The following is a 57,671-nucleotide window of genomic DNA, read 5'->3' as shown; positions in this document are numbered from 1 at the left end:
CAGACTGCGCCTGTTTGTAGTGTTTACGGCATACCGACACATAGCGTTCATTCCCGCCAATAACCACCTGCTCGCCCTCGTTATAGGGCCTTCCAGACTGATCAAGACGTAAAACCATGCTGGCCTTACGCCCACAGAAACAAATGGTTTTTAATTCAACGAGCTTATCTGACCACGCAAGCAGGTATTCGCTACCGCCAAATAATTCACCACGGAAATCTGTGCGTAAGCCATAGCACAACACAGGAATATCCAGCCGATCGACAACTTCAGATAATTCATAAACCTGTTGTCGAGTCAGAAACTGCGACTCATCAACCAGTACACAGTGAATTCTTTGCTGCTCATTTTCAGCACGAATCTCTTCGTACAAAGATGAATTTTGGTTAAACAATTTTGCAGGCGACGACAGACCTATACGTGAACTTACTTTTCCTGCACCAAAACGGTCATCAATTTCCGCTGTATATACAACAGCACGCATCCCACGTTCCTGATAATTGTACGAAGATTGCAGCAATGCAGTCGACTTACCGGCATTCATTGCAGAATAGTAAAAATATAGCTGTGCCATTGACCGAAGGCCCTCACATGGGGAAATAAATATGCGCGGGATTGTATCATATTTCACGAAAGTGTCGGTGTAGCGTTGCGCCCAAAGGCGTATAAATGCGCGGGCAAGCCCGCTCAGTGCCGCCTGAATTTAAGTAGCAGGTTGTGAGAGAGCATACAACCATCGACCATACAGCCCGAGCTCGGACGCGTATATACACTCTCTTTCACAAATAGTGCTCATGAAATTTATCAATGTCACTTATCATCATACGGCAATAAAGAAACCCTTCCCATATTGTTATTGAATCTACCCACTCTCACCATGTATTAGCGAATTCACGTAAGCAAAACTAATACAAAAGGTTGAAATCACTGCAAAGAGATACTATTTGTACACCATAAAATGTGACCTGAATCTTGAATTTTTACTCTCAGCTGCTGAGAAGCCCCCTCGCCAATAAGCCTTTTTTATGCCCAACATCATGGGGAATTTAAGACAGGAGAATTAATTCTGTTACTAAATAAAGCGCAATTTTGAATTCCTTACATTCCTGGCTATTGCACAACTGAATTTATCGCTCTATTATTAGCTCAACAAACCACCCCAATATAAGTTTGAGATTACTACAATGAGCGAAGCACTTAAAATTCTGAACAACATCCGTACTCTTCGTGCGCAGGCAAGAGAATGCACTCTGGAAACGCTTGAAGAAATGCTGGAAAAATTAGAAGTTGTAGTTAGCGAGCGTCGCGAAGAAGAAAGCGCTGCTGCCGCTGAAGTTGAAGAACGCACTCGTAAACTGCAACAATATCGTGAAATGCTGATCGCTGACGGCATTGATCCGAACGAACTGCTGAATAGCATGGCTGCTGTTAAATCTGGCACCAAAGCTAAACGCGCTGCACGTCCGGCTAAATATAGCTATGTTGACGAAAACGGTGAAACTAAAACCTGGACTGGCCAGGGTCGTACACCGGCAGTGATCAAAAAAGCGATGGAAGAGCAAGGTAAACAACTGGACGATTTCCTGATCAAGGAATAATTCAGAAATACTTTGCTTAAAATCCCGCCATTGGCGGGATTTTTTTTACTGGTACTTCGCTCAGCCTTACCCGGATTAGGTATAAAAAAATGGCGCTGTTAATACAACGCCGTTCTGACCAGATAATGCAAGAAGGTTACTTCTTAATACCCATCTCGTCTTCCAGCCAGGCTTTAAATTCAGCGCCGAGAGTATTATGGCGAATACCATATTCGACGAACGCCTGCATATAGCCCAGTTTATTACCACAGTCATGGCTTTTGCCCTTCATGTGATAAGCTTCAACCGTCTCTTTTTCAATCAGCATATCGATTGCATCTGTCAGCTGAATTTCATCACCCGCTCCCGGAGGGGTTTTAGCCAGCAGAGGCCAGATATCGGCACTAAGGACATAACGACCCACAACGGCCAGATTAGAAGGCGCTACATCAGCTTTTGGTTTTTCAACCACGCCAACCATCGGGACGCTTTCGCCCGGGGATAATTCAACGCCTTTACAATCAACAACACCATAAGCCGTAACATCTTCTACCGGCTCAACCATAATCTGGCTGCTACCTGTTTCATCAAAGCGATGAATCATTTCGGCAAGGTTGTCGCGGGATAAATCAGATTCGTATTCGTCAAGAATTACGTCCGGCAGGATTACAGCAACCGGTTCATCGCCAACCACAGGGTGCGCGCACAATACTGCGTGGCCCAGACCTTTTGCCAGCCCCTGACGTACCTGCATAATAGTCACATGCGGCGGGCAAATAGATTGCACTTCTTCCAGCAGCTGACGTTTTACACGTTTTTCCAGCATCGCTTCAAGTTCAAAGCTGGTATCGAAGTGGTTTTCAATAGAATTTTTAGACGAGTGAGTTACAAGTACAATTTCAGTGATGCCCGCAGCAATACATTCGTTTACGACGTACTGAATTAATGGCTTATCAACCAACGGTAGCATCTCTTTCGGGATTGCTTTCGTAGCCGGTAACATCCTGGTTCCTAATCCCGCAACTGGGATAACGGCTTTTTTGACTTTTGAATTAAGGGCAGCCATTTAAAACTCTCCTGGACTGTTCATGTATTGAACGTGTTCATCATTCTGTATCGCATCCGAGTATATCAGTACAGCGACAAACTTCTGGTCTGAAAAGGACGCGCGTCGGTATAATTAAGATAAATACGAATAAATCTGGCGCTGATAGTAGCACTCACAGCACAGGGAGGGTGAACCAATTTCATTTGCACGCCTCTCAATTGTTCATTCCGCAGACAACATCAAGCGCAGGCGCCCTCCCGCCCCCCAAATTTGGCATTGCCATGACTCACAATGTTGGCTCAACTGATTAAGATACGTATTACCTAAGGTACCCAGCGGAACGCCATTGCTGATTTGCACTTGGTGGGAACCTGTATTTAATGTCGCATTCAGCCCTGCAGATACCAGAATCAGATTTTTTAATCCGCTGTGGTAATACCCCACCAGCAAGGGAAACTGCCCTGGTAAATTGGCTTGCCGCAACAAATGATTTACCTGTTTCAATAACGTACCTAACTCCGGCAACCGCTGATTTTGTTGTGTCAGTTGCTCCTGCAGTAAACCATTAAATAGCGCCCGCAATAATAATGCAGCCAAGACACCATTATCCCCTGCCCGCGTCACATCAAGGCAATAGAATGCAAGGTCATGATCCGACAGCGGCGCAATATCCAGCACCAGCCCCGGTTGGTCGGCTACTACCAATTGTCGATAGTTAATGCGACAGTGCGAAATCACTTGCGACACTGGAGGCTGTAATTCTTTTAGCAGCTTCGCGGCGGCGGCAGGATCGTCCACCATCGCATCCCAGTCGCGAAACAGCCGCTCTTCTTCTTCTACGCGTGAATTAAACATGTTGGGATAAAGACATGCAAAGACGGTTTCTCTCAAGCGATTAAGGTCTTTCACCGGCTTCAATAGGACATCATCCACCCCGAGTCGTAGCGCTTTGGCTATGTCGGACATGTTTTCCGTCGCAGAAATCACCAGTATCGGGGTCTGATCGCCACGATTGCGTAGATACTCAACCAGTTTGAGGCCGTTCATTCTTGGCATAGCCAGATCGCAAATCATCAGGTCTGGTGTGAAGTGTCCAAGTAGTTCAAGTGCTTCAAGCCCGTCGCCAGCCACCGCCGTTGTCGCTCCCAAAGAGGAAAACCATGAGTCCATGAGTGAGCGAAATACCGGCTCATCCTCAACGATAAGAATCTGTTTTCCGACCAATGGCTGCGTCATATTCTCCCCCCTGACTGGCTTTAATAAATAGTGGCATGCTATTGCCACTCACGCCTGTCAGAATTAGCTTAAGTGTTGATAAAAAATGCGTTAGACGTTGGTTTTCACCAGGGGTAGAAGTTCATCCATTTTCTTCTCGACCGCCAACTGCCCGGCAGCAATTGCTGCACTGGCGCGGTGAAAATCCAGCGTGGATATTTGTGGACAAAACGGCTGAATCAGTATGTCTGGAGGGTCGCCGGCCATGCGGTTACGTTTCAGACGATTTTCCAGAACCTGAATAGACGTCGTCATGATCTCCATCGCTGTCGGTGCCGTGACCGCACGCCTGGCCGTAATGTTGCTCAATCGCTCTTTCAGACGGGCATGCCATGAAAGCTCGTCAGCATCATTACCCGATTCGGCATCGCTATTGACGTTGAAGGAGAGTAAATCTTGTTGCATGAGATGAGCATCGTGTTGCAGGTCGACCGCGATAACAATATCGGCCCCCAACGCACGAGTCAGGGATACAGGGACGGGATTCACCACCGCGCCATCGACCAGCCAGTAACCATTATGCGCCACGGGAGACATCAGACCAGGAATACTACAGGAGGCTCGGACAGCCAGATGCAAATCACCTTCGGTAAACCACAACTCCCGCCCCGTACTCAGATTAGTAGCAACTGTTGCGAAACGGCGTGTGCATTGCTCAATTGCTTCTACCGGCATGACATTACGGTACTGATTGAATACCCGTTCACCGCGCAGTAAACCTCCCCTGCGCCATGAGAGATCCATCAGCCGTAAAACATCCCAATAGCTGAAAGAACATACCCACTTTTCAAGAGCAGGTAACTTATTGCAGGCGTAGGCAGCGCCAACCAGCGAACCGATGGAGCACCCTGCCACGATATCAACATCGATGCCCATATGCTTAAGGGCTTTAATAACCCCAATATGCGACCAACCTCGCGCCGCGCCGGAACCTAGCGCCAGCCCAATTTTTATTTTTCTCATTATACGTACAAACTTCCCCTGGCTTGCAGACGTAGCAACATCGCTACCGCTCAGTTAACATAGTGCCACTCTGGCGTTTTTACGCCGTTTTTATATTCCAGGGAGTACTTTGTGTCTCAGCTTTGTCCCTGTGGTAGCGCTGTCGAGTATAGCCTATGTTGCTACCGTTATGTGTCCGGCGCGCAAGTAGCACCTACGCCGTCACACCTCATGCGTTCTCGTTACTGTGCTTTTGTGATGAAAGACGCAGATTACCTTATCAGGACCTGGCATCCAGATTGTCATGCGGCCTCGTTTCGCGACGACATTATCGCAGGATTTAGTCATACAGAATGGCTCGGACTGACCGTTTTTGAACAAGAGACGGCAGACACAGAAAATACCGGCTATGTCAGTTTTGTCGCGCGGTTTTCTGAACAAGGTAAAACAGGTGCAATTATCGAGCGCTCTCGTTTTTTAAAAGAAAACGGTCAGTGGTACTATATAGACGGTACACGCCCTCAAATTGGACGAAACGATACCTGCCCTTGTGGCTCCGGTAAAAAATTTAAAAAGTGCTGCGGCTAATCAACGCCCGACAGTATCAATTTTGCAAACATTCTCAACAGGATCACCGCTGCAAATGCATTCATTACAAAGAAAAGTGCTGCGTACTATTTGCCCGGACCAAAAAGGTCTGATCGCGCGCATTACGAATATCTGTTACAAGCATGAACTGAACATCGTGCAAAACAATGAGTTTGTGGACCACCGCACCGGACGCTTTTTTATGCGCACCGAACTGGAGGGCATTTTTAACGACGTCACGCTGCTTGCCGATCTGGACAGCGCCTTACCTGAAGGCTCAATTCGTGAATTAACCCCAGCAGGCCGCCGCCGCATCGTCATTTTGGTCACCAAGGAAGCGCATTGCCTGGGCGATCTGTTAATGAAGGCCAATTATGGCGGGCTGGATGTTGAAATCGCCGCGGTGATCGGCAATCACGAGACGTTGCGTCCTCTGGTTGAACGGTTTGATATTCCGTTTGAGCTGGTCAGCCATGAAGGTTTAACACGTGACGAACATGATCAGAAAATGGCTGACGCTATCGACGCCCACCAGCCGGACTATGTCGTGCTGGCTAAATACATGCGCGTTCTGACCCCGACATTTGTTTCACGCTTCCCAAATAAAATTATCAATATTCACCATTCATTCCTGCCAGCATTCATTGGTGCTCGCCCGTACCATCAAGCTTATGAGCGCGGCGTGAAAATCATCGGCGCGACGGCCCACTACGTAAATGATAACCTTGATGAAGGCCCAATCATTATGCAGGACGTGATCCATGTTGATCACACTTACACTGCCGAAGATATGATGCGTGCGGGTCGCGACGTTGAAAAAAATGTTTTAAGCCGTGCGCTGTATCAGGTTCTGGCTCAGCGCGTCTTTGTTTACGGTAACCGAACGATTATTCTGTAATCGATTGATAAGTTAATTGGTTACCTTTACATCTTTACGTGTAAAAATCAGGCAGCCAGTTCTTTTTTATGAACGGAATGCTTTACAGGGGCGCATCATTTGATATGATGCGCCCCGCTTCCAACGGAAGCAGGCCAGTAATTAGCATTACCCAGTGGTGGGGTTCCCGAGCGGCCAAAGGGAGCAGACTGTAAATCTGCCGTCATCGACTTCGAAGGTTCGAATCCTTCCCCCACCACCATTATTTACTACAGCGATGTAGTTATCCCGGTGAGCAATACAGAAGTTTGCACTTGTCGGGGAAGGGTGAGGAGCGAAGCGACGAATAATCCTTCCCCCACCACCATTCTTTTAGATTCACAAAATTAGTATACCCCTGGTGGGGTTCCCGAGCGGCCAAAGGGAGCAGACTGTAAATCTGCCGTCATCGACTTCGAAGGTTCGAATCCTTCCCCCACCACCATCACCTCATAAAGCACCAACACATAATCAATCTGCAATGCCCCATATTTTTCCTATTCGGGAAGGATGAGAAGCTTTGACCAAGGTTCGATTCGAGCGTTAGCGAGAAAGCGTTGCCGCAGGCAACGACCCGAAGGGCGAAGCGCGCAGCGCTGAGTAATCCTTCCCCCACCACCATCACTTCATAAAGCACCAACACATAATCAATCTGCAATGCCCTTTATTTGCCTGATGCGCTGTGCTTATCAGGCCTACAAACTCGACACATGCCCACAAATTGCCTGATGCACTACGCAGGCCTACGGCGCTCGCTGAAACCTGCGTAGGCTGGATAAGGCGTTTGCGCCGCCATCCGGCAAACAGGCATAAAAAAACCCCGCCGAAGCAGGGTTTTATCTTTCACAGAAATACAATTAGTGACGTGCACGAACAATCTGGTATTTGCGTGTCAGATATTCGACCGGGACGCTCCAGATGTGTACCAGACGCGAGAATGGGAACAACAGGAACAGCGTCATACCCAGCACAAGGTGCACACGGAAAATAAATGCGACGCCATCCAGATACTGAGACGCTCCGCCATGGAAGGTCACCACTGTCTGCGCCCAGTTCACCAACTTCATCATCTCGCTGCCGTCCATATGCTGGGCGGAGAACGGAATGGTCAGCAGACCCAGCGCACACTGGATAACCAACAGAGAGAGGATCAGAATATCCGCTCCGGTGGTGGTAGCCCGCACTCGTGGGCTGAACAAACGACGTTTCAGCAGCAGTACACCGCCAATCAGACACATTACGCCGCTAGCGCCACCTGCGAACATCGCCATCTTTTGTTTCACTTCAAGCGGCAGCCACGCTTCATACATCCAGTGTGGCGTTAACATACCCAAGAAGTGCCCGGCAAAAATCCCCAGGATCCCAATGTGAAACAGGTTTGACGCCAGGTTCATCCCTTTGCGATCCAGCATCTGACTGGAGGCCGCACGCCACGTATACTGCCCGTAGTCATAACGCAGCCAACTGCCGATCAGAAAGACAGAACCCGCGATGTACGGATAGATGTCAAAGAAGAACGTATTCAGGAAGTGCATTAGTGCTGTCCTCCGGTAGTGATATTCAGATACTGCGGCGCAACGGCCCCGGCAAAACGACGCTGGTGAGCGGAGATTTCCGACTCGCCACACCCCTGATCGGCGAAGAATTTTACCTGCTCTTCTTCCCAGACCGCATCCAGCGCTTGTGGAGTATCATCACGGGCTTCATCCGCAATTTTTTCAGCCACTTTATCGCTGTCGATTACGGTATTCGCCAGTTTTAACAGTAAATCGAACAGTACTGCATAACGGCTTTCACGCTGCTGCAAACGGGCGCTGAGCAAAGCCAGGATCGGCGCAATATCCTGCAAGCCACCTAGCGCTTCGCTTTTCGGCAGTTGCGCAAGATATTCCAGATACAACGGCAGATGATCGGGAAGTTCGCGGCTGTCGAGCTGCAAACCGTGCTGTTCATACTGTGCCATCAGGTCAACCATCGCCTGACCGCGATCGCGGGATTCACCGTGTACATGTTCAAACAGCAGCAGCGAGGTGGCACGGCCACGATCAAACAGTTCGCTGTAACTTGCCTGCACATCCAGCACGTCTTGCGCGATTAGATCGCGCAGGAAAACGCCCAGAGTCTGGGCATCCTCTTTATCCAGGTTCTCAGATGACGCGAGTGCATCGAAAAGTTCCTGCTGATGCTGCCACAGGGCAGCATCCGGGTACTCGAGCAAACGCGAAACAATGACGAGTTCAATCATTGGTGCGGCTCCGTTTTGCTGGTCACATCGACAGCGTCGATGCGGCGGCTGTTGAACAGATTGAATTTAGTATCAGAACCGTGGCAACCGTCACCGAAGGTAAAGCCGCAACCGCTTTTCTCCGGGAACGCATCACGCGCCAGTTCACGATGGCTGCTCGGCACCACGAAACGATCTTCGTAGTTCGCAATGGCCAGATAACGATACATCTCCTGTGCCTGAGCTTCGGTCAGACCGACCTCTTCCAGCGCACGGGTATCGACTTTACCGTCAACGGTTTCCGCACGTTTGTAGTGACGCATCGCCAGCATACGTTTCAGCGCCAACAGCACCGGCTGAGTATCGCCTGCTGTCAGCAGGTTCGCCAGGTACTGAACCGGGATACGCAGACTGTCAACGTCCGGCAGAATACCGTTGCTGCCCAGCTCGCCCGCATCGGCGGCAGACTGAATCGGTGACAATGGCGGCACGTACCAAACCATCGGCAATGTGCGGTATTCCGGATGCAGCGGCAGCGCCAACTTCCAGTCCATCGCCATTTTATAAACCGGAGACTGCTGTGCGGCATCGATAACGCTCAGCGGAATACCATCTTTCAGCGCCTGTTCAATAACAGCCGGATCGTTCGGATCGAGGAACACGTCCAGTTGACGCTGGTACAGATCTTTCTCATGCTCGGTGCTTGCCGCGCTTTCAATCGCATCCGCGTCATACAGCAGTACGCCGAGGTAACGGATACGACCGACGCAGGTTTCGGAGCACACGGTCGGCTGACCGGCTTCGATACGTGGATAGCAGAAAATGCACTTCTCTGACTTACCGCTCTTCCAGTTGAAGTAGATTTTTTTATAAGGGCAACCGGTGATGCACATACGCCAGCCGCGGCATTTGTCCTGATCGATCAGCACGATGCCATCTTCTTCACGCTTGTAGATGGCACCGCTCGGGCAAGTTGCCACGCACGCCGGGTTAAGGCAGTGCTCGCATAGACGCGGCAAATACATCATGAAGGTGTTTTCGAACTGACCGTACATCGCCTTCTGCATGTTCTCGAAATTTTTGTCTTTCGCCAGCTTCTCGAACTCACCGCCGAGGTCATCTTCCCAGTTCGGACCTTTGGTGATTTTATCCATACGCTGACCGGTGATCAGCGAGCGCGGACGGGCAATCGGCTGTGCTTTGCTGTCTGCCGGGGTGTTGTGCAGAGTCTGGTAATCGAAGTCAAACGGTTCGTAGTAGTCATCAATACCTGGCAAATGCGGGTTAGCAAAAATTTTACCCAGCAGCAGCGCTTTGTTACCCATGCGCGGCACCAGTTTACCGTTGATCTTACGGATCCAACCGCCCTTCCATTTTTCCTGGTTTTCCCAATCAGTGGGGAAGCCAGTACCCGGTTTGGTTTCAACGTTGTTAAACCAGGCATACTCCGCACCTTCACGGCTGGTCCAGACGTTTTTACAGGTTACTGAACAGGTGTGGCAACCGATGCACTTATCGAGATTCAGCACCATGCCGACTTGTGAACGAATTTTCATTTTACGCTCTCCTGTACCTGGTCATTGCCTTCGCCATCCAACCAGTCAATGTTCTTCATCTTACGAACCACCACGAACTCATCACGGTTCGAACCTACGGTGCCGTAGTAGTTAAAGCCGTAGGCCAGGTGGGCATAACCACCAATCATGTGCGTCGGTTTCGGTGTGATACGGGTCACCGAGTTATGGATCCCGCCGCGCTGCTCGGTAATCTCCGACCCCGGAATATTCACAATACGTTCCTGGGCGTGGTACATCATGGTCATCCCGGCCGGGACACGTTGACTCACAACCGCACGGGCGGTGAGTGCCCCGTTACTGTTAAAGACTTCGATCCAGTCGTTATCCTCGATACCCAGATCTTTCGCATCCGCTTCGCTCATCCACACGATCGGACCGCCGCGACCTAACGTCAGCATCAGCAGGTTATCGCTGTAGGTGGAGTGGATACCCCACTTCTGGTGTGGCGTCAGGAAGTTGAGCGCTTTTTCCGGGTTACCATTTGATTTCTCGCCCATCACCTCTTTCACCGAACGAGTATCAATTGGTGGGCGGTAAACCAGCAAGCTTTCACCGAAGTCTCGCATCCACTGATGATCCTGATACAGTTGCTGGCGACCAGTCAGCGTACGCCATGGGATCAGCTCGTGAACGTTGGTGTAACCAGCGTTGTAAGAAACATGTTCATCTTCCAGTCCTGACCAGGTCGGGCTGGAGATAATTTTGCGCGGCTGCGCCTGAATATCGCGGAAGCGGATTTTCTCGTCTTCTTTATTCAGCGCCAGATGCGTATGGTCACGGCCGGTAAATTCACTCAGCGCTGCCCAGGCTTTCACCGCCACCTGACCGTTGGTTTCCGGTGCCAGGGTGAGGATCATCTCAGCGGCATCAATCGCCGTATTCAGCATCGGCTGGCCTTTTGCCGGGCCTTCAGCCTTGGTGTAATTGAGCTTGCGCAGCAGATCCATTTCGCTCTGGGTATTCCAGGCAATCCCTTTCCCGCCGTTACCGACTTTATCCATCAGTGGGCCGATGGACGTGAAGCGTTCGTAGGTTGCCGGGTAATCACGCTCAACTGTCATGATGTGCGGCGCGGTAACGCCTGGAATCAGATCGCATTCGCCTTTCTTCCAGTCTTTAACATCCAACGGCTGCGCCAGTTCGGCGGCCGAGTCGTGCTGGATAGGCAGCGTCACTACGTCAGTTTCTTTGCCAAGGTGACCCACGCAAACTTCAGAGAATTTCTTGGCGATAGCCTTGTAGATTTCCCAGTCGCTCTTCGATTCCCAGGCTGGGTCAACGGCGGCAGACAACGGGTGAATAAACGGATGCATATCCGAGGTATTCATATCGTCTTTTTCATACCAGGTGGCGGTCGGCAGCACGATGTCGGAGTACAGACAGGTGCTCGACAGACGGAAGTCCAGGGTGACGACCAGATCCAGCTTGCCGTCCAGTCCGTTATCCTGCCATTCCACTTCTTCTGGCTTCACGCCCCCCTGTTTACCCAGATCCAGCCCCTGAATACCATGTTCAGTACCCAGCAGATACTTCAGCATGTACTCGTGGCCTTTACCGGAAGAGCCGAGCAGGTTAGAACGCCAGATAAACAGGTTACGCGGATGGTTTTTACCGTTCTCTGGTTGTTCAGCCGCAAAGCGAATAGAACCTTCCTTCAGAGATTTAACAGTGTAATCCACCGGTGTCATCCCGACTTTTTCCGCCTCACGCGCAATGTACAGCGGGTTAGTACCCAATTGCGGCGCAGATGGCAACCAGCCCATACGTTCAGCGCGAACGTTAAAGTCAATCAAATGGCCACTATAGCGGGATTTGTCTGCCATCGGGGACAGCAGTTCCTGTGCCGTAACCGTCTCATAGCGCCATTGGCTGGAGTGGTTATAGAAGTAGGACGTACTGTTCATGTGACGCGCCGGACGCTGCCAGTCAAGGGCAAACGCCAGCGGCTGCCAGCCGGTCTGCGGACGCAGTTTTTCCTGGCCCACGTAGTGCGCCCAGCCGCCGCCGCTCTGGCCGACGCAACCACAGAACACCAGCATGTTGATAAGCCCACGATAGTTCATATCGAGGTGATACCAGTGGTTCAGACCCGCGCCGACAATAATCATTGAGCGGCCGTGCGTTTTATCTGCGTTATCGGCAAATTCACGGGCAATACGCACGATCTGAGCGCGCGATACGCCAGTGATTTTCTCTGCCCATGCCGGGGTATACGCTTTGATATCGTCGTAGCTGGAGGCGCAGTTTTCATCGTTCAGACCGCGTTCCAGACCGTAGTTGGCCATGGTCAGATCGTAAACGGTCGTCACCAGCGCAGTAGATCCATCTGCCAGTTGCAGGCGTTTTACCGGCAGTTTGTGCAGCAGAACATTTTCCAGTTCAACTTTGCTAAAGTGCTCGGTGCCTTCGCCGCCAAAATACGGGAAGCCGACTTCAGCGATGTCGTCCTGGCTGCCTAACAGGCTGAGCTGTAGTTCGGTTTCGTTACCGGACGTGCCGTCGCGCTGTTCAAGGTTCCATTTACCTTTTTCACCCCAGCGGAAACCAATTGAACCGTTTGGCGCAACCATTTCGCCGTCGGTATTGATGGCAACAGTTTTCCACTCTGGATTATTTTCCTGACCCAGGGAGTCAACCAGATCGGCGGCACGCAGCATACGACCCGCCGCATAATACCCGTCACGCTCTTCGAGCATCACCAGCATCGGGAAGTCGGTGTAACGACGCACGTAGTCGGTGAAGTATTGGCTCGGGTTATCAAGGTGGAACTCGCGCAGCATGACGTGGCCCATTGCCAGCGCCATTGCGGCATCGGTGCCCTGCTTCGGAGCCAGCCACAGATCGCAGAGTTTAGCGATTTCAGCGTAATCCGGGGTGATGGCGACCGTTTTAGTCCCTTTGTAGCGAACTTCCGTGAAGAAGTGCGCATCTGGGGTACGGGTCTGCGGAACGTTGGAACCCCAGGCGATGATGTAGCTGGAGTTATACCAGTCGGCAGATTCCGGAACGTCAGTCTGCTCACCCCAGGTCTGCGGAGACGCAGGCGGCAAGTCACAGTACCAATCGTAGAAGCTCAGGCAGGTGCCGCCAATCAGCGACAGATATCGTGCACCGGAGGCGTAGGAAACCATCGACATCGCAGGGATCGGCGAGAAGCCCGCCACGCGGTCAGGACCGTAGGTTTTAACGGTGTAAACGTTAGAAGCGGCAATCAGCTCATTCACTTCCTGCCAAGAAGAACGCACGAAACCACCACGACCACGCGCTTGTTTGAAGCTTTTTGCTTTATCGGCGTCTTCGATGATGGAGGCCCATGCGTCTACCGGATCGCTGTGCAGTCTTTTCGCTTCACGCCACATTTTCATCAGGCGTTTGCGCATCAGCGGGTATTTCAGACGGTTAGCGCTGTAGAGATACCAGGAATAGCTTGCACCACGAGGGCAACCACGAGGCTCGTGGTTTGGCAGGTCCGGACGGGTACGCGGATAATCGGTTTGCTGGGTTTCCCAGGTCACCAGACCATTTTTCACATAGATTTTCCAGCTGCATGAGCCAGTGCAGTTTACCCCGTGGGTTGAACGCACGATTTTGTCATGCTGCCAACGCTGGCGGTATCCGTCCTCCCAGTCCCTGTTGGTATTGAGAAGCTGGCCATGCCCATCGGCAAAGGTTTCGCCCTTCTGCTTGAAGTAGCGAAACCGGTCCAGGAATTTACTCATCGGTTTTCTCCTGTAGGAGCCTGACGGCTCTCTGATAAATCGACATTGCTTGATTGAGAGCGAAGGTAACGCTCTGAAAGGGCGTGAGAATTGATAACGATCAAGGCAGGCAGGGATGAAAAATGAGGGTTGGTTTTTACATACCCCCAAAGTGGGATATTGATATTTAACGTAATAAATTGAATTTAAAGGATTTTTAATAATTCAATTATCATGCAAATGTTAAATTCTTTATAAGTGGGTATTAAGGGGTATCCCCCCTGCTTAGCATGTTGCGTACGCCGTTCTCACAGGCTGTTGTCATGCCACAATACAAAAGTATGTTGTAACTAATTACAGACAAAAAAAAGCGCGGTCTAACACCGCGCAATGGATAATCAACTTACACTTCATCCTTCAAACTGCTTCGCGTTGGCTGCGCTCGTTCTCCCCAGTCACTTACTTCTGTTAGCTCCTGGGGATTTCTCACTTGTCGCCTTGATGCAGTTAGAATGATTTTGTGTATACCACTTTTTTACTTTTTAGAATGACGTCCGTATACCGCCCAGGTGATAACCACACAAGCGACATAGAAGATCAGAAATACTTTCATCGCACCGACCGGAGAACCGGTTAATGCCAGGGACGTGCCAAATGCTTTCGGGATAAAGAAGCCGCCGATCGCACCAATAGCAGAGATAAAGCCCAACGCTGCCGCCGTATCGGTTGCCGCCTCGCGCATCGCTTTCTCTTCTGAACCACCTTCAGCTTTCACTCTGTCCATCGTCAGTTTGCGAAAGATTACAGAGATCATCTGGAAGGTTGAACCACTCCCCAGACCAGCCGTCAGGAACAACGCCAGGAACACAGCGAAGAAGGCAATGAAGTTGCCGCCGACACCGTTTGATGGCAGCGTCAGGAACAATAAGGCACTGAAAATAGCCATCAGAATGAAGTTCACCAACGTGACGCGGGTCCCGCCCAGACGGTCAGAGATTGCGCCGCCCGCAGAACGCGCCAGCGCACCAATGAACGGGCCAAAGAAGGCGTAATGCAGGATCTGCACCTCAGGGAACTGCGTTTTTGACAGCATCGCGAAACCGGCAGAGAAACCGATAAAGGAACCGAAGGTCGCCAGATACAGCAGGCTCATAATCCACAAATGCCCGCGTTTCAGCACCGGCAATTGCTCTTTCAGCGAGGCTTTGGAGGTTGCCAGTTCGTTCATACCGAACCATGCGGCCAGCGTGAAAATAGCGAGGAACGGCACCCAAATCCATGCGGCGTTTGCCAGATACAGCTGTGTACCATCCGGTTGTTCAACCCCGTGGCTACCAAATGCGGCAAAGATTGACAATGAAACCACCAGCGGCGCGACCAGCTGCATCACGCTGACGCCCATGTTGCCCAGGCCACCGTTCAGACCCAGCGCGCCGCCCTGTTTCTGTTTTGGAAAGAAGAAGCTGATGTTTGCCATACTGGACGCAAAGTTCGCACCAGCGAAGCCGCACAGCAGGGAGATAATAATAAAGGTACTAAACGGCGTGGAGGTATCCTGCACCGCAAAACCTAACCATACGCAAGGAATGATCAGGATGCCGGTGCTAAATGCCGTCCAGCGACGTCCACCAAACAGGGGGACCATAAAGGAGTACGGAACACGCAGCAGCGCGCCGGACACCGAAGGTAATGCCGTCAGCATGAACAGTTGTTCAGTGGTGAAATCAAATCCGACTTTCGGTAAGTTCACCGCCACGGCGCTAAATAACATCCACACGCAAAACGCCAGCAGCAAGCAAGGGACGGAAATCCACAGGTTACGGCTGGCGATTCGTTGACCACGCTGCTGCCAGAAGGCGGGATCTTCCGGCCGCCATTCGGTAATTACAGCTCCAGATGCCCTTTCCGGGGCAGATGAGTGACTCATAGACACCTCTGATACTTGTTTCGATGCCTGCAACATTAGGGTTTACAGCTGGAGGTAAGTTGATATAAATCAAAGGAAAAGGTGTCATTATTCATGCCTAAAATTTATTATTACCCTTAATGAGTACATAACTTCGGTAAAAAAGATGTGGTTTTTCACGCTTCTGTCGCCTCCTACTCCCCGTCGCCCAGGATCTCTCCCTCCACTGGCAATTAAGAGGTAGCCCGTTTGAGGTATGGGTATACTCCAGTGTATCGCCGAGAATAACGCCACTGCCTGCAGCAGAATCGTCATTCAATAAGGTTTTCTGTTCGACGAAAACCCGAAGGAACAAGTCACCATGTTTAAACGTTGTCTCTCCCCGCTTACGCTGGTCAACCAGGTGGCGCTGATTGTTTTATTGTCCACAGCCATCGGCGTGGCGGGTATGGCTGTCTCCGGCTGGCTGGTTCAGGGCGTTCAGGGTAGCGCCCATGCAATCAACAAAGCGGGATCGCTGCGCATGCAGAGTTATCGCCTGCTGGCTGCCGTACCACTGGACGCTAGCGATCAACCGCTGCTGGATGAAATGGAGCAAACGGCGTTTAGCCCGGAGTTGACGCGGGCCGCAAAACGAGACGGACAACAGGCGCAGTTAAAAGCATTACAGGATTACTGGCACACTGAACTTGCGCCGGGACTTGCGCATGCGCAAACGCCTGATGCGGTAGCGCAGGATGTGACGCGCTTTGTGGGCGGACTGGATAAATTGGTCACCGCCTTTGACCATACCACCGAATTACGCATTGAACGCGTCGTCCTGCTGCATCGCCTGATGGCCGTATTTATGGCATTGCTGCTGGTTTTCACGATTATCTGGCTGCGCGTGCGCCTGTTAGAGCCGTGGAAACAGCTGCTGTCGATGGCGCGAGCCGTCAGCCAGCGTGATTTTACCCAACGCGCGCATATCAGCGGTCGTAATGAGATGGCGGCTCTGGGTTCGGCGCTAAATAATATGTCGGAAGAACTGGCCGAAAGTTACGCTGTGCTGGAACAGCGAGTACAGGAGAAAACGGCGGGGCTGGAGCACAAAAATCAGATTCTTTCTTTCCTGTGGCAAGCTAACCGCCGCCTGCACTCTCAGGTGCCGTTGTGCGAACGCCTCTCTCCGGTACTGAATGGTTTGCAAAATTTGACCTTGCTGCATGATATTGAGCTCCGGGTTTACGACCTGGAAGATGAAGACAATCATCAGGAATTTACCTGTCAGTCAAATGCCAGCTGTGATGAGAAAGGTTGCCATCTGTGTCCTCGCGGAACGCTGCCCGCGATTGACGGCGGGATTACATTGAAATGGCGGCTGACCGACGCGCATACCCAGTATGGTATTTTGCTCGCCACCTTGCCGAACGGACGCCATCTCAGCCACGATCAGCAGCAGCTGGTTGATACACTGGTTGAGCAACTGACCGCAACGCTTGCGCTCGACAGGCATCAGGAGCGTCAACAGCAGTTGATTGTGATGGAAGAGCGTGCCACCATTGCGCGCGAACTTCATGATTCTATTGCACAATCGCTCTCTTGTATGAAGATGCAGGTTAGCTGTTTACAGATGCAGGGCGATGCGCTTTCAGATAACTGTCGCGAGTTGCTCAGCCAGATTCGTAACGAGCTAAATGCTTCATGGGCACAACTGCGAGAACTGTTAACCACCTTCCGTTTACAGCTCACGGAACCTGGATTACGACCGGCGCTGGAAGCCAGCTGTCAGGAGTACAGCGCCCGTTTTGGATTTACGGTTAAGCTGGATTATCAGCTACCGCCACGCCTGGTCCCTTCGCATCAGGCGATTCACCTGCTACAAATTGCGCGCGAAGCCCTGAGCAACGCACTTAAACACTCTCAGGCCAATGAAGTGGTCGTGACGGTGGTGCAAAATGGCAAGCAGGTCAAACTGACAGTGCAAGATAACGGCTGCGGCGTACCGGAAAACGCCGAACGCAGTAACCACTACGGCATGATAATAATGCGCGACCGCGCGCAGAGCTTGCGCGGCGATTGCCGCGTACGCCGTCGCGAGACGGGCGGTACTGAAGTTGCTGTCACTTTTATTCCCGAAACAAACTTCACAGAAGTCCAAGGAGATACCCATGAGTAATCTGGAACCGGCAACTATCCTGTTGATCGACGATCATCCGATGCTGAGAACCGGTGTAAAACAGCTTGTCAGCATGGCGCCCGATATTACCGTTGTCGGCGAAGCCAGCAATGGTGAGCAGGGTATCGAGCTGGCTGAATCCCTTGATCCCGATCTGATCCTGCTTGATCTCAACATGCCCGGCATGAACGGTCTGGAAACCCTCGATAAGCTGCGTGAAAAATCACTGTCGGGCCGTATCGTTGTGTTTAGCGTATCCAATCATGAAGAAGATGTGGTTACCGCACTGAAGCGTGGTGCCGACGGTTACCTGCTGAAAGATATGGAGCCAGAAGATTTACTGAAAGCATTGCAGCAGGCTGCCGCTGGTGAAATGGTGCTGAGCGAAGCCTTAACCCCGGTTCTGGCCGCCAGCCTGCGCGCCAATCGCGCAACGTCCGACCGTGATGTTACTCAACTGACGCCGCGCGAACGCGATATTCTTAAACTCATCGCCCAGGGTCTGCCTAATAAGATGATCGCCCGCCGCCTCGACATCACCGAAAGCACAGTAAAAGTTCACGTGAAGCATATGCTGAAGAAAATGAAGCTCAAATCACGCGTTGAAGCCGCGGTATGGGTGCACCAGGAACGCATTTTCTGATAACGCGCTCATGCGTCATTGTTAACGAGGATCATTTTCCGAAACGGTAATAAACGGTTCGGTCAGTGATAGCGTGATCTCATTGGAAGAGACACGCTGGCCCTGCTCATCTTCTACCACCACAGACAACCGCCAGCGGTTTGTCGCACCTTCTCTGTTGTCCCACTTCGGCATAATAATCGTCCAACCCTGCGCGCTTCGGCTATTGCTGCCAGCCGTTAAGCTCAATGCCTGAGTATCACCCTGCCATGCCAGACGACGGATCCCATGCAAACTACGCACCTGCAGCTTCAACGCCACCGTCTCACCAGGCTTGAGATCCCAGGGCGGCGTGGCCAAAAATACCGACAGTGTTTTACGCTGGCGATACTCCAGCGTCGGCAGATTGTTACGTTGTGGATCGTCATAACGACTGCCGCGCAGCGATCGGCTGTTTGCCACCTCGCTTACCATCAGCTGTTTTTTTAGCGGCACGCCAAAACGGTAATTTAACGTTAATCCGAGGTTATTCTGACTGACGCCATTTTCACCCTGCTTATGCTGTGCTGTCACGGTGATCAGCGGCACCGGCGTATAGCTCAATCCCAGATTCACCGCCACAGGATTGTGGTACCCAGTTCCGGAATGAAACAGATCCACCTGGTCGCCAAAATACTGCTCCACGCTGACGCTGGTATTGAGATGTTGATAGAACGGCATGCGCATTTGCGCGGTCAGGTCGTATCCCCGGGCCATCCGTTGTTCTTGAGTTGCAAAACGATCCTGCCAGGAGGACAACGGTTGATAGTAATTAGCAGATAAACGGAGGTATTCACCCCACGCTTCTGCCCCCACGCCTCCCCGAGGCAGATTCTCATCCAGCAGGTTGTCATAAAAGGTGTTGTAACCCAGTAACCAACCGTCACGAACCCAGCGCTGCCCAATCCCCGCATTACTGACCAGGCCTCTGTCCTGTTGCGTGAGCCCCAACTGGCTCCAGGTAAGATAACGTTGATTATCCTGCCACGGTATAAACCAACTTCCCCGACTCCCGGTAAAGCTGCCTTCGTTATCCACCTGCAACCCGACGCTGGCGTTTCCCCAGGGAGAGAGCCAGGATTCCAGTTGCTGATTCACCTGTTCGCTGACCCTGTCGCGCACCTGGCCAAACGCAAACTGCTTCGCCTGTTCACCGGTATCAAGCCCGTTATCGGTCATGCTGGCTTCACCAAACGCTTTGACCATTTCGGCAAAGTGCTTTTCGCCTGCCCGCGACTCCGGCGCCATACCAAGATCGGGCAAGCCATCACTATTGTTATCGAAAGGGTTTTCCGCCTGGTGAATAAATGACGATTGCGCGCTGGCAGTACCGCCTGCCAACGGCAAGAGTGCAAATACAGCGAGAGATAAATAAATATTACGGCTCAAATCGTTAGTGGTTTCTTATATCTATTAGCCACAGCGGCATACTTATCTTAAACCATAACGTCTTCAGTATTGATTTTCAGCCCTTCCTTCCTTTTTCGGCATTATCCTGGCATCTAGAAATAGGTGTAACATATGTGTCAGTTTTTAACGCTCACATGCAGCAAAAGGAGTAAAAATGCAAAAGATAGTGATCGTCGCGAACGGTGCAGCCTATGGAAGCGAATCGTTATTTAACAGCCTACGTCTGGCTATCGCCTTGCGCGAGCAGGAAGGGGATCTCGACCTGCGTTTGTTTTTAATGTCGGACGCGGTAACCGCGGGATTGCGTGGTCAAAAACCCGCGGAAGGATACAATATTCAGCAAATGCTGGAGATTCTTACGGCGCAAAATGTGCCGGTCAAACTGTGCAAAACCTGCACCGATGGCCGTGGGATCACGATGCTGCCGTTAATTGACGGAGTAGCCGTCGGCACGCTGGTTGAACTGGCTCAATGGACGCTGGCTGCAGATAAAGTACTGACCTTCTGATACACCGCTTTCAGGCAAGCACACTGAAAGTGTCGATAATTTCCGGATTTAATCGTAGATGGGCGCGGTTTCGTTGAACGTTAGCACGCCCTTTCAATCCTTTTGAGGGATTTTGTCACTTTTGTTTAATCGTTATGCCATTTTTTGATCAAAATCAGCATCCCGTTGCGCCCCCTTTGGTGTTATGCAATGAGTGAAATGTGAACAACATCACGCAGCACTTTCGACAGAAAGTACGTTGTTTTCAAGAACGGGGTGAAAAATGGCATTAGTGAAGGCAAGTTTAAAGTTATTTGGTGGCGATACGGTGGTTGTGCGCTGTTCCGAGCGCTGTCACATCCATCTGATGAGCGAGAAAAATCACGTCAAAGACACGCAGTCCGACATCTTAAGCGTGCAGGATCGTGACAACGCATGGTTGACCGTGCCCTATACCGGCATCTGGAATGTGCTGATCGACAGCCACAGCCAGTCGCTAGAGCATTCAATAAGTTATATTGCAGCCTAAGCGTTAATTGCCCGAAAAGCGCCTGGCTTTCGGGCATTCAGTTCCCGGCTAGATTCAGGCAAACCCTGGCCGCATAACGCCTTCCGGCAGGTTCTCTCCCAACAATCGTTTGACCGAGATCACCAGATCGTTAAGACAGTCATCCTGCATTCCCAACTTGACCAGCTCTTGTTCCAGCGAGAACAAATACTGGGCGTTGGTGCCTAAAGGTCCGCTCGCCGCAGCGATAAGCGGCGCAATCACCTGCGCGCGCGTGTCTGACTCAAACAGCGGATGACGCGGATCCATAATAAAGACCAGCGCGTTCACCGTCCGACCATCATCCAGCGCCAACTGGCACCAGGTGGGCAGATAGCATCCGGTGATCATTTCACGCTTCCACAGCAAAGAGAGCTCTTGTTCCAGCGACGCGTTCGGCAGACGATAGGCTACACCAGTAGTGCGTCCGCCCTCTTTCAAGGCCAGCATACGTCCTGGCTGACCCGCCGTTCCTCGCCCCGCCGTCAGGCGCAGGCAAAAAGCGCGGTGCCAGCCGACTAACGTCCCGGTACAGGACTCATCAAACTCTAAGGCCGGATTCCACATCAACGATCCATAACCGAAGATCCACACCGGTCCATCATCGGGTCGGCAAGCAAGCGTGGCCGCCAGTGAGGCTGCCCGTTGTTCCGCTGACCAGAGTAGTGATTCTTCAATAGCACCAAATGCCGTCTTACAGTCGGCATTCAATAAAAAATCACGTGTTAACACCTTACACCTCCGCCACTGCTGCTTCCCTGCGACAACTTTTTTGACGCCTTCCGGGCTTTTTTACTGCTCATTTTGAAACCAATAGCTGGACAATAGGCAATTCACCGCTCGCTTGCAAGCCAGCAAAGCGTCAACGGCATTTTATATCCTCTCGCGTTGGTACGTCCTGCACTATCATTTGTATCAGGATTATCAGCAATTTTTGTTGACGCTAAAGCCTAATGCTTTGTTATTTAAATATTCTATAAACAAGATATGCAATTTTATTCGCTTTGATGCAAAAATTGGTCCATGCCGTAAAATTACGTAAAATCGGATCGGAAATACCGAAAGATCTGTTATTTTTTACATTCTTTAATACTTTTATAATTATAAATACCTGCAGAGATGGAGAATTAGTTCAATGACACAAGTACATGAGGCGGTAAAAACCCGCCACAAGGAGACCTCTCTCGTCTTCCCGATTTTGGCGCTGGTAGTCCTGTTCTTCTGGGGGAGCAGTCAGTCACTACCAGTGGTCATCGGTATTAATGCGCTGGCCCTTATTGGTATATTAAGCAGCGCATTCAGCGTTGTCCGTCATGCGGATGTATTAGCGCATCGACTTGGCGAGCCCTACGGGTCGCTGATCCTCAGCCTGTCCGTCGTTATTCTCGAAGTCAGCTTAATCTCCGCATTAATGGCGACCGGTGATGCTGCGCCTACCCTCATGCGCGACACGCTGTATTCAATCATTATGATCGTCACCGGAGGTCTGGTCGGTTTTTCATTACTGTTGGGTGGCCGTAAATTTGCTACTCAGTATATGAACCTGTTTGGTATTAAACAGTATTTAATTGCCCTGTTCCCACTGGCCATTATTGTCCTGGTGTTCCCAATGGCTCTACCGGGCGCTAATTTCACCACTGCGCAGGCGTTGTTGGTCGCGTTAATTTCTGCAGCGATGTACGGCGTATTTTTACTAATCCAAACCAAAACGCACCAAAGCCTGTTCATTTACGAGCATGAAGATGAAGGCGACGATGACGACCCGCATCACGGTAAGCCGTCAGCACACAGCAATATGTGGCACGCCGCCTGGCTTATCATTCATCTGATCGCCGTTATCGCCGTAACCAAGATGAACGCCAGCCCTCTGGAGACATTGCTGACTGAACTGAATGCACCAGTGGCCTTTACCGGTTTCCTGGTCGCGTTACTCATCCTCTCTCCTGAAGGGCTGGGCGCGCTGAAAGCGGTTCTGAGCAATCAGGTACAGCGGGCGATGAATTTGTTCTTCGGTTCAGTATTAGCCACTATTTCACTGACCGTACCAGTGGTGACGCTGATCGCATGGGCAACCGGGAATGATTTGGTGTTTGCGCTGGGCGCGCCAGAGATGATTGTGATGGTTTCTTCACTGGTATTGTGCCATATCTCTTTCTCCACCGGACGCACCAATGTGCTTAACGGTGCGGCACATCTGGCGCTGTTTATCGCCTATCTGATGACGATATTTGCCTGATGAAAAAAGCCGGACACCGACATAACTTGTCGGGTCCGGCTTCTTATTTCCTTTCGTATACCTGATAAGCGCAAGCTCTATCAGGCACACAAAATGAATTAGTTCTCAGTATCCAGCTCGTCGAAGCTTTTCACCAGGTCATCAATCGCTTTAATCTGCGTCAGGAACTGTTCAAGTTTCGCCAGCGGCAGCGCGGATGGGCCATCGCATTTCGCATTGGCTGGATCCGGATGCGCTTCAATAAACAGACCCGCCAGACCTACCGCCATACCGGCGCGAGCCAGTTCGGTAACCTGCGCACGACGACCGCCGCTTGCTGCGCCAAACGGGTCACGGCATTGCAGCGCATGGGTAACGTCAAAAATCACCGGTGAGTTTCCGGAGACTTTCTTCATCACGCTGAAGCCCAGCATGTCCACAACCAGGTTGTCATAACCAAAGTTCGCGCCACGGTCGCACAGAATAACTTTATCGTTACCACCTTCATGGAATTTATCCACAATATTGCCCATCTGGCCAGGGCTTACGAACTGCGGTTTCTTCACGTTGATAACGGCACCGGTTTTCGCCATCGCTTCCACCAGATCGGTCTGACGCGCGAGGAATGCCGGCAGCTGAATCACATCCACCACGTCAGCAACAGGCTGCGCCTGGCTGGCTTCGTGAACGTCGGTGATCACTTTTACGCCAAAAGTCTGCTTCAGTTCCTGGAAGATTTTCATCCCTTCTTCAAGGCCCGGTCCACGGTAAGAGTGGATGGAAGAACGGTTGGCTTTATCAAAGGAGGCTTTGAACACGTAAGGGATACCCAGCTTTTGAGTAACGGTTACGTAGTGCTCACAAATGCGCATCGCCAGATCGCGGGATTCCAGCACGTTCATTCCGCCAAACAGCACGAACGGCAGGTCATTTGCCACGTTGATGTCGCCAATGCTAACCACTTTTTGTTTCATAGGATCGCCTTAAACGGTAGGTAAAGTGTCATTAATCAATGCAATACAATTTGCTTGTGCGAAATAGTATTAATCTGCGCACGAATCATTTCGCTGATCGGGTCTTCCGGACACTGCTCAACGAAATAACTTAAATCGGTCAGCGCAACATGTTCACACTCGAGCTGCGCGTAGATTAATCCACGATCGCGTATTTCATACGGATCTTCAGGATTAAACTGTAATAGTGCTTCGCTGGCACGCAGAGCCAGCTCCATTTGCCGCTCTTCCATCAGCGATGATTTCAGCGTGTCGAGCAGCTTGCGGATTACTTCTGCATTATCCGCCTCATCCAGGTCTTCGTTAAACAGCTCCGCGACCGGGCTGATATTCCCCTTCAGCCACACTTCCAGCGTGTGCTCATTTAACGTTTCGCCATTGAACGGATTGATTAGCCACATTTCGCCATCGAGCGATTCAATACGCAGGATGAGTTGTGTCGGGAAAATCACCGGCACCAGCGGTAGCTCCAGTCGATTGGCAATCCACAACAAGATAGCGCCCAGAGATACAGCGCTGCCCTGACGATTTTTCAGTACCTGGTCAAGCCATAATGCATCAGAAAGACGATAGACGCCGTGGGTATCCGTAAACCCCCATTCGCCGTAAAAAAGTGCCAGCAGTTTTTCCAGTTGCTCATCCTGAGACAGGAGCTGGCTAATTTCTTCTTGCGCCAGACTAACCAGACGTTCCAGTTCGTCATACACAGTTTGTGTTGGAAAATCCAGACGGATAGACTCCGACGCCAGGATCATCCCATCACACAATGGCGCTTTATTAAATTCGAAATCAGCTAACGACCTCATGCTTACCCCAGTAACGGTATTTTTGTGGTGGCGAGTTTAATGATGATGTACAGCACCACCAGCGCCAGCGGAAATGCGACTAATCGCGCCTGCTGACTGCGCGCCCGACGATAATCGAGCGCAATAAAACCCAAAACGATGTAAATGATAACCCCAAACAGCTTTTCAGTCAGCCATGTCCCGTGCTCAGTGAATGGCAGGATGTGCGCTTTAACCATTAACGCTATGCCGCTGAGTAATAAAACGGTATCGACAACCGGCGGCACGATGCGCGTCCAGCGCGCACAGGCAAGGCGCGAGTCGGTGTAACGCCACCAAAAACGCAGCGTTAACAGACCAACTGAAAGCGCAATGCTGATGAGATGGACGTTGAGTAACACGCTGAAAGTACTCATGATGGGATGCGTCCAAGCGTAATTCGCTCGTTGCCGCCATAGTCGCGGCAGGTTTCAACCGCCTGGTAACCGGCATGAGTATAGGCGTCGCGGACTGCCTGTCCTTGCTGCCAGCCGTGCTCCAGCAACAAATAGCCGCCGGGCGTTAGCATGTGTCGAGACTCGTCAATGATATGCACGATATCCGCCATACCCTGCTCACCCGCCACCAGTGCCGATAGCGGCTCAAAACGTACATCGCCAAGCGCCAGGTGCGGGTCCTGTTCGTCGATATACGGCGGATTGCTGACAATCATGTCAAACTTCTGCCCCTGCAAAGCGCTGAACCAGTCGCTTTGCAGCACGCAAACATTGTCGATGGCCAGATGCTGTTTGTTGCGAGTTGCCAGCGCCACGGCATCGGGCATGCGGTCAACCGCGGTCACCGCGCAATCCGGACGCTCAGTTGCCAGCGCCAGCGCAATGGCGCCCGTACCGGTTCCCAAATCGAGAATACGACACGCAGAGGCAGGCAGACGAGCCAGCGCCTGCTCAACAAGACACTCAGTATCCGGGCGTGGAATAAGCGTAGCCGGAGAGACAAACAGCGGCAGCGACCAGAACTCGCGCACGCCGGTCAGATGTGCCACCGGCTCACCTCGCTGACGGCGTTCCAGTAATGTATCGAGCCGTTGACGCTGCGCCTCGGTTAACACCGTTTCGCCGAACGCCAGAATAAAGGTGCGCCCCTTACCGGTGACAAACTCGAGTAAAATCTCGGCGTCGCGGCGCGGGCTTTCGCTTGCCTGTAATTGGCTTATCGCTTCACGCAGCCAGTGCTGATAATCCATTAATCCTGCTCGGACAACGCCGCCAGTTGGTCGGCCTGGTATTCCTGGACAATCGGCTCAATCAGCATATCCAGTTTGCCTTCCATCACTTCATCCAGACGGTAGAGTGTCAGGTTAATGCGGTGATCGGTCACACGACCCTGCGGGAAGTTATAGGTGCGGTTACGATCGCTGCGATCGCCGCTGCCCAACAGGTTACGACGTTCAGAGGCTTCCGCCTGTTGACGTCTTGCCACTTCGGCGGCACGAATTCGCGCCCCCAGCACCGACATCGCTTTGGCTTTGTTTTTATGCTGTGAACGTTCGTCCTGGCATTCCACCACGATACCGGTCGGTAAGTGGGTAATACGGATTGCGGAATCGGTGGTGTTAACGTGCTGACCGCCCGCGCCTGATGAACGGAAGGTATCAATACGCAGATCGGCCGGGTTGATATCCGGCAGTTCGGCATCCGGCAGTTCCGGCATGACAGCGACCGTACAGGCAGAAGTATGAATACGCCCCTGCGATTCCGTCGCAGGTACGCGCTGCACGCGATGGCCGCCGGACTCAAACTTCAGTCGCCCGTAAACGCCTTCGCCGCTAATCTTGGCAATGACTTCTTTAAACCCGCCATGTTCGCCTTCGCTGGCGCTCATGATCTCTACCCGCCAGCGACGCGATTCAGCGTAACGGCTGTACATGCGGAACAGATCGCCGGCAAACAGCGCCGCTTCGTCACCACCGGTTCCCGCACGCACTTCGAGGAAAGCGTTACGTTCGTCATCGGGGTCTTTAGGTAACAGCAGGACCTGCAGATGCTGTTCCAGTTGCTCGCATTTCTCTTTTGCTTCGCGCAGTTCATCCTGCGCCATTTCACGCATTTCAGGATCGTCGAGCATCATCTGAGCCGTCTCGATATCTTCCTGAACCTGTTGCCAGTCCGTAAAACAGCGAGAGACATCGCTTAATTGCGCATATTCGCGCGACAGCGCACGAAAGCGATCCTGGTCTGCGATAGTACCCGCATCACCGAGCAGCGCCTGAACTTCTTCATGGCGTTCATGCAGGGCTTCCAGTTTGGCAACGATAGAAGGCTTCATAGGCGTAAATGCACCCTGTAAAAAATAAGATTGGTGTGCTGCTACTCCAGCCCGAGGCTGTCGCGCAGAATATTCAGGCGTTCACTATCCCCGTCACGGGCAGCCTGTTGAAGTGATTTGGTTGGTGCATGGATCAGGCGGTTGGTCAGTTTCCAGGCCAAATCCTGCATAATGGCTTGCGCATCACCGCCCTGTTGAAGAGCGGCCAACGCTTTAGCGGTCAGTTCATCACGGATCTGTTCTGACTGACTGCGATACTCGCGGATAGTGTCGCTTGCGCCCTGGGCGCGTAGCCAGGCCATAAACTCGCTGGCTTCCTGCTCCACAATCGTTTCGGCTTCCACCGCCGCCGCTTTGCGCTGGGCAAGGTTATGCGAAATGATGCTTTGCAGGTCATCAACGCTGTACAGATAGGCGTTAGACAATTTACCCACTTCCGGCTCGACATCGCGCGGTACGGCGATATCCACCAGCAACATAGGCTGATTGCGGCGGTTTTTAAGCGCGCGTTCCACCATTCCTTTACCGATAATCGGCAGCGGACTGGCAGTAGAACTGATAATGATATCGGCATCCTGCAAACGTGCGTCGATATCACTCAGTGAAATCACCTCGGCGCCGACTTCATCCGCCAGCACCTGCGCACGCTCGCGCGTACGGTTGGCGATGATCATCTTCTTCACTTTATGCTCGCGCAAGTGTCGCGCTACCAGCTCGATGGTTTCGCCCGCACCGACTAACAGCACGGTTACCGTTGAGAGCGATTCAAATATCTGCCGCGCCAGAGTACAGGCGGCAAACGCCACCGACACGGCGCTAGCACCGATGTCAGTTTCTGTACGTACACGTTTAGCAACAGAGAATGATTTCTGGAACATGCGCTCCAGCGCACTGGCGTTCTGGTGGCCTTTTTGCGAATCCGCAAATGCTTTTTTCACCTGCCCCAAAATTTGCGGTTCACCGAGCACCAGTGAATCCAGACCACTGGCAACGCGCATCAAATGACTGACGGCGTCGTTGTCCTGGTGCCAGTACAGGCTATTACGCAGGTCTTCTTCATTGAGGTTATGGTATTCGCACAGCCAGCGAATCAGCGCTTCTCGCAGGTTATCCTGCTCTTCCACGCTGAGGTAAATCTCTGTGCGGTTACACGTCGACAGCACTACCCCGCCCTGCACCATTGGCAGCGCTTGCAGGCTGTCCAGCGCCTGATCGAGCGTATCCGGCGAAAACGTTACGCGTTCTCGCAGCGATACAGGTGCCGTTTTATGGTTAATACCAAGCGCTAAAAGGGTCATGTGTGCGGGAATAGTACCAGCGTTGATAAGGTTAGACTGGGTGCATCATACAGGATGCGTGCGGTCAATAAAAGAGACTGACCCCTTTTGGAGTAATAGCTTAGTGCACAAATTTAAGCGATTTAAGATAACTTGAACGTAGACGATGTCAGATGGTAGCGCTAGCATTGAGAGTTATAACTGCAACGTATCTCAAGGATTTGTCATCATTATGACCCTGCCTGATTTTCGCCTGATTCGCCTGCTGCCCCTTGCGGCCCTGGTTCTTAGTGCCTGTACCCTCAACGCGCCGAAAGGTCCCGGCAAAAGCCCCGATTCCCCGCAGTGGCGCCAGCACCAGCAGGAAGTACGCGCCCTGAACCAATATCAGACGCGCGGTGCGTTCGCTTATATCTCCGATCAACAGAAAGTGTATGCCCGCTTTTTCTGGCAGCAAACCGGTCAGGATCGCTATCGTCTGCTGCTGACCAACCCGCTGGGCAGCACTGAACTGGAACTCAATGCGCAGCCGGGCAACGTCGAACTGGTCGATAACAAAGGCAAGCACTACACTGCCGACGACGCTGAAGAGATGATCGGCAAACTGACCGGCATGCCTATCCCATTGAATAGCCTGCGCCAGTGGATCCTGGGTCTGCCGGGAGATGCCACCGATTACAAACTCGATGATCAATACCGTCTAAGTGAAGTGAATTACAGCAAAGACGGTAAAAACTGGAAAGTGGCCTATAGCGGCTACGACAGCAAAACCCAGCCAGCGATGCCGGCAAACATGGAGCTGTCGGACGGCTCCCAGCGTATTAAGCTGAAAATGGACAACTGGATTGTGAAATGATGACTCATTGGCCCTCTCCGGCAAAACTGAATTTGTTTTTATACATCACCGGGCAACGTGCAGACGGTTACCACACGCTGCAAACGCTATTTCAGTTTCTTGATTATGGCGACACGATAGATATTGCGCTGCGTGGCGACGGCGAAATTCGCCTGTTAACCCCGGTGGAAGGCGTTGCGCACGAAGACAACCTGATCGTCCGTGCGGCACGTTTGCTGATGAAGGTAGCATCTGAAAACAATCGCCTTCCCAACGGGAGCGGTGCGGACATCAGTATCGACAAACGCCTGCCGATGGGCGGCGGTCTTGGCGGTGGTTCATCAAATGCGGCAACCGTTCTGGTGGCGCTGAACCATCTCTGGCAGTGTGGACTTTCGATTGATGAACTGGCGGCACTCGGTTTAACCCTGGGGGCGGATGTTCCCGTGTTCGTGCGCGGCCATGCGGCCTTTGCCGAAGGCGTAGGAGAAATTCTGACGCCGGTCGAGCCTGAAGAAAAGTGGTATCTGGTTGCTCACCCGGGAGTCAGCATTCCGACACCGGTGATTTTTAACGATCCCGACCTCCCGCGCAACACGCCAAAAAGGTCAATAAAAACGTTACTAAAATGTGAATTCGGCAATGATTGCGAGGTTATCGCAAGAAAACGTTTTCGCGAGGTTGATGCGGCGCTTTCCTGGCTGTTAGAATACGCGCCGTCGCGCCTGACTGGTACAGGGGCTTGTGTCTTTGCTGAATTTGACACTGAGTCTCGTGCTCGCCAGGTGCTTGAGCAAGCCCCGGAATGGCTCAAAGGCTTTGTGGCGAAAGGCGTCAACCTCTCCCCATTGCACAGAGCGTTACTCTAAATCCTTCTGGTTTCAGGAAGATGGCGAAATGACGAACCGCCAGGAGCATACAAAAGTATGTGACTGGTGTGAGGAATTGATGCCAGCGAACATGAAACACGAAGGATAACGAGTAAACCGGGCAAGCTGAGTTGCGGTGACAACGTCACCCTGTTCCAGACGTTGCATCGCGCTCTTTAATACACCGCATGGAGAGGATACTGCCTGGCCCGCACAGTTTTCGGCAGATTCTTTCCACCAATGGACGCATGCCTGAGGTTCTTCTCGTGCCTGATATGAAGCTTTTTGCTGGTAACGCCACCCCGGAACTAGCACAACGTATTGCCAACCGCCTGTACACTTCACTCGGCGACGCCGCTGTAGGTCGCTTTAGCGACGGCGAAGTCAGCGTACAAATTAATGAAAATGTACGCGGTGGTGATATTTTCATCATCCAGTCCACTTGTGCCCCTACTAACGACAACCTGATGGAATTGGTCGTTATGGTTGATGCGCTGCGCCGTGCTTCCGCAGGCCGTATCACCGCCGTTATTCCTTACTTCGGCTATGCACGTCAGGATCGTCGCGTACGTTCCGCTCGTGTACCGATTACCGCTAAAGTCGTCGCTGATTTCCTGTCCAGCGTTGGCGTTGACCGCGTCCTCACCGTTGACCTGCATGCTGAACAGATCCAGGGCTTCTTCGATGTACCGGTTGATAACGTATTCGGTAGCCCGATCCTGTTAGAAGACATGCTGCAGCTGAACCTGGACAACCCAATTGTGGTTTCTCCGGATATCGGTGGCGTCGTGCGTGCCCGCGCTATCGCTAAACTGCTGAACGATACCGATATGGCTATCATCGACAAACGTCGCCCGCGTGCGAACGTTTCTCAGGTGATGCACATTATTGGTGACGTTGCAGGTCGTGACTGCGTGCTGGTTGATGACATGATCGATACCGGCGGTACGCTGTGCAAAGCAGCAGAAGCACTGAAAGAACGTGGTGCAAAACGCGTATTTGCTTACGCAACCCACCCGATCTTCTCAGGTAATGCGGCAAACAACCTGCGCAACTCTGTTATTGATGAAGTCGTTGTCTGTGACACAATTCCACTGACTGACGAAATCAAAGCACTGCCAAACGTGCGTACATTGACCCTGTCGGGTATGCTGGCCGAAGCGATTCGTCGTATCAGCAACGAAGAATCCATCTCTGCTATGTTCGAGCATTAATCGAGCCCGGCTCAAAAACCCGCTGCGGCGGGTTTTTTTATCTGTAATATTTATTTGTATGACTTTTGCCTCCTTCACCTGCCATTCAGTTGACAGATGATGCGCCCATGGATGAAACATTATTGTGAACAGATTATTTTCCTCACATGTGATGCCTTTCCGCGCCCTCATCGACGCTTGTTGGAAAGAAAAATATACTGCTTCCCGCTTCACCCGCGACCTGATCGCCGGGATAACGGTTGGGATCATTGCCATTCCACTGGCGATGGCGCTGGCAATAGGCAGTGGCGTTGCTCCGCAGTACGGTCTGTATACCTCAGCCGTTGCTGGGATTGTTATCGCCCTTACCGGGGGCTCGCGCTTTAGCGTATCTGGCCCAACCGCCGCCTTCGTGGTGATTCTGTATCCGGTGTCGCAACAGTTTGGGCTGGCAGGCCTGCTGGTTGCCACGCTCATGTCCGGGATATTCCTGATCCTTTTCGGCCTCGCCCGCTTTGGTCGTTTGATCGAATATATTCCGGTCTCCGTGACGTTAGGTTTTACCTCAGGTATCGGTATCACCATCGGTACCATGCAGATTAAAGATTTTCTCGGCCTGCAAATGACCCACGTGCCAGAGCACTATTTGCAGAAGGTGGGCGCGCTATTTATGGCCTTGCCGACCATCAACGTGGGTGATGCCGCGATTGGCGTGGTGACACTGGGGATCCTGATTTTCTGGCCGCGTCTGGGTATCCGATTACCGGGCCACCTTCCCGCACTACTGGCAGGCTGTGCGGTAATGGGTATCGTGAACCTGACCGGCGGCCATGTCGCCACCATCGGATCTCAGTTCCACTATATTCTGGCTGACGGCTCGCAGGGCAATGGTATCCCACAGTTGCTGCCGCAACTGGTATTACCGTGGAATATGCCAGAGTCAAACTTTACTCTGAGCTGGAGCTCGTTACAGGCGCTGTTACCGGCAGCCTTCTCGATGGCAATGCTCGGGGCGATCGAATCTCTGCTGTGCGCCGTCGTACTTGATGGGATGACCGGCACCAAACACAAAGCTAACAGTGAGCTGATTGGTCAGGGACTGGGCAACATCGTCGCACCGTTCTTTGGCGGTATCACCGCCACGGCGGCAATTGCCCGTTCTGCGGCAAACGTCCGCGCGGGTGCAACCTCGCCAATCTCAGCGGTTATCCATGCGATTCTGGTGATCCTTGCCCTGCTGGTGCTTGCACCGCTGCTTTCCTGGTTACCGCTTTCCGCCATGGCCGCCCTTCTGCTAATGGTGGCATGGAACATGAGTGAAGCGCATAAAGTGGTGGATTTGCTGCGTCATGCGCCGAAAGACGACATCATCGTCATGCTGATGTGTATGTCGCTGACGGTGCTGTTCGATATGGTTATCGCCATCAGCGTCGGTATCGTTCTTGCATCTCTACTGTTTATGCGTCGTATTGCACGCATGACGCGTCTGGCGTCGGTCAACGTAGACGTACCGGACGATGTGCTGGTGTTGCGCGTCATTGGCCCGCTATTCTTTGCCGCGGCGGAAGGATTATTTACCGATCTCGAGTCGCGTATTGAAGGTAAACGCATCGTAGTCTTGAAGTGGGACGCGGTCCCGGTACTGGATGCCGGTGGTCTGGACGCTTTCCAGCGCTTTGTGAAAAAGCTGCCTGAAGGCTGCGAGCTGCGGGTATCTAACCTGGAATTTCAGCCGCTGCGCACCATGGCGCGCGCGGGTATTCAGCCGATCCCCGGTCGTCTGGCATTCTTCCCGAATAAAGACGCCGCTTTAGCGGATATTAAATAGCAAAAAGGCTCCCGTGAATGGGAGCCTTTTTATTGCCGGATGCGGTTCGCTTATCCGGCCTACAAAACCCAAACATTGCACCGAACCCGTAGGCCCAGTAAACGCAGTGCCACCGGGCAATTACGCGTTTAAAATGCTCAATGCCGTTGCCTTCACGCTGGCCAGCAGGACTTTCACATCCTCCAGGCACACCGTCGGGTTCAGCAGCGTCAGCTTCAGGCAGGTGATGCCATCCGCTTCGGTCACGCCGACGTTGGCGCTACCTGAAGCCAGCAGCACGTCGCCAATACGCTGGTTCAGCAGCGCAACGAACGCTATATCGTCGCTTTCAGGACGGAAGCGGAACAGCACGCTTGCCAGCTGTGGTTCCATCACCAGTTCAAGATGCGACTGGGTTTTGACAAACTCAGCAACATCACGCGCCAGCGTTACGCCATTATCAATGATTTCGGCATACTGCTTTTTGCCCAGCGCTTCGAGGCCCATCCACAACTTCAGCGCATCGAAACGACGCGTGGTCTGCAGCGACTTCGATACCAGGTTTGGTACGCCAGCCTCTTCATCGAAATCAGAGTTCAGGTACGCCGCCTGGTAACGCATCAGCTCGTAGTGGCGTGCATCTTTTAACAGGAACGCACCGCAGCTGATGGTCTGGAAGAACTGTTTGTGGAAATCCAGCGTCACCGAATCTGCCAGCTCAAGGCCGTTGAGGAAGTGACGATACTGCTCAGAAAGCAGTAACGCCCCGCCCCATGCCGCATCCACGTGCATCCAGATCTGATGTTCTGCCGCCAGCGCCGCAATATCCGCTAACGGATCGATGGCGCCCGCATCTGTCGTGCCAGCCGTCGCGACAATGGCCATCACCTGCTCGCCGTTGGCTTTCGCCTGGGCCAGCTTGTCTTTCAGGTCAGCCAGATCCATGCGTGAAAACGCATCGGTCTTCACCTGGGTGACGGAGCGATAGCCCAGCCCCATTAACGCCATGTTCTTCTGCACGGAGAAGTGCGCGCTTTCAGAGCAGAACACTTTAATTTTGCTCAGATCACCGGTCAGACCATCTTGCTGAATGGAATGTCCCAGGCGAGCAAAGAAGGCGTCGCGCGCCAGCATCAGGCCCATCAGGTTGCTCTGGGTGCCGCCGCTGGTGAACACGCCGGCATCGCCTGCCGCATAACCCACCTGCTCACGTAGCCATTCGATCAGTTTGATCTCAATGATCGTGGCCGACGGGCTTTGGTCCCAGGAGTCCATACTCTGGTTAGTGGCGTTGATCAGCACTTCCGCCGCCTGGCTAATCACCAGACTTGGGCAGTGCAGGTGCGCCACACACTGAGCATGGTGAACCAACAGGCTGTCTTTGAGAAAGTATTCAACCGCACGCTCAATAGCGGCCTGGTTGCCCAGGCCCTGAGACGTAAAATTCAGGTTGATACGTTCACGCAGTTGCTCAACGGTTTTGCCCTGATACATCTCAGGCTGCTTCAACCATTCAACGACCGCTTGCGTACTCTGCTCGATAGCGTCCTGATAGGCGGCGATGCTTTGCGCCGAGCCGGACAGAATCGGGTTTACGTCTGACATTCGATCCAACTCCGTTTAAACCGGCTTCACGCCAGCGCCCAGCAGGGCGTTTTCGAATTTATCGAGGAAAATTTCCAGCTCAGCGTTGGTGATCAGCAGAGACGGCAGCAGACGCAGCACGCAGCCGTTGCGGCCACCACGCTCCAGAATCAGCCCGTTTTCGAAGCATTTCTTCTGCAGCAACGCAGATAGCTCGCCATCAGCCGGGTAGCAACCCATATGATCCTGCGCTTCGTTCGGATTCACGATTTCCAGGCCGATCATCAGGCCCAGACCACGCACCTGACCGATAACCGGGTAGCGTTTCTGCAGGTCAGTCAGTTTGCCTTTCAGCCACTCGCCCTGGGCGGCAACTTTATCGGCAATCTTGTCGTCTTTGAGGATCTTCAGCGTTGTCAGACCGGTCGCCATCGCCAGTTGGTTGCCGCGGAAGGTGCCAGTGTGGTGGCCCGGAGCCCACGCATCGAATTGCTTTTTAATGCCCAGTACCGCCAGTGGCAGACCGCCACCAACCGCTTTGGACATCACAATGATGTCTGGCTCAATGCCAGCGTGTTCGAAGGCGAACAGCTTACCGGTACGTGCGAAACCAGCCTGAACTTCATCGATGATCAGCAGAATGCCGTGTTCCTGGGTTACTTTACGAATGCGTTGCAGCCATTCAACCGGAGCCGGATTCACGCCACCTTCGCCCTGCACCGCTTCGAGGATTACGGCAGCCGGTTTACGCACACCGCTTTCAACGTCGTTAATCAGGTTTTCGAAGTAATAGGTTAATGCTTTGACGCCAGCGTCACCGCCGATACCCAGCGGGCAACGGTACTGATGCGGATACGGCATAAACTGCACTTCCGCCATCATGTTGCTGACGGCTTCTTTCGGTGACAGGTTGCCGGTCACGGACAGCGCGCCGTGAGTCATCCCGTGGTAGCCGCCGGAGAAACTGATGATGCTGGAACGGCCGGTCACTTTCTTCGCCAGCTTCAGCGCCGCTTCAACAGCATCTGCACCGGACGGGCCGGTGAACTGCAGGCAATATTCTTTGCCCTGGCCCGGTAATAAGGACAGTAAATATGATGAGAATTCATCTTTTAATGGGGTAGTAAGATCAAGCGTATGTAACGGTAAGCCGCTTGTGATGACACTTTGAATGCTCTGCAGCACTTCAGGATGGTTATGACCAAGCGCCAGGGTTCCGGCACCTGCCAGGCAATCAAGATATTGATTATTTTCTACATCAGTAATCCAGACGCCCTGCGCTTTAGCGATTGCTAATGGCAGTTTACGTGGATAGCTGCGGACATTAGATTCAAACTCAGCCTGTCTTGCTAAAAAGGTATCATTGCTCTGTGGTAATGAATTAGCACTTAAAGTATCAATACGGACTTTATCCGTCATCATATCACTCCTACAACCAGGTGTAGATTAACGCCTGATTGAATAAATGGTTATAAGGATTACCTGTAAAAAAGCGCGGCTAATATATGTTGTTTTAGCTTAGGACTCAATCATTTATTTCCTTGCATCAGAAATAACAACTTTCCCCTTAAAAATCAAAGCACAAAGACCATCCGCCATTACTAAATCCTAAAGAAATATAGCTATTTAATTAACAATGTTGTCGCTAATTGCAACGCAGACAATGTAATAAAAACCATGAGATTTTCATGTTTTTATTATTTTTTTACACGTTTTTACCATTAATAATGTAGGCACTTTCTTGTTACGACATGATTTTTCACTTATTTGCCTATAAACCGAATAAAAAAGTCGATCCCTTAATATAAATCACTTAGTATGGCGCGCTTATTTGCAGGCTTTGTAAATAAAATTAATGCGCAGCACCCGGTAACGCGTACAGGCGACACTCGTTATCGACAACAGGTATACCCTGGGTTGTCAGCAGAAATGTTCGCGGGCGGACATTTCGTAAGGCGAACTTTGTTCCCTTATGCCGAGAATGAAAATTTTCTAGCCATACTTTTATGGCGCCCTGATATGAGATTGTTATGACTCGCATTTATCCACCATCCGTCGTTGCCAAATTTGGCGGCACCAGCGTCGCTGATTTTGATGCGATGAACCGAAGCGCCAGCATTGTCCTTGCTGATCAAGATGTCCGTTTAGTCGTTTTGTCTGCTTCAGCAGGCGTGACAAACTTACTGGTCGAGCTTTCTGAAGGTCTGGAAACGCATCAACAATTAGATAAGCTTGAGACTTTACGCGCCATCCAATACAACATTATTTCCCGCCTGAAGCAGCCTTCCGTTATCAGCACGGAAATCGATAATCTTCTCAACAATATACATCGTCTTGCACAAACGGCGATGGTTTCACCGTCTGATGCGTTAAGCGATGAATTAGTCAGCCATGGCGAGCTGATGTCCTCTCTACTGTTTACTGAAGTCTTACGTGAACGGCAGGCCGAGGCCGAGTGGTTTGACGCCCGCTGCGTGATGCGTACTAACGCGAACTTCGGCTGCGCCGAACCCGAGCTTGGCACACTGCACCACCAGGTGGAGACTCACCTGCGCCCTCGTCTTGAGCAAGCGATTATGGTGACTCAGGGATTTATCGGGCGTGATGCCGCAGGACACACCACAACGCTTGGACGCGGCGGTAGTGATTACACGGCTACGCTTCTCGGTGAGGCGCTTCACGCCACACGCGTTGACATCTGGACCGACGTCGCAGGGATCTACACCACCGACCCACGCATTGCGCCGCGGGCCAAACGAATCGACCATATCTCATTTTCCGAGGCCAGCGATATGGCCGCCTACGGTGCGAAGGTCCTCCACCCGGCTACGCTACTCCCGGCAATGCGTAAAAGCATTCCGGTCTTTGTTGGCTCAAGTAAGGATACTGCCGCCGGAGGTACGTTGGTGCACAACACCACCGATAATCCACCTCGCTATCGTGCGCTCGCCGTGCGTCGTAAACAGACGCTGTTGCGGTTACACAGTCTGGAGAAGCAACCTTCCTGCTCTTTCCTGGCGCAGTCCTTCGCCATTTTGGCTCGCCACGCTGTCACGGTGGATTTGGTTACAACCTCAGAGAACAGTATTGCGCTGGCGCTGGACGCCACTCATGCAACCTCAGGTGAAGACCATGTGCTGACCACCGCATTGTTTACCGCATTATCCTCCCACTGTCGTGTGGAAGTGGAAACCGGGCTGGCGTTGGTCACTTTGGTGGGGAATCAACTCACACAGGCTGCGGGAGTTTGCAAAGACGTTTTTGCCTGGCTTGAAGAGCATACGGTACGAATGATTTGCCATGGAGCATCGAACGACAACCTGTGCATCCTGTTACCGGCTGACGATGCAGATAGCGCGATTAGAGCATTACATTACCGGTTATTCGAATAATTCTTCTCTTATTCTGTCGCATCCAGTTTAAGCAATGATCATAAACAAGCAGAGCCCTGGTTTTATAACCGAGGCTCTTCATTCTGACCACCGCCCTCTCAACAGAGGGAGGATTTAGTTATGACGGTGATTGGTGTCACCACGACGACAGCGTTTGTCATAATGACGTACCCACCAGTAACGGTCACTGATTTGTTCGTGTCCACCCACTCTGGCACCTGCTAACCAGAGAATACCGCCAACAAAAATACTGAGCACCGCACCATGTGCGAAAAACTGCGGCAGATTAAATTGCGGCAACTGGTTTAAAATTGAATAACCCACACCCACAACCATTACCACCAACCCTAAAGCCATGAGCACGTTACCGAGTAGCGAAGCGTTTTTGCGTTTCATGTGTCACCTCCGGAACTTTGGGTTGTTACAGGGAATACCCCTAATCCTTATGTGTAAAGTATAGACAACACTGCCGTTCGCAAGTGCGGGAGCGATCACAATTACAAACACTCATGCAACAAAACTTTACAAATAAGCCACTGAACATACTCATTTTCTAATAGTCCATTTGTGCAATTATTCAGCTTTTGGCGATAAGCACGCAGTTTTTTGTCAAGCGCACCGTCAGACAGTAAACTACACGTCGTTTATCGAAACACTCAGGACAAAACACGTGGCGATTAAATTGATTGTCGGCCTGGCGAACCCCGGCGCAGAGTATGCGGCAACGCGACACAATGCAGGCGCATGGTATGTCGATCTACTGGCAGAGAGATTACGCGCCCCCCTGCGCGATGAGCCGAAATTCTTCGGTTACACCTCCCGAGTAACGCTTGAAGGTGAAGATGTCCGTCTGCTGGTACCGACCACATTTATGAATCTTAGCGGCAAGGCCGTCGGTGCGATGGCCAGTTTTTATCGTATTAACCCCGATGAAATTTTGGTCGCGCACGATGAATTAGACCTGCCTCCTGGCGTCGCCAAATTTAAGCTTGGCGGAGGCCATGGCGGACATAATGGCCTGAAAGACATCATTAGCAAATTAGGTAATAACCCCAACTTTCATCGTTTACGCGTTGGAATTGGCCATCCGGGCGATAAAAATAAAGTTGTCGGATTTGTTTTAGGCAAACCGCCTGTTTCAGAACAGAAGTTAATTGATGAAGCGATTGACGAAGCGGCACGTTGTACCGAGATTTTGTTCAAAGATGGCCTGACCAAAGCTACGAGCCGATTACACACCTTTAAAGCGCAATAAGCAGTGATGTGCGGCATTTTTCTCGCGTGCTGTGTATAATAGGCAAAGTTATTTACATTTCTACAATCTGTTTTCCATAACAGGTTGAATATCAAAAGATTAAGGTGATTTAAACATGGGATTCAAATGCGGTATCGTCGGTTTGCCAAACGTAGGCAAATCCACCCTGTTCAACGCGCTCACAAAAGCGGGTATTGAAGCGGCAAACTTCCCGTTCTGTACTATCGAGCCGAACACGGGTGTTGTCCCGATGCCCGATCCGCGTCTGGATCAGCTGGCCGAAATCGTCAAACCACAGCGTATCCTGCCTACAACGATGGAATTCGTCGACATTGCCGGTCTGGTAAAAGGCGCGTCCAAAGGTGAAGGTCTGGGTAACCAATTCCTTACCAACATCCGCGAAACCGAAGCTATCGGCCACGTGGTGCGTTGCTTTGAAAACGACAACATCATCCACGTTAATAACAAAGTGGATCCGGCTGACGACATCGAGGTTATCAATACCGAACTGGCGCTGTCTGACCTGGATACCTGTGAGCGTGCTATCCATCGCGTACAGAAGAAAGCCAAAGGCGGTGACAAAGACGCTAAAGCAGAACTGGCTGCGCTGGAAAAATGCCTGCCACAGCTGGAAAACGCCGGCATGCTGCGTGCGCTGAAAACGCTGACTGACGAAGACAAAGCGGCCATCAAATACCTGAGCTTCCTGACCCTGAAGCCAACCATGTATATCGCTAACGTCAATGAAGACGGTTTTGAGAACAACCCGTACCTCGACAAAGTGCGCGAAATCGCGGCTGCCGAGGGTTCTGTTGTGGTTGCCGTTTGCGCTGCCGTTGAAGCTGACATCGCAGAACTCGATGATGCTGACCGTGAAGAATTCATGGCTGAAATGGGTCTGGAAGAGCCGGGCCTGAACCGCGTTATCCGTGCTGGTTACGAATTGCTGAACCTGCAGACCTACTTCACCGCTGGCGTGAAAGAAGTCCGTGCATGGACCATTCCTGTCGGCGCCACGGCTCCGCAGGCAGCAGGTAAAATCCATACCGACTTCGAGAAAGGCTTTATCCGCGCACAAACCATCGCGTTTGAAGATTTCATCACCTATAAAGGTGAGCAAGGTGCGAAAGAAGCTGGGAAAATGCGTGCCGAAGGTAAGGACTATATCGTCAAAGATGGCGATATCATGAACTTCCTGTTCAACGTCTAAATAAAATTTGTTGTCTCATGAGATCTCAACACATCTCATAAGAATCGCAAAAAGCTAAAAAATCCACGCAATTGCGTGGATTTTTTATTTCGTAATGTCTCAACTCATCTCGTCACAACACCGTCAAAAATGAGTACATATTGACACTGGCTCCTTCGTGAAGCACACCGTCCTACAGTTTCTCCAGAATTAAACACGCTTCACGATTAAGCGTAATGAACTCCTGCCAGCTATATTGCTGTTGGTAGTTAAGCTGATACTGCTTCTCTACCTGGCAAATAAGCGGACGTGTTTCATAAATCGCACACAGCTTTGTCTCCATCTGATAGTGCTGACAAATGCCATCCCCGCGATCTAGAAATTGCGTTTCACTGGCGCGATCGACGTGGCGGCAACAAGCGCCGCACTGGTTACAGGGAAACGCGGGCGTTAGCGTCATAGCTTACTTAACCAGCTACGCACAGAGCGGGTATTCCCTGCTTCAAACGGTAGCGTAATATTACGGCGCTCAACCTCTGCACGCAGCAACAAACCGCGCTCAATTTCACTATTCACCGCGTTAAGATGCAGCGAGAAACGCGATAACGCAGACGTATCAATAGCAAACTCTAACGCCGAAAGCTCCAGTAGATAACGATCGAGTTCAACATTCACCTGCTGATAATACTCTAGTGCTTTTTGATACTTATCTTTAAACGTATCCAGAAACGCCCAGACCTTTTTCATCAATGCGCTGTGTTCCAGGAAGTAGTTCATTACCAGCGTCAGAATACCTGTCGCCAGCGCACCGCAGAACGCGGCCAGTTCCGGACCAAAAGGAAAGACGAGCATCTTGGCTAAAGCATCATTAACCACCACTCCAGCAGCCACGGCCACACCTGCAGCCACCAGCTTGCTCACCGCTTTAGCTAGCTGCCCCGGCGTTAACCCCTCAGGGTTAAAGACCATAACTTTAAAGGCCTGTACCAAATTGTTCCACATCTCACGAATCAGGCGCGCCATCATCTTCTTAGTCGTAAAGAAGATATTGAAGAGCGTCGTCGTAATGCTGGAGAGCACGCCACCGATGGCACCGTCTTTAAAGGACGTCAGGAAAGTGCTGAATTTACCCTGCACTCGCTGCCAGACTGCGCGTAATGCCTCCGCCGCATCTTGCAGGAAGTCTCCGGCATCGAATGAACGACGATGCTTCTCAAACATCACGGGAATACGCTCGCGGAACTCAAACCAGGTCTCTGCCAGAACCAGCCCCAACATCTGCCGCGTTCCCATGCGAAATGCATTGTTCATTGTGGCGGTGGCGACATTCTTCGCAAACTTGCTGCTGGTGTAATATTCCCCATTGATCGTACTGTTGTATTTTGCCCGCGCCTTTTTGTCGGCCTCTTTCATCCGTTCAAAATCGGCGGCGGCTTTATTTTCCAGCTTATTCAGTTGTTTTTGCTCTTGCTCGGAAAGCGTTGGCTGGCTGCGCAAACGGGCAATTTCCTGCGTGGTCACAGCATGCTGTTCTTGTAGCGTTTGCACGAAGGCATCCATCGTTTTCGCCTTCTTCGCCTTATTCAGCGACTCATTCGTGAAGGTCAGATTTGATGAATCATTAGCCAGATCGGCACCATCGCATTCGGCAAGGATACGCCCTGGATCGTTGTGAATTTCATGGGCGGCAATAATATGGTCGAGGTTCTTTTTATCATTAGCCGCAAATTTCTCACCGGTGTAGGTATCGGTCAACGTACCGGCCTCGTGCGCCTTTTTTCCCGCCTGGTTGGTGGCAATGTAGTTTTCGTGGCTATGGTAATGATGAGAATCATACCCTTCACGTTGCTCGTACCGTTGACGCTCGGCATCGGTAGCATACACTCCCTCGCGAGCGTTATGAATGGTATTCACATCGCCGCCGTGTTTATCCTCCAGCAAGAGAAAATCCAACCCAAAAGAGGTGGTCAGACTCTTGACCACCGTCTGATGTAACTCTTCACCCCAGTCAAACCTGGCTGTGTTCATTGTGCTCGCCCATAGCAATGCCGGGCAGATTCGCCCGGCGAGTCGATTAAATACGAGAAGAAAATGCGTCAAACTCAGAAGCAGAAGCCGCCAGTTTTTCGTCCAGAATCTCTTTGTTCAGCAGGTTCATACCATTGCTGTCGGTCTGCAGTTGGATCACCCCATCTTCGATAATGGCTTCACCGTTTTCCTGCGTCACCGGCTTGAACAGCGGCGTGGTGATCACGTCGGTCATGATGGCGGCTAATTCATAACCATGGTCGATAATCGCCATGATCTCTTCCGACTCACTAATCTCGGTAGTGATATTCTTCTCATGACGTTCAACAATGATGGCATGCATCGCTTTCAGCGGCTCAAAGTAATGCTGAATAAAGACGCTATGCATACGGGTTATTGATTCATAAATGCTATTTACATACTGCTGCACCTTCGTCAGCTGCGCTTCAGCCGCATTCATTTTTTCCACCGCCGCGGTCACTTCACGGGAGCTTTGATAAGCATTGTTAAGCGCCTTTTCGGCATGGCTATCGTAAGCCCAGCCCGCAATAGCAATCAGCGGAGCCACCACTGCACCGCCAAGCACCATCGCGCCGCCCGCCATCCCCCAACCACCTGCGGCCAGGGAACCACCACCAATCGCCGCCATTGTGGCGTTATACGCCGCCGCACCAGACAGGGCGGCGATCGGCGTACCGGTAGAAGCTGCGGCAAACGCCATCACGCCGCTGTACACGGCAAAACCAGCGGCAGCACCAGAAACCCCGGCTCCGACGACCGTCGTCAGGTATTCCGTGGCGGAAATCGCCAGATTCTGAATTTTATTGATGTTATGCTGTGGTACCTTCAGACGAAGATCTTTATGCCCATCTATCGCCATACGCGCCAGCAGATCGTCGGCAATCGTTTTAAACTCATTGAAATCTTTACCGATTTCCAGCTCTTTTTCACCCAGTTCGGCCAGTTTTTTCGACGTTGTTTCATTTGCCAGATCAAAGCTCTCTTTATGCTTATCAAAGCGACGCTGCGCGCGATCTAATACATCATCAGCTTCCGATTTTTTCTGATAGCCATCATAAGCTTTTTTGCCGCCAAACGCCGTTGCCGCTGCCGCGACGCCCAGAATAATGAATGGTAATGCCATAGATAATAATCTCCTGTGCAATAAGTCGTTGTTACCCGCTACGCATCACATTCCTGAACAGGAACTGAGTCGCGATCGCCAGTGATGTAGTTATGCAGTAAGTTGATGACCGTTTTTTTCAACCATTCTGGTTCCAGAATTTCTATATTCGGTAACCAGAATAGAATTAGTGGAATAATTTGATTCTCATGTGCTGCCTTGCAAAGCAAAGTCACGCCATCATTCTCTTCGCGAATCAATTCTTGCTGAGGCAGTAAGTCTCGTCTTAAGAAGTAGCCAGCAATACTGTGTTTAATACGCACCCGCACCTCAAACGTCTCTTCACTCACCCAAGGATCGCGATGCTCATCAATTAATGACAGTGTGGGTGTATCGACAGCAAAATGCTCTTTCCGGATATCCAACCACCGAATTTTACTTAACGAAAAAGACTTTAGTTTCCCGTCCTCAGTCGCCTGCAGATACCAAATATTTTTCTGGTTAGCTAATTTATAAGGATGAACGGTGCGCGTTTTGTCTTTATATAAAATATGACAGACGCTGTTTTTCTGAATCGCTTTTTCTAATAAGTTAAAATACTTTCGCAAATCATTTCTGACTGAATGCTCAGGACGACCAAACTGAACTCTAACATGCTGTTCTGCAGCTCTTTTCTCTAAGCTAAGCCAAAAATCCTCATCTCTGTCAGGAAAAACCGCGTCGGCGTCCAGCAGCTTTGCCAGTGGATCATGAAGGGCATAGGCGCTATTATTCTGCGCTCGAATCGGTATCAATCGATACTCTCCGCCACCACACCCCTCAATAAAGGAGGAAAGCATATTAAGATCACGATAGACCGTTCGTTCAGTGATATTAAATTTCTTCATCAACTGATAGCGATTCACAACGCCACAAGTTTGTAGCTCTATTAGGATATCGACTAAACGTTCTGCTGAGCAACTCCTTGCTGAATCAGCCATAAGCACCTACTTTTCTGTTTTCCTGACATGAATTATATATAAAATGCTGACATATCCTGTCAGTGTATCGGCACGTTGATCATTTTTTTTAGAGAAACCGGCAATTTATTTGACCGTTAGTCGCATTGGGCAATTTTTAGGGGCAAAAAGCTCTCCTCGTCAAGAGTAACTACCAGAGATATACAGCCAAAAGACCGCCTGCATACATACTCAACAAACTGGCTAACGGCTATCTCTTCCACTAAGCCAAATTTACAATGTGTTGATACGTTAACATTAATAAATAACGGTTATTTTATTGAAACCCAAAATTTCGGCGAGCGTTTAATACACGACCCAACTTTGAGCCTTGTGCGCTAAACAGTGACTTAACAGTACCTCCACGTTTCAGCTTTGTAACATCCACCAGCAAATTAGCGATTCCCTCCACATAATGCACTCATTCCTCCGGTTGATGAAAGGAAGCGGTTGGGTTAATCATATTGAGGCGCGCGGAAGCCAGGGGCTGTCTACCCGCACGGTATCGCGGTGATCGAGCCCCTGGATAAGATGTAGTGCACTCAGACGACCAATTTCATAGTGCGGTAGCTGTACTGTGGATAGCGGCGGCAAAAACAGCTCGCCAGTGCCTACCATGTTGTCATAGCCCAGTACGGCAACATCCTGCGGAATGCGCAGCCCTCGCCCCAGCAAGACCTGGTAGATAACAAAAGCCACGCGGTCGTTACCGCATACCACCGCATCAAACATCGGACCCGTGCCACTCAGGTAATGCCCGGCAATCTCCGCCGCATCAATATGGTGACTCTCGCCCGCCGGAAGATAGTGGTGGAACATGGCATCAGGGTCTACGCCCGCTTCACGACAGGCGCGCTCCATTCCCGCCCGGCGGCGATCGGTGGCCACAATCCCTTTTGGCAGGTGTATGCACAGCAGCCGACGATAGCCTGCGGCCAACAGCGCTTTCACGCCAAGATATTGCCCTTGCTCATCATCAGGAATATAGGTGGGAAAAGGGCCACTGATGCTTTCGCAGTTCGCCAGCACGCAGCGATACTTATGCAGCTTTTCCGGCACCGGAACCTGACGCAGCCCCATCGCGGTGTAGATAATGCCGTCAGGGCGATGCGCCAGCAGCAGATCCACCATTTTCTCTGGCTGGTCATTGCTGAACATATTCACCACAAAGCTATTCCAACCGTGCGCCCGCGCGGTCTCTTCGATAGAGAGCGTTATCTCCACGGAAAACGGCGTGGTCATGGTGTCCAGCGCTAACACCCCGATAGTGTTAGCCGTGGTTTTCGCGCCACGAATTTTTTTCGCGGAGAGATCGGAGACATACCCCAGCGCATCTACCGCTTCCATCACCTTTTTATAGGTTTCTGGCCGCAGTCGTTCGGGCTCGTTAATCGCTCGCGATACGGTCATTAACGAGACGTTAGCCCGTTGCGCCACATCCTTTAAAGATGCCATACCCTCTCCTTTGACGGCGTTCACCCTTCCGGGTCTGAAAATGCGATCTTGATAACACCCGCAAAATGTTAACGTTAACTTTTGTGATTAACATCGATATTACCATCAATTCCGCGAGAAAACCGAGAATGTTAACGTTATCTTTTGCTCAATTCACTGACAGGGACAAGCAAATGACAGCATTACTCGCCGCGGCCAACGAGGCCCTAAACCAGCAAAAAGATCGTATCAATCCGCGCTGGTATCCGCGCTATCACCTCGCCCCTCCGGCGGGCTGGATGAATGACCCTAACGGCCTGTCCTGGTTCGATGGTTACTACCATGCGTTCTATCAGCACTATCCGTGGCAACCGGTCTGGGGGCCAATGCACTGGGGCCATGCGCGCAGCCGCGACATGGTGAACTGGGAGCACTTGCCGATAGCACTGGCGCCAGAAGGACCAGAAGATAAAGACGGCTGTTTTTCCGGTTCAGCGGTGGTTGACGGCAATAAACTGGCCCTGATCTACACCGGGCACAAATTCGACGGCGAAGCGAAAGAGGAAAACCTGTATCAGGTACAGTGCCTGGCTACCAGCACCGACGGGATTCACTTTGAACGCCAGGGCATGATTCTGAATACCCCGCGAGGCGTACACCATTTTCGCGATCCGAAAGTCTGGCAAGAGGGAGACCGCTGGTACATGGTGGTGGGTGCCCGGGTCGACGACGTCGGAGAAGTACAGCTCTATCGCTCGCAGGATCTGCAGCACTGGCAGTTTGCCAGTACGCTCGCCCAGGCCGATGACGGCATGGGCTACATGTGGGAGTGCCCGGACCTCTTCCCGCTGGACAATAAACTCGTCTTCATGTTCTCGCCGCAGGGCATCGCCGCGGACGGATACGATTACCGTAACCTGTTCCAGAGCGGCTATATGGTCGGCGAATGGCAGGATGACCATCAGTTCCACGTTACCCAACCCTTCCAGGAGATGGATCACGGGCATGATTTTTACGCCCCTCAATCATTTATCACTCCGGACGGTCGCCGCGTGGTGATCGGTTGGCTATCCATGTGGGAGTCGCCGATGCCAGAACAGGCCGACGGCTGGGCGGGCATGCTTACTCTTCCCCGGGAAGTGACGCTCGATGCAGATCTGCGGCTGCGCATGAACCCGGTCAAAGAGCTGGAGGCATTACGCGGTCAGCTTCATGTCTGGCCGGTCAGTGACCTGAACAATCGCACCCTGATGGTAGAAGAACAGGCGCATGCTCTCGAGGTCGAACTGAGCCTCGATATCGCCCGCAGCCATGCTGAACAGTATGGCATCGCGCTGGGTGACGGGCTGCGCGTCTTCGTCGATACCCAGGCACAGCGTCTGGTGCTTGAACGCCGCTATCCGCAACACGGCCTCTCGGGCTGCCGTAGCATACCGCTGCCCGCCAATGATGTGCTGGACCTACGTCTATTTATCGATAGTTCGTCGGTAGAAGTCTTTGTTAATCACGGCGAGTACACCCTCAGCAGCCGTATTTATCCTGAACCGGACGATCGCCAACTGACCTTATTTAGCCAGAACGGACACGCCATTTTTAATAACGGGCATGCCTGGCCGCTCGCCGCCAATTAAACACCCGTCTCACTGCTTTGGGGAAAAATAATGACAATCTGGACGCTCGGAGATGCCGTGGTGGATTTGCTACCGCGCGACAATATGCAGTTTGAAGCCTGTGCGGGAGGCGCGCCCTTCAATGTGGCAATCGGCGTCGCCCGCCTCGGCCATGACAGCGGCTTTATCGGCCGTGTGGGCAATGACACTTTTGGCCGCTTTCTGCATCAGACGCTGGTAACAGCGCAGGTGGATACAGGAAGTCTGGAGTTTGATGCACAACAGCACACCAGTACCGTACTGGTTTCACTAGCTCCCAACGGTGAGCGGCAGTTTGAGTTTTTGGTTAATCCGTCTGCCGATCAATTTCTCAGCCCGGCGAGCCTGCCCGACTTTGGTGCCGATATTCTGCACTTCTGCTCGCTGGCGCTGGTCGCCCCTGACTGCCGAGCCACGCTTACCCAGGCGATGGCGGCTATGCGCCAGGCCGGTGGCTCGCTGAGCTTTGACATCAATCTACGTCCGCAGATGTGGAGCAACGAAATGCAGATGTTTGACCTTGTCAGAGAGTTTGCCCGGCAGAGCGACATTCTGAAGATGTCGGAAGAAGAGCTGCTGTGGCTAACACAAACCGACTGTCTCAGTAGCGCCTGCGAATGCCTGGCTGATTTTCCCGCGCGCCTGAAAGTCATAACCCGCGGTGCCGATGGCGCTATCGTTTTCTGGCAGAACAGCAGGCTGACTTTAAGCGGCTATAGCGTCGACAGCATCGATACCACCGGCGCCGGTGACGCCTTTATGGCCGGGCTGCTGGCGGCACTCGCCGGAGAAGGCTGGCCCACATCGACGTCAACGCTACTTCCGCTTATCGAGCAGGCCAGCGCTTGTGGTGCTCTGGCGACCACCCGGCGTGGCGCGCTAAGCGCGTTTCCCGACAGCCAACACCTGAGCAGCTTTATTCAGTCACAACCGTCGCTACGGAGAACGATTACCCCGTAATAAAGCGCACTGTTACGTCTTATCAGAAAGACCTTACAATGACCTGATCTGGATTGGAAAAATCATGAAGATAAATATGCCGTTCAGTAATGATAAATATCGATACTCATCCGGGTATCTGCTCTTTTTCTTTGCCGCCTGGTCGTTGTGGTGGTCTTTTTATGCAATATGGCTAAAAAATAAACTTGGCCTGTCCGGATCGGAGCTGGGAATGCTGTATGCCGTAAACCAGTTTTTCAGCATGCTGTTTATGCTGGGCTACGGTTTTCTGCAGGATAAGCTCGGTACCCGCAAACCCCTTATCTGGATGATGGGGACTGTCATCACGCTCAGCGGTCCGTTCCTGATTTATGTTTATGAACCGCTGCTGGTCTCCAACTTCAAGCTTGGCATGGTGCTAGGCGCCATTTTCTTTGGCCTTGGCTATCTCGCCGGTTGCGGTCTGGTAGAAAGCTTCGTCGAGAAAGTGAGCCGCAAATTCAACTTTGAATTCGGCACCGCCCGCTTGTGGGGATCGCTTGGCTACGCCGCAGGGACTTTTGTTGGCGGTATCTTCTTCAGCATCAACCCACACATTAACTTCTGGTGCGTGTCGGTCATGGGGGTGTTATTCCTGGTGATTAACGTGGTGTTCAAAACCAACTCACCCGCACCATCGTCTGTAAAAACGCGTTCTCCTGAACCCGACGCGCTGACCCGAAAGGATTTTCTCACTATCTTTAAAGATACGCAGTTCTGGTTTTTCGTCATCTTTGTCGTCGGTACCTGGTCGTTCTATAGCATCTACGATCAGCAGATGTTCCCGGTGTTTTACGCCAGCTTATTTGACGATCCCGAACTGGCACCACGCGTATACGGCTACCTCAACTCGGTACAAGTCTTTATGGAGGCCGTCGGTATGGCGCTGGTTCCGTTCCTGATTAACCGCATCGGGCCTAAATCCGCATTGCTGCTGGGTGGAACAATCATGACCTGTCGAATCCTGGGTTCAGCACTGTTCACCGATATATATATTATCTCCTTGATTAAAATGCTCCATGCGCTGGAGGTCCCACTGTTCGTTATTTCAGTGTTTAAATTCAGCGTAGCGAATTTTGATAAGCGCCTGTCGTCAACGATATATCTTATTGGCTTCAATATCGCCAGTTCCATTGGCATCATCGTGCTGTCGCTGCCTGTCGGTAAGTTGTTTGATAAAGTGGGCTATCAGGAAATCTTCCTGATTATGGCGAGCATCGTGGTAATAACACTAATATTTGGCTACTTCTCGCTGAGTAAAAAGCATCATCAGCAGAAGGGTATCAATGAACTGGTGACAGAGTAGCGAAGTTTTATTAATATCGCGACAGGGCCATTAGCCCTGTCGTACCCCCTCAACAGTAAGTACGAACTGTCGATTTACTCAGGCATGTTCCAGCCAGTTGCGGAATATTTGCGCTCGCAGTATTCCCTGAAAATCAATCAGCCCAGAACAACCAAGCTTCTTGATCAGATTCTGCCTGGCCTGGTAAATCGTTTTTAAGTGTAGATTTAACAATGCGGATATCTCAAAAATAGTTCGACCTTCTCCTAACTGCGTTAAAATATATTTATCTCTCGCGGTTAATGAGATATTTGAATCCGATTGATTCTCGTGATTACCACCAGCACGAGTAATATCAACAATAAATTGTTTGATTGAGGCAACTCCGATATCTACTGGTAGTCTGTAAAGCGAAACATCATTAAGATACTGATACAAATGACCATCAATCAGCAATACCAGACGATGCGTTTTCAGATTGTAATTTTTCTTTTTTACCGCCTCAAAGTGATTCGCGGTAAAGAATACAAGTCGCGCATTGTCATCTTCAAAAATGATATCTGCAAGAATATTCATTAACCCTTGCCTGACAAAAATATCATCAATCCATAACTCTGCGTTTAGAGTATGTTCCTGAACGATGTTCATCATTATGGCCTCAATGAAAAATCATAATTGATTTAGAGGGGTGCTATGTATAGTCTTAATTCAAAAAATGCTTAGCATAAGGGCTTTCAGCATATAACAAGGGTACTGTACATATTTTGTTAATATGAAGACTTATTAAACGTCGTCAGCTGTGTAGCGCAACACTATTTCCAGGGTTTTTCTGATAACATCTGCCTGGACAACGTCAACAGTTGACTCCAGAGAACCAATCAGGCTTAAAATGATGTTTTTATTATTAACATTATCACCTGCCAGAATTACATTTGTTACCGCCTGCCCCAATACCACAGACTCATCTGCTAATAGCTCACCTGCATTATGGAAGTAACTTGATAAAGCTTTATCCGTCATTACGTTGTGGACATTAATTTCATGGAGCATGGTAACCTCGCTTGTATAGTCTGGAAGATTATCTTTAATGTAATTTAGGGTTTTTGCTGGCACTGAATGCACTCTCATCTCTGGTTTTATCCGGTTTTCTGCTTATTTTCTCCGGATTAATGTTTGTAAAATCATTGATAACGCTGTCAATTAATTGCTTGCGTGTGCCATCTATTTCACTGGCCTGCATAAGCCGCAATTGCTTAATCACTGCAGCTAACGAAACGTCTCTATGCATTCGCAGAATTTCTAGCACAGCCAAACCTGTAATTTCATGTTTCAAGCGTTCACTATCAGTTTTCTTCATAACGCCTTCACTACTTGCCCCTATCATATAAGGGGTTTATTTTATTCAAAGAGCAGGCCAATTAACGCATTGTAATGTTTTTGTTCTTTCTCCCCTGATGCTTTTTCAAGACGACACAAAAGCTTAGTGCAAAGTGATTTGCGGTTCAGATTACGTCCATCTTTGAGTATCTCAGTGACGATTTCTCCCAATGTTTCCTGTTGAGTTGGCAGATGCGCCTTCGCAAAGTAACGAGAAATCGCGCTTGCAGTATCAGTGCGAACGTTATGCTGCTGCATGTCATGCTCCTGTATCAAAATGCTGGTGAATATTAAGTTTTATAACAGTAGCAAAGTTGTACCAAAAATGTGTACAACAAGATTAATTTGTTTTTACCAAAATGTGCTAAATAATATAAATCAATTACTTACGATTGTATCGATTGATATAAACATTAGGATCACTGTACAAATCACGTCGTAACATGGCTAAATTTCATCTTAATCAGACCGTTCAATTGTGAAGTTAAAGTTAGAATAATGTATTAAAATCAGGACATAACCTGGGTTGTCTGATACTGTCATATATCTTCCTCTCCCTTATTCCCGGACTGTCCATGCTCACGACCATTATTTACCGCAGCCATCTACGTGATGACGCCCCCATCAAAGCGCTTGAGGATATGGTGACAGCCGCAAATATCAAAAACAGGCGATCTGATGTTACGGGAATCTTACTCTTTAACGGTCACCACTTTTTCCAACTGCTTGAAGGCCCTGAGGAGCAGGTAAAAGAGATTTATTGTTGTATTTGTAACGATCCACGGCACCACAATATCGTTGAGCTGATGTGTGATTACGCTCCTGCGAGAAGATTCGGAAAAGTGGGAATGGAGTTATTTGATCTACAAAAACATGAACGCAATGACGTTCTGCAAGCTGTGCTGAATAAGGGAACATCAAAATTTCAGCTCACCTATGATGACAGGGCGTTACAGTTTTTCCGCACATTTGTCCTTGCGACGGAAAAATCGAGCTATTTTGAAATACCAGCGCCGGATTGCTGGAGTTTTATTGCCGACAACTCTTGTACTCTCCTGGATGAAAACACACTCCCATCCGATATCGATTTCAGCTTTGCTTTTCAACCAATTATCGATCCTATGTCGCAACGCGTCATTGCCCTGGAAGCACTTATTCGTGGTAGAGACGGTGAAACGCCCGCAACTTATTTTGACAACTTAAATCCTGAGGAACTGTATACCGCGGATCTGCAGAGCAAAAAGACTGCTTTTGCAATGGCAAGCGCGCTGGGACTTAACGACAAAATGCTGTCAGTCAATCTGCTCCCCATGACCCTGGTAAACAAACCCAATGCAGTCAGCTTTCTTATAAACGAAATCGCTGCGCACAGGCTGGTGCCTGAACAAATCATTGTAGAGTTTACCGAAAGTGAAGTTATTTCTCGCTTTGATACGTTCGCGCAGGCCGTGAAGTCACTCAAGGCAGCGGGGATCTGTGTGGCGATAGATCATTTTGGGGCTGGTTTTGCCGGGCTTCAGCTTCTGTCTCGTTTTCAACCCGACCGAATTAAGATAAGCCGCGAGCTGATCACGGATGTGCATAAAAGTGGACCGCGGCAGGCTATCATTCAGGCAATTATCAAATGCTGCGCGTCACTGGAAATTATGATTTCCGCAGTCGGCGTTGAAAAACCCGAAGAGTGGATGTGGCTTGAATCCGCGGGCATTGAAATCTTCCAGGGTAACCTTTTTGCACAAGCCTGCCTGAATGGTATTCCGTCTGTTGCATGGCCAGAGAAAAATGATTTCTCAGCGTCAAAATAACTAACGCATTGTTATAAATCAACAATCATCACAACCGCCCTCATGCTGAACATAAAAACTCAGCATTTACTCCTTGTATGATAGTAAAGTAAATCTTAATTTTGCTAGAATCTTATATATGTTTTGTACAATTTGGTGCATGTTGTACAAAGTAGCAGGAACCGCATATCGGTGACGGAGAATCAGGAGTGTTCGGGGGAACTATGGCTTATTACAGCATTGGGGATGTCGCAGAACGTTGCGGGATAAATCCTGTCACCCTTCGGGCATGGCAACGACGTTACGGTTTACTCAAACCTCAACGCAGTGAAGGTGGTCACCGACTCTTTGATGAAGAAGATATTCAGCGTATTGAAGAAATAAAACGTTGGATTAGCAATGGCATACCTGTCGGCAAAGTAAAGGCATTGCTGGAAACCAGTATCCGTCAAGCTGACGACGACTGGAATCAAGTACAAGAAGAGATGATGAGCATTCTTCGCATGGCGCATCCACCGAAGCTGCGAGCCAAAATTACCGCACTCGGTCGCGTTCACCCCGTAGATGCGCTGATTGATCACGTTTATCTTCCCGTACGTCAACGGCTGATACTTGACCATAATACATCACGCATAATGAACAGCATGCTTGATGGCGCATTGATTGAATATGTTGCAACACTGCTGTCTGAAACACGGCGCAAGTCAGGAAAGGATGCTCTCCTGATGGCCTGGGATGTTGAAGACAGAACCCGTCTGTGGCTCGAAGCCTGGCGTTTATCGCAATCTGGTTGGCATATTGCCGTTCTGGCTGAACCCATTGAATCGCCAAGACCTGAACTTTTCCCTGGGCAAACGCTTTTTGTCTGGACCGGTATCGCGCCAACCCGCAGACAAAATGAACTGCTACAACACTGGAATGAGCAAGGTTATAAGGTCATTTTCCACAGCCCGTAGCCAATACGTAATACGTGTAAGATAAATCATACGACTCTCATTTTTTGGGTGGTTATTTTGAGTACCATCCAAGGAGTATGTTGCCCCTATTCTCCTGACTTAACACCCGCCATAGCATAAAAACAAAACAACATACTCACCCGTTGGTATTATTTTTTTGTCGACGACATCACCTTTTTCCTAAGTAAAATTCATTAGATCAACTGGCGTACACCTAATACTTATTCTAGGGTTAAATTATGTCTTCTTGTGCCACATTATTGTTTTTCTAAAGTAATAAATGTGGTTATTTGAAAAAGGTAAAGGATATGGCTCTAGTCTTAGACAAACGCTTAATTCTTTGTTGCTGCGCCTTTTCCATTATCTCTGTGGCAAATGCAGCAACCGTTAACGGAACATTTCAGGTGCTGATGACGATTCAAAAGGCCTGTACCGTGACAGCGGGTTCGGCTTCAAATATCACACTTGGTCCGGTGAATACCACGGCGACAAATACCAGTGCAAGCAACACTATTTCAATTAATTGCTCAAAAACCACGCCCTATTTTATCGGCCTGGCACCGTCGGCTGCCAATGGAGGGACGACGACGGGCTCGGGCGCCATGTCCTCTGTGGCTAACGCTGCCACCAATACCGATAAAGTGCCCTATCAGCTAAATCGCACGTCAGCAACAGGTCCGGTATGGGGAAATACCGCCACCGACACCGCACCTGGGAATGGCGTAGCAGCGACAGGGACCGGCCTGGTGCAAACTTTTACTGTTTATGCCACCGCACCGAGCGCCAACTTCACTCCTGACGACTATGCCGACACGGTAACGGTTAACGTTAACTACTAACTTCAGGAAGCTATATGAGAGTAAAACTGCCTGTTAAGCAGTGCGCCTGCGCATGCCTGCTAGGGATGGTTGCGAGCGCCAACCTTGCCACCGCCAGTGGGCTGCAAATAGCCCCGGTCACGTTAACGTTGCAAGCGACGCAAAATGCCGATGGTATCTGGCTGAGTAACGCGGGTGAAAATGTGCTCAATGCCCAGGTTCGGGTTTTTCGCTGGAGTCAAAGTGCTTATGACAACAAACTTTCCCCCTCTCAGGGGCTGGTGATAAGCCCGCCGATGTTGGCATTAGCCCCTGGAGAACGTCAGTTAATTCGCGTTATTCGCACAAGCCCTCCCTCGGCACATGCCGAAGACGCTTATCGTTTGTCGATAGATGAGTTACCTCCTGCAAAAGTAGAAAAAAATAAGCTTCAGTTTGTGCTGCATTATTCCGTTCCCGTTTTCATTCAACCAACATCAGCGGCACAAACGCAGGCAAAACTGCAATGGAAATTACAACAACTGGATGGCAAAAAATTCATTGAAGTCAGTAATCAGGGAAATGGGCATGCACAGTTATCTGCTGCAACATTTATAAGCCCTGACGGTACTAAAAAAGTCATTACACCCGGACTATTAGGCTACGTTTTACCAGGCTCAACAATGCGCTGGATAGTCTCCCCGTCGGCCAGTAATAACCATTATGGCGGGAAAATTGAAGTCACAATCAATGGCCAAAAAACAGTACAAGATCTGTAACAGACTCTGGCTTCTGGTGAAATATTGCTTTCTCAATGGAGTATTAATATCGGGAATGGTTTGCGCACAAACGCTGAATAATAACCAGAGTGAGAATGGTGTTATTAATAGCACCTCACAAATTACGGGAGTCGATTTGTATCTCGATGTCACCTTGAATGGGAATCCCGTTGGGCTGGTACATTTTGGCTACGATAATGGAAAGCTTTATGCGGGAGCTAATACCCTGAGTAAAATGGGCTTTCGCTTTGCTCCAGACGCCACTAACGCCGTCTGCCTGAACGATATCCCCCAGCTAACCATTGACTACAACGTTCAGTTGCAAACGCTCTCGCTTACTGCGCCACTTAGTTCACTCGATCTTGCAACCACGCAGCTTAACTCGCCTACCGAAACCACGCCAACGGCAACAACATCACGCGGAGCGCTGCTCAATTATGATATCTATACCCAGCAGGGGGATGAGAGCGCAATCAATACCTTCAGTGAACTTCGCGCCTTCAATGCTGCCGGCGTGCTCAGCACCACCCAGTTGACGCAGTACTCCACTGAGGAATACGCCGATAACAGCTTTGAGCGCCTTGATACCAGCTGGCGTACCTCATTTCCTGATACGATGTTGGCGTTAACCGTTGGCGATACCCTGACAAGCTCACTAATCTGGTCCCGACCTACGCGTATTGGCGGCATTCAGATAGGCACCGATTTTGGTTTACAGCCCTATATGCCAACCACCCCGCTCCCTGCATATCTGGGATCCGCGACGTTGCCATCAAACATTGAGCTGTACGTGGACGGTGTCAGGTACTACAACGGAGAAGTCCCCGCAGGTAGTTTTCAGATCAACACCATGCCTAACATCAGCGGCGCGGGAACGGGTCAGGTGATGATGACAGATGCGTTGGGCAGAACGAGCGTACAAAATTTTTCGTTCTACAACGATCAACAACTCCTGCGGGAAGGATTAACCGCCTGGTCGGCAGAATTGGGCACGGTACGCGAAAATTATGGTTATTCCTCTTTTGACTATGCCAGCGCACCGGTATTGAGCGCTACGTGGCGTCGCGGGTTTAGCAATACGTTGACCGCCGGGGCTCACGCAGAAACCAGCGATGGACTAATTAACGCAGGCTTCAGTAACGACTGGATCCCGGGAACCCGCAGCGGCACATTTTCGACATCACTTGCCGCAAGTAGCGATTCAGGGCAGAACGGATTTCTGTATAGCTTTGGTTATCGTTGGTCCGGCGAACGGTTTAATTTCAGTACCAGTACCACGGCAACTTCTGGCGATTACCGCGATGTCGCCACCCATTATGGTGAGCCGCCCCCAACGCTTAACAGCAACACGGTCATTGGCTATTCGCTGGAATCTGTCGGAAATGTCAGCCTGAGTTACCTGCAGTTTCGTTATCCACACGAAAATGCGGTGCGCTACGCTAACGCCAGCTGGTTCAAATCCGTTACAGACAACATCTCACTGAATGCCGGATTCAACCAGAACATTGACGATAACCGCGATCGCAGTATCTATCTGATGGTAACGATTACCACTGATAACAATCTGAGCGCCAGCAGCACGCTACAACGCACCAACGATGAAACCGGCTATCAGCTCAACGCCAGCAAGACGCCGCCTGCCGACGGCGGTTGGGGCTGGAATCTGGCCGCCAGTCAGCAGGCTTCCCGACAAAGTGGCCAGGGAGAAGTAGGATATCTGGGGCGTT

Annotated in this window: 52 protein-coding genes, 2 tRNA genes and 1 other RNA gene (2 of these 55 cut by a window edge); 26 read left to right on the top strand and 29 right to left on the bottom strand. The window is 50.9% G+C overall.

Going from position 1 to position 57,671, the window contains the following annotated elements; genetic code table 11:
• A protein-coding gene (gene tdk, locus OGV71_RS16480; RefSeq protein ID WP_003020720.1) for a thymidine kinase crosses the window boundary here: on the bottom strand, nt 1–574 show its 5' portion. It extends 44 nt beyond the left edge of the window; 574 of the gene's 618 nt are visible here — the first part of the coding sequence; its start codon is at nt 572–574; its stop codon lies beyond the left edge, outside the window.
• Between the two features lie 610 nt (nt 575–1,184).
• On the opposite strand from tdk, the gene hns reads away from it, so the two are divergent.
• The gene (hns, locus tag OGV71_RS16475; protein WP_003020723.1) at nt 1,185–1,598 is read left to right on the top strand and encodes a histone-like nucleoid-structuring protein H-NS; all 414 of its coding nucleotides are present in this window, start codon (nt 1,185–1,187) and stop codon (nt 1,596–1,598) included.
• A 136-nt stretch (nt 1,599–1,734) separates the two neighbouring features.
• Here the strand turns inward: hns and galU are convergent, their stop codons facing one another.
• The 3 genes from galU to rssA form a co-directional block, all read right to left on the bottom strand.
• Complete coding sequence (gene galU, locus OGV71_RS16470; protein WP_003020727.1) at nt 1,735–2,643, bottom strand: UTP--glucose-1-phosphate uridylyltransferase GalU; 909 nt, start codon at nt 2,641–2,643, stop codon at nt 1,735–1,737.
• 204 nt (nt 2,644–2,847) lie between these two features.
• Nucleotides 2,848–3,861 carry a two-component system response regulator RssB gene (gene rssB, locus OGV71_RS16465; RefSeq protein WP_003841305.1) on the bottom strand — a complete coding sequence of 338 codons (1,014 nt, stop codon included), beginning with the start codon at nt 3,859–3,861 and terminating at the stop codon, nt 2,848–2,850.
• A gap of 90 nt (nt 3,862–3,951) precedes the next feature.
• Nucleotides 3,952–4,863: a patatin-like phospholipase RssA gene (rssA, locus tag OGV71_RS16460; protein ID WP_003020732.1), complete on the bottom strand. Its 912-nt coding sequence runs from the start codon at nt 4,861–4,863 to the stop codon at nt 3,952–3,954.
• A 111-nt stretch (nt 4,864–4,974) separates the two neighbouring features.
• Here rssA and OGV71_RS16455 point away from each other — a divergent pair, with 111 nt between their 5' ends.
• The 5 genes from OGV71_RS16455 (at nt 4,975) to OGV71_RS16435 (ending at nt 6,967) form a co-directional block, all read left to right on the top strand.
• Complete coding sequence (locus OGV71_RS16455; protein ID WP_003020734.1) at nt 4,975–5,430, top strand: YchJ family protein; 456 nt, start codon at nt 4,975–4,977, stop codon at nt 5,428–5,430.
• A gap of 55 nt (nt 5,431–5,485) precedes the next feature.
• Nucleotides 5,486–6,328: a formyltetrahydrofolate deformylase gene (gene purU / locus OGV71_RS16450; protein WP_003020737.1), complete on the top strand. Its 843-nt coding sequence runs from the start codon at nt 5,486–5,488 to the stop codon at nt 6,326–6,328.
• Nucleotides 6,329–6,484: 156 nt separating this feature from the next.
• Nucleotides 6,485–6,569: transfer RNA gene (locus OGV71_RS16445), tRNA-Tyr, on the top strand.
• 137 nt (nt 6,570–6,706) lie between these two features.
• Nucleotides 6,707–6,791, top strand: a tRNA-Tyr gene (locus OGV71_RS16440).
• A gap of 44 nt (nt 6,792–6,835) precedes the next feature.
• Nucleotides 6,836–6,967, top strand: a non-coding RNA gene (locus OGV71_RS16435) — RtT sRNA.
• 236 nt (nt 6,968–7,203) lie between these two features.
• Here the strand turns inward: OGV71_RS16435 and narI are convergent.
• The 5 genes from narI to OGV71_RS16410 form a co-directional block, all read right to left on the bottom strand.
• Nucleotides 7,204–7,881, bottom strand: a complete 678-nt coding sequence (gene narI, locus OGV71_RS16430) for a respiratory nitrate reductase subunit gamma (protein WP_003020743.1) — start codon at nt 7,879–7,881, stop codon at nt 7,204–7,206.
• A complete protein-coding gene (gene narJ, locus OGV71_RS16425) occupies nt 7,881–8,591 on the bottom strand; it encodes a nitrate reductase molybdenum cofactor assembly chaperone (protein ID WP_016150346.1) in 711 nt (236 codons plus the stop codon). Before narJ ends, narI begins: the two co-directional genes overlap by 1 nt.
• On the bottom strand, nt 8,588–10,126 hold the full coding sequence (gene narH / locus OGV71_RS16420; protein WP_016150347.1) for a nitrate reductase subunit beta: 1,539 nt from the start codon (nt 10,124–10,126) through the stop codon (nt 8,588–8,590). The genes narJ and narH overlap by 4 nt, the downstream gene beginning before the upstream one ends.
• Entirely contained in the window at nt 10,123–13,866 is a 3,744-nt protein-coding gene (locus tag OGV71_RS16415; RefSeq protein ID WP_003841311.1) for a nitrate reductase subunit alpha, read from the bottom strand. Before OGV71_RS16415 ends, narH begins: the two co-directional genes overlap by 4 nt.
• A gap of 514 nt (nt 13,867–14,380) precedes the next feature.
• Nucleotides 14,381–15,772 (bottom strand): NarK family nitrate/nitrite MFS transporter, encoded by a 1,392-nt coding sequence (locus OGV71_RS16410; protein WP_003020752.1) that lies wholly within the window; start codon nt 15,770–15,772, stop codon nt 14,381–14,383.
• A 340-nt stretch (nt 15,773–16,112) separates the two neighbouring features.
• Here OGV71_RS16410 and narX point away from each other — a divergent pair, with 340 nt between their 5' ends.
• Both narX and narL read left to right on the top strand, forming a co-directional pair.
• Entirely contained in the window at nt 16,113–17,909 is a 1,797-nt protein-coding gene (gene narX, locus OGV71_RS16405) for a nitrate/nitrite two-component system sensor histidine kinase NarX (protein WP_003020754.1), read from the top strand.
• Nucleotides 17,902–18,552 (top strand): two-component system response regulator NarL, encoded by a 651-nt coding sequence (gene narL, locus OGV71_RS16400; protein ID WP_003020756.1) that lies wholly within the window; start codon nt 17,902–17,904, stop codon nt 18,550–18,552. The genes narX and narL overlap by 8 nt, the downstream gene beginning before the upstream one ends.
• A gap of 21 nt (nt 18,553–18,573) precedes the next feature.
• On the opposite strand, the gene OGV71_RS16395 is transcribed toward narL, so the two are convergent.
• Nucleotides 18,574–19,959, bottom strand: coding sequence for a YchO/YchP family invasin (locus tag OGV71_RS16395; protein WP_286533663.1), 1,386 nt, complete (start codon nt 19,957–19,959; stop codon nt 18,574–18,576).
• Nucleotides 19,960–20,134: 175 nt separating this feature from the next.
• Here OGV71_RS16395 and OGV71_RS16390 point away from each other — a divergent pair, with 175 nt between their 5' ends.
• A complete protein-coding gene (locus tag OGV71_RS16390) occupies nt 20,135–20,488 on the top strand; it encodes a DsrE/DsrF/TusD sulfur relay family protein (protein WP_032935460.1) in 354 nt (117 codons plus the stop codon).
• Between the two features lie 262 nt (nt 20,489–20,750).
• On the top strand, nt 20,751–20,996 hold the full coding sequence (locus tag OGV71_RS16385) for a DUF1883 domain-containing protein (protein ID WP_003020763.1): 246 nt from the start codon (nt 20,751–20,753) through the stop codon (nt 20,994–20,996).
• 54 nt (nt 20,997–21,050) lie between these two features.
• Here the strand turns inward: OGV71_RS16385 and OGV71_RS16380 are convergent, their stop codons facing one another.
• Nucleotides 21,051–21,746: a gamma-glutamylcyclotransferase gene (locus OGV71_RS16380; RefSeq protein WP_016150353.1), complete on the bottom strand. Its 696-nt coding sequence runs from the start codon at nt 21,744–21,746 to the stop codon at nt 21,051–21,053.
• A 403-nt stretch (nt 21,747–22,149) separates the two neighbouring features.
• Here OGV71_RS16380 and chaA point away from each other — a divergent pair, with 403 nt between their 5' ends.
• Entirely contained in the window at nt 22,150–23,250 is a 1,101-nt protein-coding gene (gene chaA / locus OGV71_RS16375; RefSeq protein WP_003020769.1) for a sodium-potassium/proton antiporter ChaA, read from the top strand.
• A 98-nt stretch (nt 23,251–23,348) separates the two neighbouring features.
• Here the strand turns inward: chaA and kdsA are convergent, their stop codons facing one another.
• The 6 genes from kdsA to hemA are packed head-to-tail and all read right to left on the bottom strand — an operon-like array spanning nt 23,349 to nt 28,653.
• Nucleotides 23,349–24,203: a 3-deoxy-8-phosphooctulonate synthase gene (gene kdsA, locus OGV71_RS16370; RefSeq protein ID WP_003020772.1), complete on the bottom strand. Its 855-nt coding sequence runs from the start codon at nt 24,201–24,203 to the stop codon at nt 23,349–23,351.
• A 35-nt stretch (nt 24,204–24,238) separates the two neighbouring features.
• On the bottom strand, nt 24,239–25,048 hold the full coding sequence (sirB1, locus tag OGV71_RS16365; protein WP_003020775.1) for an invasion regulator SirB1: 810 nt from the start codon (nt 25,046–25,048) through the stop codon (nt 24,239–24,241).
• A 2-nt stretch (nt 25,049–25,050) separates the two neighbouring features.
• Nucleotides 25,051–25,443, bottom strand: coding sequence for an invasion regulator SirB2 (gene sirB2, locus OGV71_RS16360; protein WP_003020779.1), 393 nt, complete (start codon nt 25,441–25,443; stop codon nt 25,051–25,053).
• Nucleotides 25,440–26,273: a peptide chain release factor N(5)-glutamine methyltransferase gene (gene prmC, locus OGV71_RS16355; RefSeq protein ID WP_286533661.1), complete on the bottom strand. Its 834-nt coding sequence runs from the start codon at nt 26,271–26,273 to the stop codon at nt 25,440–25,442. The genes sirB2 and prmC overlap by 4 nt, the downstream gene beginning before the upstream one ends.
• On the bottom strand, nt 26,273–27,355 hold the full coding sequence (gene prfA, locus OGV71_RS16350) for a peptide chain release factor 1 (protein WP_286533659.1): 1,083 nt from the start codon (nt 27,353–27,355) through the stop codon (nt 26,273–26,275). Before prfA ends, prmC begins: the two co-directional genes overlap by 1 nt.
• 41 nt (nt 27,356–27,396) lie before the next feature.
• The gene (gene hemA / locus OGV71_RS16345; RefSeq protein ID WP_003020789.1) at nt 27,397–28,653 is read right to left on the bottom strand and encodes a glutamyl-tRNA reductase; all 1,257 of its coding nucleotides are present in this window, start codon (nt 28,651–28,653) and stop codon (nt 27,397–27,399) included.
• A gap of 211 nt (nt 28,654–28,864) precedes the next feature.
• Between hemA and lolB the strand changes: the two genes are divergently transcribed.
• The 4 genes from lolB to dauA all read left to right on the top strand — a co-directional run bounded on the left by lolB (nt 28,865) and on the right by dauA (nt 33,357).
• Complete coding sequence (gene lolB, locus OGV71_RS16340; RefSeq protein WP_286533656.1) at nt 28,865–29,488, top strand: lipoprotein insertase outer membrane protein LolB; 624 nt, start codon at nt 28,865–28,867, stop codon at nt 29,486–29,488.
• Nucleotides 29,485–30,336: a 4-(cytidine 5'-diphospho)-2-C-methyl-D-erythritol kinase gene (gene ispE, locus OGV71_RS16335; protein WP_071697386.1), complete on the top strand. Its 852-nt coding sequence runs from the start codon at nt 29,485–29,487 to the stop codon at nt 30,334–30,336. The genes lolB and ispE overlap by 4 nt, the downstream gene beginning before the upstream one ends.
• 266 nt (nt 30,337–30,602) lie before the next feature.
• Nucleotides 30,603–31,550, top strand: coding sequence for a ribose-phosphate diphosphokinase (gene prs, locus OGV71_RS16330; RefSeq protein WP_001518537.1), 948 nt, complete (start codon nt 30,603–30,605; stop codon nt 31,548–31,550).
• Nucleotides 31,551–31,674: 124 nt separating this feature from the next.
• On the top strand, nt 31,675–33,357 hold the full coding sequence (gene dauA / locus OGV71_RS16325) for a C4-dicarboxylic acid transporter DauA (RefSeq protein WP_071697385.1): 1,683 nt from the start codon (nt 31,675–31,677) through the stop codon (nt 33,355–33,357).
• Between the two features lie 120 nt (nt 33,358–33,477).
• On the opposite strand, the gene OGV71_RS16320 is transcribed toward dauA, so the two are convergent.
• Together OGV71_RS16320 and OGV71_RS16315 are read right to left on the bottom strand one after the other, a co-directional pair.
• Nucleotides 33,478–34,941 carry a pyridoxal phosphate-dependent decarboxylase family protein gene (locus OGV71_RS16320; protein WP_257651141.1) on the bottom strand — a complete coding sequence of 488 codons (1,464 nt, stop codon included), beginning with the start codon at nt 34,939–34,941 and terminating at the stop codon, nt 33,478–33,480.
• Nucleotides 34,942–34,956: 15 nt separating this feature from the next.
• Nucleotides 34,957–36,342: a diaminobutyrate--2-oxoglutarate transaminase gene (locus OGV71_RS16315; RefSeq protein ID WP_003020802.1), complete on the bottom strand. Its 1,386-nt coding sequence runs from the start codon at nt 36,340–36,342 to the stop codon at nt 34,957–34,959.
• Nucleotides 36,343–36,950: 608 nt separating this feature from the next.
• Between OGV71_RS16315 and lysC the strand changes: the two genes are divergently transcribed.
• On the top strand, nt 36,951–38,312 hold the full coding sequence (gene lysC, locus OGV71_RS16310; RefSeq protein WP_003020806.1) for a lysine-sensitive aspartokinase 3: 1,362 nt from the start codon (nt 36,951–36,953) through the stop codon (nt 38,310–38,312).
• A 114-nt stretch (nt 38,313–38,426) separates the two neighbouring features.
• Here lysC and ychH read toward each other — a convergent pair whose 3' ends face one another.
• Nucleotides 38,427–38,708, bottom strand: a complete 282-nt coding sequence (gene ychH, locus OGV71_RS16305; protein ID WP_003020810.1) for a stress-induced protein YchH — start codon at nt 38,706–38,708, stop codon at nt 38,427–38,429.
• A 274-nt stretch (nt 38,709–38,982) separates the two neighbouring features.
• On the opposite strand from ychH, the gene pth reads away from it, so the two are divergent.
• Complete coding sequence (gene pth, locus OGV71_RS16300) at nt 38,983–39,567, top strand: aminoacyl-tRNA hydrolase (protein WP_003020814.1); 585 nt, start codon at nt 38,983–38,985, stop codon at nt 39,565–39,567.
• Nucleotides 39,568–39,682: 115 nt separating this feature from the next.
• Nucleotides 39,683–40,777, top strand: coding sequence for a redox-regulated ATPase YchF (ychF, locus tag OGV71_RS16295; RefSeq protein WP_003020818.1), 1,095 nt, complete (start codon nt 39,683–39,685; stop codon nt 40,775–40,777).
• Nucleotides 40,778–40,949: 172 nt separating this feature from the next.
• Here ychF and OGV71_RS16290 read toward each other — a convergent pair whose 3' ends face one another.
• From OGV71_RS16290 to OGV71_RS16270, 5 genes are all read right to left on the bottom strand, one after another.
• Nucleotides 40,950–41,216, bottom strand: a complete 267-nt coding sequence (locus tag OGV71_RS16290; RefSeq protein ID WP_003020821.1) for a YkgJ family cysteine cluster protein — start codon at nt 41,214–41,216, stop codon at nt 40,950–40,952.
• Nucleotides 41,213–42,784 carry a cobalamin adenosyltransferase gene (locus OGV71_RS16285; protein ID WP_286533654.1) on the bottom strand — a complete coding sequence of 524 codons (1,572 nt, stop codon included), beginning with the start codon at nt 42,782–42,784 and terminating at the stop codon, nt 41,213–41,215. Before OGV71_RS16285 ends, OGV71_RS16290 begins: the two co-directional genes overlap by 4 nt.
• Before the next feature lie 46 nt (nt 42,785–42,830).
• Nucleotides 42,831–43,928: a chemotaxis protein gene (locus OGV71_RS16280; protein WP_286526434.1), complete on the bottom strand. Its 1,098-nt coding sequence runs from the start codon at nt 43,926–43,928 to the stop codon at nt 42,831–42,833.
• A gap of 38 nt (nt 43,929–43,966) precedes the next feature.
• Nucleotides 43,967–44,887 (bottom strand): helix-turn-helix transcriptional regulator, encoded by a 921-nt coding sequence (locus OGV71_RS16275; RefSeq protein WP_032949433.1) that lies wholly within the window; start codon nt 44,885–44,887, stop codon nt 43,967–43,969.
• A gap of 477 nt (nt 44,888–45,364) precedes the next feature.
• Entirely contained in the window at nt 45,365–46,360 is a 996-nt protein-coding gene (locus OGV71_RS16270; protein WP_121571802.1) for a LacI family DNA-binding transcriptional regulator, read from the bottom strand.
• Between the two features lie 173 nt (nt 46,361–46,533).
• Between OGV71_RS16270 and OGV71_RS16265 the strand changes: the two genes are divergently transcribed.
• The 3 genes from OGV71_RS16265 (at nt 46,534) to OGV71_RS16255 (ending at nt 50,272) form a co-directional block, all read left to right on the top strand.
• Nucleotides 46,534–47,970, top strand: coding sequence for a glycoside hydrolase family 32 protein (locus tag OGV71_RS16265; protein ID WP_257651137.1), 1,437 nt, complete (start codon nt 46,534–46,536; stop codon nt 47,968–47,970).
• A 30-nt stretch (nt 47,971–48,000) separates the two neighbouring features.
• Nucleotides 48,001–48,948, top strand: coding sequence for a PfkB family carbohydrate kinase (locus OGV71_RS16260; protein ID WP_257651136.1), 948 nt, complete (start codon nt 48,001–48,003; stop codon nt 48,946–48,948).
• Nucleotides 48,949–49,012: 64 nt separating this feature from the next.
• Nucleotides 49,013–50,272 carry an MFS transporter gene (locus tag OGV71_RS16255; protein ID WP_286533652.1) on the top strand — a complete coding sequence of 420 codons (1,260 nt, stop codon included), beginning with the start codon at nt 49,013–49,015 and terminating at the stop codon, nt 50,270–50,272.
• A 78-nt stretch (nt 50,273–50,350) separates the two neighbouring features.
• Here OGV71_RS16255 and OGV71_RS16250 read toward each other — a convergent pair whose 3' ends face one another.
• The 4 genes from OGV71_RS16250 to ycgZ all read right to left on the bottom strand — a co-directional run bounded on the left by OGV71_RS16250 (nt 50,351) and on the right by ycgZ (nt 51,886).
• Nucleotides 50,351–50,902, bottom strand: coding sequence for a LuxR C-terminal-related transcriptional regulator (locus OGV71_RS16250; RefSeq protein ID WP_286533650.1), 552 nt, complete (start codon nt 50,900–50,902; stop codon nt 50,351–50,353).
• A gap of 132 nt (nt 50,903–51,034) precedes the next feature.
• Nucleotides 51,035–51,301 carry a biofilm development regulator YmgB/AriR family protein gene (locus OGV71_RS16245; RefSeq protein WP_003020849.1) on the bottom strand — a complete coding sequence of 89 codons (267 nt, stop codon included), beginning with the start codon at nt 51,299–51,301 and terminating at the stop codon, nt 51,035–51,037.
• A gap of 34 nt (nt 51,302–51,335) precedes the next feature.
• Entirely contained in the window at nt 51,336–51,608 is a 273-nt protein-coding gene (locus OGV71_RS16240; RefSeq protein WP_003844030.1) for a hypothetical protein, read from the bottom strand.
• A gap of 41 nt (nt 51,609–51,649) precedes the next feature.
• Nucleotides 51,650–51,886: a regulatory protein YcgZ gene (ycgZ, locus tag OGV71_RS16235; protein WP_003020856.1), complete on the bottom strand. Its 237-nt coding sequence runs from the start codon at nt 51,884–51,886 to the stop codon at nt 51,650–51,652.
• Between the two features lie 317 nt (nt 51,887–52,203).
• Between ycgZ and OGV71_RS16230 the strand changes: the two genes are divergently transcribed.
• The 5 genes from OGV71_RS16230 to OGV71_RS16210 form a co-directional block, all read left to right on the top strand.
• Nucleotides 52,204–53,433 (top strand): diguanylate phosphodiesterase, encoded by a 1,230-nt coding sequence (locus OGV71_RS16230; protein WP_103798133.1) that lies wholly within the window; start codon nt 52,204–52,206, stop codon nt 53,431–53,433.
• Nucleotides 53,434–53,636: 203 nt separating this feature from the next.
• Nucleotides 53,637–54,368 (top strand): MerR family transcriptional regulator, encoded by a 732-nt coding sequence (locus OGV71_RS16225; RefSeq protein ID WP_049002309.1) that lies wholly within the window; start codon nt 53,637–53,639, stop codon nt 54,366–54,368.
• 308 nt (nt 54,369–54,676) lie between these two features.
• Nucleotides 54,677–55,207: a Csu type fimbrial protein gene (locus OGV71_RS16220; protein ID WP_003020867.1), complete on the top strand. Its 531-nt coding sequence runs from the start codon at nt 54,677–54,679 to the stop codon at nt 55,205–55,207.
• 14 nt (nt 55,208–55,221) lie between these two features.
• Nucleotides 55,222–55,944: a fimbrial biogenesis chaperone gene (locus OGV71_RS16215; protein ID WP_003020869.1), complete on the top strand. Its 723-nt coding sequence runs from the start codon at nt 55,222–55,224 to the stop codon at nt 55,942–55,944.
• Nucleotides 55,945–55,999: 55 nt separating this feature from the next.
• Nucleotides 56,000–57,671: the 5' portion of a fimbria/pilus outer membrane usher protein gene (locus OGV71_RS16210; protein ID WP_286533648.1), read on the top strand. It continues 614 nt past the right edge of the window; 1,672 of the gene's 2,286 nt are visible here — the first part of the coding sequence; its start codon is at nt 56,000–56,002; the stop codon falls past the right edge of the window.

It is taken from the genome of Citrobacter sp. Cf088 (assembly GCF_030334295.1).
Classification (GTDB): Bacteria; Pseudomonadota; Gammaproteobacteria; order Enterobacterales; family Enterobacteriaceae; genus Citrobacter; species Citrobacter freundii.
This window is presented reverse-complemented; position numbering and strand designations above follow the sequence as displayed.

Coding starts and splice junctions, on each gene's coding strand:
- hns (WP_003020723.1), top strand. CDS start 1,185: ATGAGCGAAGCACTTAAAATTCTGAACAACATCCGTACTCTTCGTGCG.
- galU (WP_003020727.1), bottom strand. CDS start 2,643: ATGGCTGCCCTTAATTCAAAAGTCAAAAAAGCCGTTATCCCAGTTGCG.
- rssB (WP_003841305.1), bottom strand. CDS start 3,861: ATGACGCAGCCATTGGTCGGAAAACAGATTCTTATCGTTGAGGATGAG.
- rssA (WP_003020732.1), bottom strand. CDS start 4,863: ATGAGAAAAATAAAAATTGGGCTGGCGCTAGGTTCCGGCGCGGCGCGA.
- purU (WP_003020737.1), top strand. CDS start 5,486: ATGCATTCATTACAAAGAAAAGTGCTGCGTACTATTTGCCCGGACCAA.
- narI (WP_003020743.1), bottom strand. CDS start 7,881: ATGCACTTCCTGAATACGTTCTTCTTTGACATCTATCCGTACATCGCG.
- narJ (WP_016150346.1), bottom strand. CDS start 8,591: ATGATTGAACTCGTCATTGTTTCGCGTTTGCTCGAGTACCCGGATGCT.
- narH (WP_016150347.1), bottom strand. CDS start 10,126: ATGAAAATTCGTTCACAAGTCGGCATGGTGCTGAATCTCGATAAGTGC.
- OGV71_RS16415 (WP_003841311.1), bottom strand. CDS start 13,866: ATGAGTAAATTCCTGGACCGGTTTCGCTACTTCAAGCAGAAGGGCGAA.
- OGV71_RS16410 (WP_003020752.1), bottom strand. CDS start 15,772: ATGAGTCACTCATCTGCCCCGGAAAGGGCATCTGGAGCTGTAATTACC.
- narX (WP_003020754.1), top strand. CDS start 16,113: ATGTTTAAACGTTGTCTCTCCCCGCTTACGCTGGTCAACCAGGTGGCG.
- narL (WP_003020756.1), top strand. CDS start 17,902: ATGAGTAATCTGGAACCGGCAACTATCCTGTTGATCGACGATCATCCG.
- OGV71_RS16390 (WP_032935460.1), top strand. CDS start 20,135: ATGCAAAAGATAGTGATCGTCGCGAACGGTGCAGCCTATGGAAGCGAA.
- OGV71_RS16385 (WP_003020763.1), top strand. CDS start 20,751: ATGGCATTAGTGAAGGCAAGTTTAAAGTTATTTGGTGGCGATACGGTG.
- chaA (WP_003020769.1), top strand. CDS start 22,150: ATGACACAAGTACATGAGGCGGTAAAAACCCGCCACAAGGAGACCTCT.
- kdsA (WP_003020772.1), bottom strand. CDS start 24,203: ATGAAACAAAAAGTGGTTAGCATTGGCGACATCAACGTGGCAAATGAC.
- sirB1 (WP_003020775.1), bottom strand. CDS start 25,048: ATGAGGTCGTTAGCTGATTTCGAATTTAATAAAGCGCCATTGTGTGAT.
- sirB2 (WP_003020779.1), bottom strand. CDS start 25,443: ATGAGTACTTTCAGCGTGTTACTCAACGTCCATCTCATCAGCATTGCG.
- prmC (WP_286533661.1), bottom strand. CDS start 26,273: ATGGATTATCAGCACTGGCTGCGTGAAGCGATAAGCCAATTACAGGCA.
- prfA (WP_286533659.1), bottom strand. CDS start 27,355: ATGAAGCCTTCTATCGTTGCCAAACTGGAAGCCCTGCATGAACGCCAT.
- hemA (WP_003020789.1), bottom strand. CDS start 28,653: ATGACCCTTTTAGCGCTTGGTATTAACCATAAAACGGCACCTGTATCG.
- lolB (WP_286533656.1), top strand. CDS start 28,865: ATGACCCTGCCTGATTTTCGCCTGATTCGCCTGCTGCCCCTTGCGGCC.
- ispE (WP_071697386.1), top strand. CDS start 29,485: ATGATGACTCATTGGCCCTCTCCGGCAAAACTGAATTTGTTTTTATAC.
- OGV71_RS16320 (WP_257651141.1), bottom strand. CDS start 34,941: ATGTCAGACGTAAACCCGATTCTGTCCGGCTCGGCGCAAAGCATCGCC.
- OGV71_RS16315 (WP_003020802.1), bottom strand. CDS start 36,342: ATGATGACGGATAAAGTCCGTATTGATACTTTAAGTGCTAATTCATTA.
- lysC (WP_003020806.1), top strand. CDS start 36,951: ATGACTCGCATTTATCCACCATCCGTCGTTGCCAAATTTGGCGGCACC.
- ychH (WP_003020810.1), bottom strand. CDS start 38,708: ATGAAACGCAAAAACGCTTCGCTACTCGGTAACGTGCTCATGGCTTTA.
- ychF (WP_003020818.1), top strand. CDS start 39,683: ATGGGATTCAAATGCGGTATCGTCGGTTTGCCAAACGTAGGCAAATCC.
- OGV71_RS16290 (WP_003020821.1), bottom strand. CDS start 41,216: ATGACGCTAACGCCCGCGTTTCCCTGTAACCAGTGCGGCGCTTGTTGC.
- OGV71_RS16285 (WP_286533654.1), bottom strand. CDS start 42,784: ATGAACACAGCCAGGTTTGACTGGGGTGAAGAGTTACATCAGACGGTG.
- OGV71_RS16280 (WP_286526434.1), bottom strand. CDS start 43,928: ATGGCATTACCATTCATTATTCTGGGCGTCGCGGCAGCGGCAACGGCG.
- OGV71_RS16275 (WP_032949433.1), bottom strand. CDS start 44,887: ATGGCTGATTCAGCAAGGAGTTGCTCAGCAGAACGTTTAGTCGATATC.
- OGV71_RS16270 (WP_121571802.1), bottom strand. CDS start 46,360: ATGGCATCTTTAAAGGATGTGGCGCAACGGGCTAACGTCTCGTTAATG.
- OGV71_RS16265 (WP_257651137.1), top strand. CDS start 46,534: ATGACAGCATTACTCGCCGCGGCCAACGAGGCCCTAAACCAGCAAAAA.
- OGV71_RS16260 (WP_257651136.1), top strand. CDS start 48,001: ATGACAATCTGGACGCTCGGAGATGCCGTGGTGGATTTGCTACCGCGC.
- OGV71_RS16255 (WP_286533652.1), top strand. CDS start 49,013: ATGAAGATAAATATGCCGTTCAGTAATGATAAATATCGATACTCATCC.
- OGV71_RS16250 (WP_286533650.1), bottom strand. CDS start 50,902: ATGATGAACATCGTTCAGGAACATACTCTAAACGCAGAGTTATGGATT.
- OGV71_RS16245 (WP_003020849.1), bottom strand. CDS start 51,301: ATGCTCCATGAAATTAATGTCCACAACGTAATGACGGATAAAGCTTTA.
- OGV71_RS16240 (WP_003844030.1), bottom strand. CDS start 51,608: ATGAAGAAAACTGATAGTGAACGCTTGAAACATGAAATTACAGGTTTG.
- ycgZ (WP_003020856.1), bottom strand. CDS start 51,886: ATGCAGCAGCATAACGTTCGCACTGATACTGCAAGCGCGATTTCTCGT.
- OGV71_RS16230 (WP_103798133.1), top strand. CDS start 52,204: ATGCTCACGACCATTATTTACCGCAGCCATCTACGTGATGACGCCCCC.
- OGV71_RS16225 (WP_049002309.1), top strand. CDS start 53,637: ATGGCTTATTACAGCATTGGGGATGTCGCAGAACGTTGCGGGATAAAT.
- OGV71_RS16220 (WP_003020867.1), top strand. CDS start 54,677: ATGGCTCTAGTCTTAGACAAACGCTTAATTCTTTGTTGCTGCGCCTTT.
- OGV71_RS16215 (WP_003020869.1), top strand. CDS start 55,222: ATGAGAGTAAAACTGCCTGTTAAGCAGTGCGCCTGCGCATGCCTGCTA.